Annotated in this window: 51 protein-coding genes (1 of these 51 cut by a window edge); 28 read left to right on the forward strand and 23 right to left on the reverse strand. The window is 72.1% G+C overall.

The annotated features are described in order from the left end of the window. Positions 1-83: 83 nt before the first annotated feature. Together QQX09_RS13575 and QQX09_RS13580 are read right to left on the reverse strand one after the other, a co-directional pair. A complete protein-coding gene (locus QQX09_RS13575; RefSeq protein WP_301135724.1) occupies positions 84-1,442 on the reverse strand; it encodes an 8-oxoguanine deaminase in 1,359 nt (452 codons plus the stop codon). A 33-nt stretch (positions 1,443-1,475) separates the two neighbouring features. Then, the gene (locus QQX09_RS13580) at positions 1,476-2,360 is read right to left on the reverse strand and encodes a M15 family metallopeptidase (protein WP_301135727.1); all 885 of its coding nucleotides are present in this window, start codon (positions 2,358-2,360) and stop codon (positions 1,476-1,478) included. 29 nt (positions 2,361-2,389) lie between these two features. On the opposite strand from QQX09_RS13580, the gene ligA reads away from it, so the two are divergent. From ligA to QQX09_RS13620, 8 genes are all read left to right on the forward strand, one after another. After that, positions 2,390-4,549 carry an NAD-dependent DNA ligase LigA gene (gene ligA / locus QQX09_RS13585; protein WP_436969075.1) on the forward strand — a complete coding sequence of 720 codons (2,160 nt, stop codon included), beginning with the start codon at positions 2,390-2,392 and terminating at the stop codon, positions 4,547-4,549. Positions 4,550-4,680: 131 nt separating this feature from the next. Next, positions 4,681-4,914 carry a DUF6479 family protein gene (locus QQX09_RS13590; RefSeq protein ID WP_301135731.1) on the forward strand — a complete coding sequence of 78 codons (234 nt, stop codon included), beginning with the start codon at positions 4,681-4,683 and terminating at the stop codon, positions 4,912-4,914. Further along, entirely contained in the window at positions 4,911-5,477 is a 567-nt protein-coding gene (locus QQX09_RS13595; RefSeq protein ID WP_301135733.1) for a GNAT family N-acetyltransferase, read from the forward strand. Before QQX09_RS13590 ends, QQX09_RS13595 begins: the two co-directional genes overlap by 4 nt. A gap of 30 nt (positions 5,478-5,507) precedes the next feature. Continuing rightward, positions 5,508-5,807, forward strand: a complete 300-nt coding sequence (gene gatC, locus QQX09_RS13600) for an Asp-tRNA(Asn)/Glu-tRNA(Gln) amidotransferase subunit GatC (protein ID WP_062297965.1) — start codon at positions 5,508-5,510, stop codon at positions 5,805-5,807. A gap of 2 nt (positions 5,808-5,809) precedes the next feature. After that, a complete protein-coding gene (gatA, locus tag QQX09_RS13605) occupies positions 5,810-7,321 on the forward strand; it encodes an Asp-tRNA(Asn)/Glu-tRNA(Gln) amidotransferase subunit GatA (protein WP_301135737.1) in 1,512 nt (503 codons plus the stop codon). 5 nt (positions 7,322-7,326) lie between these two features. Next, the gene (gatB, locus tag QQX09_RS13610; protein ID WP_301135878.1) at positions 7,327-8,835 is read left to right on the forward strand and encodes an Asp-tRNA(Asn)/Glu-tRNA(Gln) amidotransferase subunit GatB; all 1,509 of its coding nucleotides are present in this window, start codon (positions 7,327-7,329) and stop codon (positions 8,833-8,835) included. 120 nt (positions 8,836-8,955) lie between these two features. Next, the gene (locus QQX09_RS13615; protein WP_301135739.1) at positions 8,956-9,615 is read left to right on the forward strand and encodes a polysaccharide deacetylase family protein; all 660 of its coding nucleotides are present in this window, start codon (positions 8,956-8,958) and stop codon (positions 9,613-9,615) included. Positions 9,616-10,088: 473 nt separating this feature from the next. Next, positions 10,089-11,495 (forward strand): recombinase family protein, encoded by a 1,407-nt coding sequence (locus QQX09_RS13620; RefSeq protein ID WP_301135741.1) that lies wholly within the window; start codon positions 10,089-10,091, stop codon positions 11,493-11,495. 165 nt (positions 11,496-11,660) lie between these two features. Here the strand turns inward: QQX09_RS13620 and QQX09_RS13625 are convergent, their stop codons facing one another. From QQX09_RS13625 to QQX09_RS13635, 3 genes are all read right to left on the reverse strand, one after another. Then, on the reverse strand, positions 11,661-12,422 hold the full coding sequence (locus tag QQX09_RS13625) for a rolling circle replication-associated protein (protein WP_301135743.1): 762 nt from the start codon (positions 12,420-12,422) through the stop codon (positions 11,661-11,663). Positions 12,423-12,947: 525 nt separating this feature from the next. Further along, the gene (locus QQX09_RS13630) at positions 12,948-13,574 is read right to left on the reverse strand and encodes a HEAT repeat domain-containing protein (protein ID WP_301135745.1); all 627 of its coding nucleotides are present in this window, start codon (positions 13,572-13,574) and stop codon (positions 12,948-12,950) included. 95 nt (positions 13,575-13,669) lie between these two features. Next, positions 13,670-15,517, reverse strand: a complete 1,848-nt coding sequence (locus QQX09_RS13635) for an HNH endonuclease signature motif containing protein (protein ID WP_301135747.1) — start codon at positions 15,515-15,517, stop codon at positions 13,670-13,672. A gap of 229 nt (positions 15,518-15,746) precedes the next feature. Between QQX09_RS13635 and QQX09_RS13640 the strand changes: the two genes are divergently transcribed. Further along, the gene (locus QQX09_RS13640) at positions 15,747-17,945 is read left to right on the forward strand and encodes a heavy metal translocating P-type ATPase (protein ID WP_301135749.1); all 2,199 of its coding nucleotides are present in this window, start codon (positions 15,747-15,749) and stop codon (positions 17,943-17,945) included. Between the two features lie 11 nt (positions 17,946-17,956). Here the strand turns inward: QQX09_RS13640 and QQX09_RS13645 are convergent, their stop codons facing one another. From QQX09_RS13645 to xylA, 4 genes are all read right to left on the reverse strand, one after another. Continuing rightward, positions 17,957-19,300: a M20/M25/M40 family metallo-hydrolase gene (locus QQX09_RS13645; RefSeq protein ID WP_301135751.1), complete on the reverse strand. Its 1,344-nt coding sequence runs from the start codon at positions 19,298-19,300 to the stop codon at positions 17,957-17,959. A 49-nt stretch (positions 19,301-19,349) separates the two neighbouring features. Next, a complete protein-coding gene (locus QQX09_RS13650; protein ID WP_301135753.1) occupies positions 19,350-20,696 on the reverse strand; it encodes an anaerobic C4-dicarboxylate transporter family protein in 1,347 nt (448 codons plus the stop codon). 110 nt (positions 20,697-20,806) lie between these two features. Then, entirely contained in the window at positions 20,807-22,219 is a 1,413-nt protein-coding gene (locus QQX09_RS13655; protein WP_301135756.1) for a xylulokinase, read from the reverse strand. Between the two features lie 90 nt (positions 22,220-22,309). Beyond that, positions 22,310-23,500: a xylose isomerase gene (gene xylA / locus QQX09_RS13660; RefSeq protein WP_301135758.1), complete on the reverse strand. Its 1,191-nt coding sequence runs from the start codon at positions 23,498-23,500 to the stop codon at positions 22,310-22,312. Positions 23,501-23,718: 218 nt separating this feature from the next. On the opposite strand from xylA, the gene QQX09_RS13665 reads away from it, so the two are divergent. Further along, positions 23,719-24,879 (forward strand): ROK family protein, encoded by a 1,161-nt coding sequence (locus QQX09_RS13665; RefSeq protein ID WP_301135760.1) that lies wholly within the window; start codon positions 23,719-23,721, stop codon positions 24,877-24,879. Positions 24,880-24,918: 39 nt separating this feature from the next. Next, complete coding sequence (locus QQX09_RS13670) at positions 24,919-25,869, forward strand: 2-hydroxyacid dehydrogenase (RefSeq protein WP_301135762.1); 951 nt, start codon at positions 24,919-24,921, stop codon at positions 25,867-25,869. Between the two features lie 150 nt (positions 25,870-26,019). Here QQX09_RS13670 and QQX09_RS13675 read toward each other — a convergent pair whose 3' ends face one another. The 10 genes from QQX09_RS13675 to QQX09_RS13720 form a co-directional block, all read right to left on the reverse strand. Then, positions 26,020-26,379, reverse strand: a complete 360-nt coding sequence (locus tag QQX09_RS13675) for a DUF1801 domain-containing protein (RefSeq protein ID WP_301135764.1) — start codon at positions 26,377-26,379, stop codon at positions 26,020-26,022. 9 nt (positions 26,380-26,388) lie between these two features. Further along, positions 26,389-26,883 (reverse strand): methylated-DNA--[protein]-cysteine S-methyltransferase, encoded by a 495-nt coding sequence (locus tag QQX09_RS13680; protein ID WP_301135766.1) that lies wholly within the window; start codon positions 26,881-26,883, stop codon positions 26,389-26,391. After that, positions 26,880-28,319, reverse strand: a complete 1,440-nt coding sequence (locus QQX09_RS13685; protein ID WP_301135768.1) for a DNA-3-methyladenine glycosylase 2 family protein — start codon at positions 28,317-28,319, stop codon at positions 26,880-26,882. The genes QQX09_RS13680 and QQX09_RS13685 overlap by 4 nt, the downstream gene beginning before the upstream one ends. 109 nt (positions 28,320-28,428) lie before the next feature. Beyond that, a complete protein-coding gene (locus QQX09_RS13690; RefSeq protein ID WP_301135770.1) occupies positions 28,429-28,755 on the reverse strand; it encodes a hypothetical protein in 327 nt (108 codons plus the stop codon). A gap of 208 nt (positions 28,756-28,963) precedes the next feature. Continuing rightward, the gene (locus QQX09_RS13695) at positions 28,964-30,292 is read right to left on the reverse strand and encodes a cryptochrome/photolyase family protein (RefSeq protein ID WP_301135772.1); all 1,329 of its coding nucleotides are present in this window, start codon (positions 30,290-30,292) and stop codon (positions 28,964-28,966) included. Between the two features lie 48 nt (positions 30,293-30,340). Then, a complete protein-coding gene (locus QQX09_RS13700; RefSeq protein WP_301135773.1) occupies positions 30,341-30,658 on the reverse strand; it encodes a hypothetical protein in 318 nt (105 codons plus the stop codon). A gap of 165 nt (positions 30,659-30,823) precedes the next feature. Then, positions 30,824-31,378, reverse strand: coding sequence for an NADPH-dependent FMN reductase (locus QQX09_RS13705; protein ID WP_301135774.1), 555 nt, complete (start codon positions 31,376-31,378; stop codon positions 30,824-30,826). Positions 31,379-31,560: 182 nt separating this feature from the next. Next, complete coding sequence (locus QQX09_RS13710) at positions 31,561-32,307, reverse strand: NADPH-dependent FMN reductase (RefSeq protein ID WP_301135776.1); 747 nt, start codon at positions 32,305-32,307, stop codon at positions 31,561-31,563. A gap of 113 nt (positions 32,308-32,420) precedes the next feature. Beyond that, a complete protein-coding gene (locus QQX09_RS13715; protein ID WP_301135777.1) occupies positions 32,421-33,170 on the reverse strand; it encodes a MerR family transcriptional regulator in 750 nt (249 codons plus the stop codon). A gap of 96 nt (positions 33,171-33,266) precedes the next feature. Next, on the reverse strand, positions 33,267-34,940 hold the full coding sequence (locus tag QQX09_RS13720; RefSeq protein ID WP_301135778.1) for a choice-of-anchor I family protein: 1,674 nt from the start codon (positions 34,938-34,940) through the stop codon (positions 33,267-33,269). A gap of 357 nt (positions 34,941-35,297) precedes the next feature. Between QQX09_RS13720 and ilvD the strand changes: the two genes are divergently transcribed. The 17 genes from ilvD to QQX09_RS13805 all read left to right on the forward strand — a co-directional run bounded on the left by ilvD (position 35,298) and on the right by QQX09_RS13805 (position 55,534). Then, the gene (gene ilvD, locus QQX09_RS13725) at positions 35,298-36,995 is read left to right on the forward strand and encodes a dihydroxy-acid dehydratase (RefSeq protein WP_301135780.1); all 1,698 of its coding nucleotides are present in this window, start codon (positions 35,298-35,300) and stop codon (positions 36,993-36,995) included. Between the two features lie 305 nt (positions 36,996-37,300). Beyond that, the gene (locus QQX09_RS13730; RefSeq protein ID WP_301135781.1) at positions 37,301-38,791 is read left to right on the forward strand and encodes a TolB-like translocation protein; all 1,491 of its coding nucleotides are present in this window, start codon (positions 37,301-37,303) and stop codon (positions 38,789-38,791) included. A gap of 142 nt (positions 38,792-38,933) precedes the next feature. After that, positions 38,934-39,455, forward strand: coding sequence for a sigma-70 family RNA polymerase sigma factor (locus tag QQX09_RS13735; protein WP_301135783.1), 522 nt, complete (start codon positions 38,934-38,936; stop codon positions 39,453-39,455). Further along, positions 39,452-40,927: a hypothetical protein gene (locus tag QQX09_RS13740; RefSeq protein ID WP_301135784.1), complete on the forward strand. Its 1,476-nt coding sequence runs from the start codon at positions 39,452-39,454 to the stop codon at positions 40,925-40,927. The genes QQX09_RS13735 and QQX09_RS13740 overlap by 4 nt, the downstream gene beginning before the upstream one ends. A gap of 129 nt (positions 40,928-41,056) precedes the next feature. Then, positions 41,057-42,622: a WD40 repeat domain-containing protein gene (locus tag QQX09_RS13745; protein ID WP_301135786.1), complete on the forward strand. Its 1,566-nt coding sequence runs from the start codon at positions 41,057-41,059 to the stop codon at positions 42,620-42,622. Positions 42,623-42,996: 374 nt separating this feature from the next. After that, entirely contained in the window at positions 42,997-44,868 is a 1,872-nt protein-coding gene (locus QQX09_RS13750; protein WP_301135788.1) for an acetolactate synthase large subunit, read from the forward strand. A gap of 4 nt (positions 44,869-44,872) precedes the next feature. After that, positions 44,873-45,394, forward strand: coding sequence for an acetolactate synthase small subunit (gene ilvN / locus QQX09_RS13755; RefSeq protein WP_062298032.1), 522 nt, complete (start codon positions 44,873-44,875; stop codon positions 45,392-45,394). A gap of 85 nt (positions 45,395-45,479) precedes the next feature. After that, complete coding sequence (gene ilvC / locus QQX09_RS13760) at positions 45,480-46,511, forward strand: ketol-acid reductoisomerase (protein ID WP_301135791.1); 1,032 nt, start codon at positions 45,480-45,482, stop codon at positions 46,509-46,511. Between the two features lie 240 nt (positions 46,512-46,751). Further along, complete coding sequence (locus QQX09_RS13765; protein ID WP_301135793.1) at positions 46,752-47,801, forward strand: 3-isopropylmalate dehydrogenase; 1,050 nt, start codon at positions 46,752-46,754, stop codon at positions 47,799-47,801. A gap of 147 nt (positions 47,802-47,948) precedes the next feature. After that, positions 47,949-49,058, forward strand: a complete 1,110-nt coding sequence (locus QQX09_RS13770) for a branched-chain amino acid aminotransferase (protein WP_301135795.1) — start codon at positions 47,949-47,951, stop codon at positions 49,056-49,058. A gap of 139 nt (positions 49,059-49,197) precedes the next feature. Next, positions 49,198-49,641 (forward strand): YbhB/YbcL family Raf kinase inhibitor-like protein, encoded by a 444-nt coding sequence (locus tag QQX09_RS13775; protein ID WP_301135797.1) that lies wholly within the window; start codon positions 49,198-49,200, stop codon positions 49,639-49,641. A 123-nt stretch (positions 49,642-49,764) separates the two neighbouring features. Next, on the forward strand, positions 49,765-50,748 hold the full coding sequence (locus QQX09_RS13780) for an alpha/beta fold hydrolase (RefSeq protein ID WP_301135804.1): 984 nt from the start codon (positions 49,765-49,767) through the stop codon (positions 50,746-50,748). Between the two features lie 14 nt (positions 50,749-50,762). Next, entirely contained in the window at positions 50,763-52,574 is a 1,812-nt protein-coding gene (locus tag QQX09_RS13785) for an AMP-dependent synthetase/ligase (protein WP_301135806.1), read from the forward strand. Between the two features lie 156 nt (positions 52,575-52,730). Further along, positions 52,731-53,699 (forward strand): ATP-binding cassette domain-containing protein, encoded by a 969-nt coding sequence (locus QQX09_RS13790; protein ID WP_301135809.1) that lies wholly within the window; start codon positions 52,731-52,733, stop codon positions 53,697-53,699. Next, positions 53,696-54,544, forward strand: coding sequence for an ABC transporter permease (locus QQX09_RS13795; protein ID WP_301135811.1), 849 nt, complete (start codon positions 53,696-53,698; stop codon positions 54,542-54,544). The genes QQX09_RS13790 and QQX09_RS13795 overlap by 4 nt, the downstream gene beginning before the upstream one ends. An 89-nt stretch (positions 54,545-54,633) precedes the next feature. After that, positions 54,634-55,023 (forward strand): hypothetical protein, encoded by a 390-nt coding sequence (locus QQX09_RS13800; protein ID WP_301135813.1) that lies wholly within the window; start codon positions 54,634-54,636, stop codon positions 55,021-55,023. Between the two features lie 289 nt (positions 55,024-55,312). After that, positions 55,313-55,534, forward strand: coding sequence for a hypothetical protein (locus QQX09_RS13805; protein WP_301135815.1), 222 nt, complete (start codon positions 55,313-55,315; stop codon positions 55,532-55,534). Positions 55,535-55,538: 4 nt separating this feature from the next. Here QQX09_RS13805 and QQX09_RS13810 read toward each other — a convergent pair whose 3' ends face one another. The 4 genes from QQX09_RS13810 to QQX09_RS13825 form a co-directional block, all read right to left on the reverse strand. After that, entirely contained in the window at positions 55,539-56,105 is a 567-nt protein-coding gene (locus QQX09_RS13810; RefSeq protein ID WP_301135817.1) for a dihydrofolate reductase family protein, read from the reverse strand. Positions 56,106-56,148: 43 nt separating this feature from the next. Further along, complete coding sequence (locus QQX09_RS13815) at positions 56,149-56,667, reverse strand: hypothetical protein (protein ID WP_301135820.1); 519 nt, start codon at positions 56,665-56,667, stop codon at positions 56,149-56,151. Between the two features lie 33 nt (positions 56,668-56,700). Then, complete coding sequence (locus QQX09_RS13820; RefSeq protein ID WP_301135822.1) at positions 56,701-57,099, reverse strand: very short patch repair endonuclease; 399 nt, start codon at positions 57,097-57,099, stop codon at positions 56,701-56,703. 93 nt (positions 57,100-57,192) lie between these two features. After that, positions 57,193-57,250, reverse strand: the 3' portion of a protein-coding gene (locus QQX09_RS13825) for an HNH endonuclease (RefSeq protein ID WP_301135825.1). The gene runs 836 nt beyond the window's last position; only the last 58 of its 894 coding nucleotides appear in the window; its start codon lies beyond the right edge, outside the window; its stop codon occupies positions 57,193-57,195.

Here is a 57,250-nt window from a genome sequence, read left to right on the forward strand (position 1 = left end):
GGCCGATTCCGGGCACCGAGCACCTCGCGGGACGCTGATGCCGGTCGCGAGGAACGGGTCGCGGGTCGCAGCGCGCCGGTGCCTCAGCCTCGCAGCCGCTCCGCCGCGCTGACGACTCGTCCGGCGATCGCGCGCTCGTCGGCCCGCACGAGGTGACCGTCGACCACGACGTCCTCGCCCTGGACCAGCATGCGCCGCACGCGCGGCAGCGAGCCCAGCCCGAGCGCCGCGACGGGGTCGGCGATCCCGGCGTGCTCGATCTCGCCCAGCTCCCACAGCACGAGGTCCGCGAGCTTGCCGGGCTCGAGCGAGCCGATCTCCTTCTCGCGCCCCAGCACGCGCGCGCCGCCCATGGTCGCGATCCGCAGCGCGTCGCGCCCCGGCATCGCGCCCGCGCCGTCGCGCAGGCGTGCGAGCAGCGCGGCCTGGCGGATCTCGGAGCCCAGCCGGCCGTGCTCGTTCGAGGCCGCGCCATCGACCCCGAGACCCACAGGAGCCCCGGCGTCCACGAGCGACCTGATGGGCGCGATCCCCGCCGCGAGGCGTGCGTTCGAGGACGGGCAGTGCGCGACGCCCGTGCCCGACTCGGCGAAGCGCGCGACGTCCTCGTCGGACAGGTGGACGCAGTGCGCCATCCACACGTCGGGGCCCAGCCAGCCGAGCGACTCGAGGTAGTCCGTGGGGCTCATCCCGAAGCGCTCGCGGCAGAAAGCCTCCTCCTCGACCGTCTCGGCGCCATGCGTGTGGAGGCGCACGTGAAGGTCGCGGGCGAGCGTCGCGGACTCGCGCAGCAGGTCCGACGTCACCGAGAACGGCGAGCACGGCGCGATCGCGACCCGCACCATCGAGTCGAAGGACGCGTCGTGGTACCGGGTGACGGCCTCCGCGGAGGCGGCCAGCGCATCGGCCGTCGTCTCGACCGCGAAGTCGGGCGGCAGCCCGCCGGCGGACTCGCCCAGGTCCATCGAGCCGCGGGTGGCGTGCAGCCGCAGGCCGAGCGAGGCAGCCTCGTGCACGATCGACCCGACGATGTCCCCCGACCCCTGCGGGAAGATGTAGTGGTGGTCGCCCACGGTGGTGCAGCCGGACCGCGCGAGCACCGCCATGGCCCCGGCGGCGGCCGCGCCGGCGCTGTCGGCGTCGATGCGCGACCAGGTGGGGTAGAGCGCGACCAGCCAGTCGAACAGGATCGAGTCCTGCGCCCAGCCGCGCGTGAGCCACTGGTAGAGGTGGTGGTGGGTGTTGACCAGCCCCGGGGTGACGAGCGTCCCGGAGGCGTCGACGACGTCGGGGAACGCGTCCCGCACGTCGGACGGCGCGGCGCCCTCGCCCAGGGAGACGATGCGCCCGCCCCGGACGGTGATCCAGCCGCGGGCGATCTCGGTGCCGGCGGGATCCATCGTCGCGATGTACCCGCCCTCGATCAGCGTGCTGCCTGCCATGGGCCCTCCTCGGGTGAGCCGCGCATCGTGCCCCTACAGGCCGGTGGCGGAGAAGTGCATCCAGTCGTCGAGGTCGGTCCAGGTGCCGCCCCACTCCCAGCCGGCGGCCGCGAAGTCCCTGATGATCTGGCGCTGCGTCTCGATCATGCCCGGTCGCAGCCATTCGCGGTCGCGGTACGCGCCCGCGAGCTCGGGGAAGACGTACCCGTCGCGCACCCACGGGTTGTGGAACGGGTTGATGTCGATCGCGAGGCCGGAGGCGTGCTCGGACCACACGTCGTAGCCTCCCGTGACCTTGCGGCACTCGAAGGAGATGGTGACGTTGAGGTCGCCGGTGTGGTCGCCGCGCACCTCGTCCCACGTGGTGACGCGCATCTCCTCGATGGGGAACTCGCGGACGTACATCTGCTCGAAGACGGCCGCGACCTCCTCGGCGTGCGCGGCGGAGGTGATCATCTCCCCGGTGTGCGGCTGCAGGTCGAAGCCCCAGAACGGCATGACGATGTAGGCGAGGTCCTCGGGCTCGACGGGGCACTCCTCGCGCCAGCTCGAGCGCGCGAGCACGTCGTCGGGGATCGCCGAGATCTCGACGAACCACGCGTCGTCCTCGGGGTCCGGGTAGGCGCCGGGGCGGGGCTCGAGGCGGCGGTCGCGCAGCTCCTTGGGTGTCGCGACGGCCTTGCCGAGGTCGTTGTCCTGCTTCTGCAGCACCGTGGTGCCGAGCCACTCGGGCCGCGCGAACGGGTTGGCGACGACGTCGATCGCGGGGTCGGCCGCGGGCTCGGGGGTGACGGTCGCGGTGATCGCCGGCTGGGGCTCCGGGGTCTCGGTGACGGTGGCGCGCGGGGTGGGGGCCTCCGCCGCCGTGCAGGCGGTGAGGAGCAGGGTCGTCGTGACGACCAGCATGGCGGCGCGCATGCGCACACGCTACTGATCGCGGCGGGACGATGCCAGGGCCGGGCGGGTGGGGCCGTGTCGGCGGGACGTGGTGGGATAGTGCCGTGACCGACCCCCGCGCCCGCCACCAGGAGCTCGTCCAGGACATCGAGGCTCACCGCCACGCCTATTACGAGCTCGCAGCCCCCACCGTCTCCGATGCCGAGTACGACGCCCTCGAGCGCGAGCTGCGCGAGATCGAGGCGCTGCATCCCGAGCTGGCGACGCCGGAGAGCCCCACGCAGACGGTCGGCGGCGCGGTCGCGTCCGGCTTCGCCTCGGTCAAGCACCGCGAGCGGATGATGAGCCTCGACAACGCATTCTCGATCGAGGACATCGAGGCGTGGCTCGGCCGCGTCGAGAAGGAGGCGGGTCCGCAGACGGTCGTGTGCGAGCCCAAGATCGACGGCCTGTCGATCTCTCTCACGTACGAGAACGGCACGCTGATGCGCGGCGTCACGCGCGGCGACGGCACCACGGGCGAGGACGTCACCGCGAACGTGCTCACCATCACGGGCCTCCCGCGCGCGCTCGCGGGCGACCACGTGCCCGCGCTCGTCGAGGTGCGCGGCGAGGTCTTCCTGCCGGTCGCCGCCTTCGAGGAGCTCAACGCGCGCCTGCTCGAGGACGGCAAGGCGCCGTACGCGAACCCGCGCAACACCGCGGCGGGCTCGCTGCGCCAGAAGGACCCGGCCGTCACCGCGACCCGCCCGCTCGCCGTCACCACGTACGCGCTGGGGGCGCTCGAGTGGGGCGACACGACGCCCCACCCCAGCATCGGCACCCAGCACGGCATCTACGAGGTGCTCGCCTCGTGGGGGCTGCCCGTCACCGCGCACGCCCGGGTGGTGACCGGCGTCGACGAGGTCGACGCGTACCTCCGCGACCTCGAGGAGCGCCGCCACGCGCTCGTCCACGAGATCGACGGCGCGGTGCTCAAGGTCGACGACCGCGGCGTCCAGGGCGCGCTCGGCTCGACCAGCCGCGCGCCGCGCTGGGCGATCGCCTACAAGTTCCCGCCCGAGGAGGTGCACACCACCCTCGAGGACATCCGCGTCGACGTGGGCCGCACCGGGCGCGTCACCCCCTACGGCGTCATGACGCCGGTGCTGGTCGCCGGCTCGACCGTCACGTACGCGACGCTGCACAACGCGCACGAGGTGGCGCGCAAGGGCGTCCTCATCGGCGACACCGTGGTGCTGCGCAAGGCCGGCGACGTCATCCCCGAGATCGTCGGGCCCGTGGTCGCGGCGCGCACCGGCGAGGAGCGGGAGTGGACGATGCCGACGGACTGCCCGTCGTGCGGCACGCCCCTGGTCGAGCAGAAGGAGGGCGACAAGGACCTCCGCTGCCCCAACGCGGAGGGCTGCCCCGCGCAGATCGTCGACCGCATCGCGTTCATCGGCTCGCGCGGCGCCCTCGACGTCGAGGTGCTGGGCGAGAAGGCCGCCGCCGCGCTCGTCGAGAGCGGCGTGCTCCCCAACGAGGCCGGCCTGTTCGACCTCACCGAGGAGGACCTGCGCCGTGTCCCGCTGTTCACCTACGAGGTGGACGAGAAGCTGACGAAGAAGCAGCAGGAGGCGGGGGTCGAGGGGCGCAAGGCTGGAGACGTCTCGGCGAACGGGCTCAAGCTGCTCGAGAACCTCGCCGGCGCCCGCACCCAGCCGCTGTGGCGCGTGGTCGTCTCCCTGTCGATCCGCCACGTCGGGCCGACCGCGTCCCGCGCGCTCGCGACCGCGTTCGGGTCGATGGACGCGATCCGCGCGGCCTCCGAGGAGGAGCTCGCGGCGGTCGATGGCGTCGGCCCCGTGATCGCCGAGTCCGTGCTCCAGTGGTTCACGGTGCCGTGGCACGTCGACATCGTCGACCGTTGGGCCGCGGCCGGGGTGCGCATGGAGGACGAGCGCGACGAGTCCGTCGAGCGGACCCTCGAGGGCCTCACCGTGGTCGCCACCGGCTCGCTCGAGGGCTTCACCCGCGACTCCGTGAAGGAGGCGATCATCTCGCGCGGAGGCAAGGCCGCATCGTCCGTCTCCAAGAAGACCCACTACGTCGTGGTGGGCGAGAACGCAGGCTCCAAGGCGGCCAAGGCGGAGGAGCTGGGCGTGCCGACGCTCGACGAGGCGGCCTTCGTGCGGCTGCTCGAGGGCGGTCCCGCGGCGCTCGGCTGACGTCGGCGCCGCCGGGCCGATGCGCGGGAGGTCGCCCCGTGCCGCATGCCATGCGGCGCTCGTCGGATTCCCCCCTCACGCCCCGCGTGCGCCGTGGGTACTCTGGCCGGGAGGGGGAGTGAGGAGCCACGATGAACACCGCACTCATCATCGGCGCTGTCGCCGGACTGGTGGTCCTCGTGGTGCTTGTCATCGCGATCGTGATCGCGGTCGGCAGGCGCCAGACGACCCCGCCGCCACCGCCGGAGGAGGACGCCGGACGCGGGCCCACGGGCCAGCACCCGGACCCCGTCGAGGGCACGCCATCGGACACGTCGACGCCCCAGTGGGACCGTCGCATCGATCCCCGGGAGGGTCCACAGTGAGATTCGCGGTGCGCAAGGTCGGGCCGGACGAGAAGTCCCGCCTCCAGGAGATCGGCGAGCTGACGGCGCTCGCGTACCTCGCCGACGGGCTGATCGACCACGCGCACCCGTACGTGCCGCAGCTGCGGGACGCCGCGGCACGCGCCCAGGACGCCGAGCTGCTCGCCATGATCGACGGCGAGCGCGGCGAGGGCTCGATCGTCGGCACCATCACGCTGGTGCCGCCGGGCAGCCCCTTCATCGAGCTCGCGGAGGACGCCGAGTTCGAGCTGCGCATGCTCGCGGTGTCGCCCATCGAGCGGGGCCGCGGCATCGGTCGCACCCTCACCCAGGCGGCCATGGACCGGGCCGTCGAGCAGGGGGCCAGGCGCATCGTGCTGTCGACGCTCGACACCATGCACGCCGCCCACCGCCTGTACGAGCGGATGGGCTTCCGGCGGCGCGAGGAGCTCGACTGGGTGGTCGTCGACAACGAGGACGGCTCGGTCACGCGCGTGCCGCTCGAGCACGGCGAGCCGCCCGTGGGCGCGGTGCGCCTGCTGGCCTACAGCTGGGAGCCGTGAGCCGGACCTCGCGCCACTAGACTCGACGCCATGTCTTCCCTTGAGCGATCCGATGTGGCGCGCCTCGCGGCGCTCGCCCGCATCGACATGACCGACGCGGACCTCGACCGCCTCTCGGGCCAGCTCGCCGTGATCGTCGACGCCGTCGCCAAGGTGGCCGAGGTCGCCGGCGAGGACGTCCCGGCGACGAGCCACCCGATCCCGATGGCCAACATCCACCGCGAGGACGAGGTCCGCCCGTCGCTGTCGCAGGACGATGCGCTGGCCGCCGCCCCCGAGGCGGAGGACGGGCGCTTCCGCGTCCCGCAGATCCTGGGGGAGGAGGCGTGACCATGACCGACTGGACCCGCGCCACCGCCGCCCGGATGGCCGACGCCCTCGCCGCCGGCGAGGTCACCTCGGTCGAGCTCGTGCAGGCGCACCTCGACCGCATCGCCGCCGTGGACGGCCCCGTCCACGCCTTCCTCCACATCGACGCCGAGGGCGCGCTCGAGACGGCCCGCGCCGTCGACGCCGACCGTGCCGCGGGCGTCGAGCTGCCCCGCCTGGCGGGCGTGCCGATCGGCATCAAGGACGTGCTCGTCACGAAGGGCCTGCCCACCACGGCCGGCTCGCGCATCCTCGAGGGCTGGATCCCGCCGTACGACGCGACGGTGACCCGCCGCGTCCGAGAGGCCCGCATGCCCATCCTGGGCAAGACCAACATGGACGAGTTCGCGATGGGCTCCTCCACGGAGCACTCGGGCTACGGCCCCACCCGCAACCCGTGGGACCTCTCTCGGATTCCTGGAGGTTCGGGCGGCGGCTCGGCCGCGGCGCTCGCGGCCTTCGAGGCGCCCCTCACCATCGGCTCGGACACCGGCGGCTCGATCCGCCAGCCCGCCTCGGTCACCGCGACCGTGGGCGTCAAGCCGACCTATGGCGGCGTCTCCCGCTTCGGCGCGATCGCCCTCGCCTCGTCCCTCGACCAGCTGGGCCCGTGCGGCCGCACCGTGCTCGACACGGCGCTCCTGCACGAGGTGATGGGCGGCCACGACGAGATGGACGCCACCTCGCTCGACGAGCCCGTCCCCGCCGTGGTGTCGGCTGCCATGGAGGGCGCCACGATGGACCTCACGGGTGTGAAGGTCGGTGTGGTGCGCGAGCTCAGCGGCGCGGACGGCGGCTACCAGGCCGGCGTCACGCAGCGATTCGAGGAGTCGCTGGACCGGCTGCGGGAGATGGGCGCCGAGATCGTCGAGGTCTCGTGCCCGTCCTTCGAGTACGCGCTCGCCGCCTACTACGTCATCCTCCCGTCGGAGGCCTCGTCCAACCTGGCCAAGTTCGACTCGGTCCGCTTCGGCAAGCGCGTCGAGAAGGCCACGGTCGAGAAGACGATGCTCGCGACCCGCGCCGAGGGCTTCGGCGACGAGGTCAAGCGCCGCATCATCCTCGGCACGTACGCGCTCTCGGCCGGCTACTACGACGCGTACTACGGCTCGGCGCAGAAGGTGCGCACCCTGGTGCAGCGCGACTTCGACGCGGCCTTCGCGCAGTGCGACGTCCTGGTCTCGCCCACGACGCCGACCACGCCGTTCAAGATCGGCGAGCGCATCGACGACCCGCTGGCGATGTACCTCAACGACATCGCGACCATCCCCGCGAACCTCGCGGGCATCCCCGGCATGTCGCTCCCCTCGGGTGTCGCGCCCGAGGACGGGCTGCCGGTCGGCTTCCAGATCCTGGCGCCGGCGCACGAGGACGCCCGTCTGTACCGCATCGGCGCCGCCCTCGAGGCGTCGCTGACCGCCGAGTGGGGCGGCCCGCTGTCCACGCAGGCGCCCGAGCTGGAGGTGGCCGAGTGACCACGATGACCTACGAGCAGGCGATGGAGGACTTCGACCCGGTCTTCGGCATCGAGGTCCACGTCGAGCTCAACACGAAGACCAAGATGTTCTGCGGCTGCGCCAACGAGTTCGGCGCGGAGCCCAACACGCAGGTCTGCCCGGTCTGCCTGGGCCTCCCGGGCGCGATGCCGGTCACGAACGAGAAGGCCGTCGAGTCGGCGATCCGCCTGGGCCTGGCCCTGGGCTGCTCGATCCGCGAGTCCTCGCGCTTCGCCCGGAAGAACTACTTCTACCCGGACCTCGCGAAGGACTACCAGATCTCGCAGTACGACGAGCCGACCTGCTACGAGGGCTCCCTCGACGTGGTCCTCGACGACGGCACCGTGGTGACGATCGGCATCGAGCGCGCGCACATGGAGGAGGACGCCGGCAAGAACACCCACGTGGGTGGCACCGGCGGCATCCAGGGCGCCGACTACTCGCTGGTCGACTACAACCGCGGCGGCGTGCCGCTGGTCGAGATCGTCACCAAGCCGATCACCGGCATGGGCGCCCGCACCGCGGAGGTGGCCCGCGCCTACGTCGCGACGATCCGCGACATCGTCCGCGCCCTGGGCATCTCGGACGGCCGCATGGAGCAGGGCTCCGTCCGCGCCGACGTCAACCTGTCGCTGCGCCCCAAGGCGGTCGCAGGGGAGTCGCAGGACGACGTCCCCTTCGGCAAGCGCTCCGAGACCAAGAACGTGAACTCGCTGCGCGCGATCGAGCGCGCGGTGCACTTCGAGGCGGCCCGCCAGGCGATGCTGCTGCTCTCGGGCGAGCACGTGGTCCAGGAGACGCGCCACTGGCACGAGGACACCTCGTCGACCACGCCGGGCCGCTCCAAGGAGGAGGCGGAGGACTACCGCTACTTCCCGGAGCCGGACCTGCTGCCGGTCGAGCCCTCGCGCGAGTGGGTCGAGGAGCTCCGGAGCACCATCCCCGAGCACCCCGCCAAGATGCGGGCGCGCCTCCGCGAGGAGTGGGGCTTCTCCGACCTCGAGATGCGCGACGTGGTCGCGGCCGACGCGCTCATCCTCATCGCGGCCACCGTGCAGGCGGGGACGACCGCCCAGGCCGCGCGCAAGTGGTGGATGGGCGAGCTGTCGCGCGTCGCGAACGACCGCGAGGTCGCGCTCACGGGGCTGCCCGTCACCCCCGACGCGATCGCCGAGCTCCAGGGCCTCATCGACGACGGCAAGATCAACGACAAGCTCGCGCGTCAGGCGCTCGAGGGCGTCCTCGCGGGCGAGGGCTCGCCCGCCGAGGTGGTCGCGTCGCGCGGCCTCGAGGTCGTCTCCGACGACTCGGCTCTCGAGAAGGCGGTGGACGATGCGCTGGCCGCCCAGCCCGACGTCCTCGCCAAGATCCAGGACGGCAAGGTCCAGGCCGCGGGCGCGATCGTGGGCGCGGTCATGAAGGCCACGCGCGGCCAGGCGGACGCTGGCCGCGTGCGGGAGATCATCCTCCAGCGCGCCGGCGTGGAGGGCTGACCCTCCCGTCACGCAGCACCGTCTCGTCACGCAGCACCGTCTCGCGACCCCGCCCGGTTCCGGGCGGGGTCGCGTGCGTTGCGGGACGACGCGACCGTCCCGCGGCGTTAACCTCGGATCATGCTGACCGAGACCCCTGTCCGCCGTGTCGCGAGCGGAGGCCTCGCCCGCTCCGGCCCGGCCTGCGCCCTGACCTTCGACGACGGCCCCAACGGCCTCGACACGATCCGCCTGCTCGACTTCCTCAAGTCGCGCGGCATCCGGGCGGTCTTCGCGGTGATCGGCGAGGAGATCCTGCGGCCCTCCGGGATCTCCGCCGACGGCACCGCCATCCCCTCCGGCGCCGACGTGCTGCGGCGCATCGTCGCCGACGGGCATGTGCTCTGCAACCACGCCACCTCGTACGAGGACATGGGGCGGTGGAACGCGCTCGACGTGCGCGACGACATGCTCAAGAACCTCGAGATCATCGAGGGTGCCGTCGGCGACGAGGTGCCGGTGCCGTACTGGCGGGCGCCCAACGGCTCGTGGGGCGTCACGGCCCCGGTGGCGGTGCGGCTCGGGATGCAGCCGCTCGATGTCGCGAACACGGTCGAGGACTGGGTGGAGCAGGATCCCGCCGTCCTCGCGTCCCGGCTCCGCCTGGCCATGGTGCCGGGGGAGCTGGTGCTGCTCCACGACGGTGGTGGCAACCGCGCCGGGACCGTCGACGCCGTCATCGAGGTGGTCTCGGAGAGGCTCGACGAGGGCTGGACCTTCGTGCTCCCCGAGATGCCGTAGGAACCTCGGCACACACCAGCGGCCCCACGGGGGATGTCGCACGCCGGCCGGTAGGCGGCGTGCGCTTGTGGGGAGCGTCCGGGCGTGCGCATTCGAGGTGTCCGGGCATCCGGGCGGTGAGGGCGCTGAGGGCGCTGAGGGCGCTGAGGGAGCTGAGGGCGCTGAGGCATGGCTGTGCGGCGCCGCCCCGGAGGGGTGGCGCCGCGGGGCGGGCCAGCTATGACGGTTCTGGCGGAGCGCCGGGCTCGTCTTCGCCGTCGTGCTCGCCGGTCCGGGTGGTGTTCCAGGGTCGGGGTGTGCCGAACCTGGCTCGTCCTCCCTGGCGGGGTGCTCGCGACGCGTCGACGGATGCGGGCGGGATGAACCAGATCTCGGTGTTCGTCGCCCGGATCTGCCAGCCTTGATCGTGGATGACGTGATGACAGTGGGAGCACAGCAGGACGCCGTTGGCAGTGTCTCGCTAATGTACCCCCATGGCTGAGCGGACTGCGGTTGCACTGTATGCGCGTATCTCACGGGACCCCAATGGCGACATGCTGGGCGTGACGCGGCAGTTGCAGGACTGCCGCGCGGAGGCCGAGCGGCGCGGGTGGACGGTCGCTGAGGAGTACGTGGACGATGACACGTCGGCGTACTCGGGCAAGAGCCGTCCCGCGTATGAGCGGATGCTGCGGGACATCACCGATGGGCTGATCGACGGTGTGATCGTGTATCGGATGGACCGGCTGCACCGTCGCCCGCTCGAGCTCGAACACTTCGCGGACACCTGCAAGGCGGCAGGGCTGACGGATGTGGTGTCGCTCCAGGGCGAGTTCGACATGGGCAAGTCCGATGGACTGTTCGTGGCGCGGCTGATGGCGTCGGTCGCGGCGCATGAGTCGCATGTGAAGTCCGAGCGCATCAAGCGCAAGTTCCTTCAGACCGCCGAGACGGGCGCGCCGTACATGGGCGGCGGGCACAGACCGTTCGGATACCGGGACGACCGCATGACCCCGCATGAGGTGGAGGCGGCAGCGTTCCGTGACGCGGCGGCGCGGGTGCTGGCTGGCGAGACGCTGTACTCCGTCGCGGGGTGTATGGAGGCCCAGGAGGTGACGGGCACGAAGGGATCGAAGATGACCCCGAGCGCCCTGCGGTCGCTGCTGCTGAGCCCCAGGAACTACGGCATGCGTGTCCACCAGGGGCAGATCATCGGCGAGGGCACGTGGACTCCGCTGATCAGTGCCGAGGATGGTGAGCGGCTGCGGCTGCTGCTGACGGACCCGAAGCGGCGCACCAACCGGGCGGCGCGCCGCTACCTGCTGTCGGGCATGCTCATCTGTGGCAAGTGCGGGGCAACGATGAAGTCCCACCCGCGCAATGGCGTGCGCCGCTACGGATGCGGCATCCAGTCCACCAAGCACAACCCGTGCAAGGGCACGTACATCGTCGCTGAGCCCGTCGAGGCGCTGATCGCTGAGGCAGTCCTGGTGCGCCTGGATTCCCCCGAGCTCGTCGGAGCGCTGACCTCGACCGTGGACGAGGACAAGGTGCATGCGGTCGGCGACGAGATCGCGTCAGATCAGCGGCGCATGGATGACCTGGCAGCGATGTTCGCCGACGGGGACATCTCGCGTGAGGAGTGGAAGGTCGCCCGCGACCGGATCGAGGCGCGCATGGAGGCCAACCGCAAAGCCCTGGCACGGATGACCCGGCGCGATGCGATCGAGGACTACATCGGTCAGGGCGCGAGCCTGCGCGATCAGTGGGACTCGCTGAACCTGTCCAAGCAGGTGCCGATCATCAAGGCCGTCATCGAGTCGGTGACGATCATGCCGTCCCGAGCATCGGGGATGCAGCGCTTCGACCCGTCCCGCGTCCAGCCCGTGTGGCGGCTGTAGGCACGTCGCGAACACCCGCACGCGGGCCCCGCCGCGGCGCACCCATCAGCACGCCAACACGCGCCAGCACGCCCGGATCGGTGACGACCACCGGCACACCCTGAGCAGCACAGGAAGCGGCTACCCAGTCACGCAGTTGGTCGAAGGTCATTCCGTGCCGGCCCTTCATCGGCCACCCCACTGAGCCCACAGCGCCGGCGGACCTTCCCAATCGTCCGAGTCCCCCGAGTGCCACACTCGCTGAGGCATCGACCCCAGAGCATCAGAGGCGGCATCGAGCAGCCCTTGCGAGGACGGCGCCCACAGGTGGACCTTCTCCGGCTGGAAGCCCTGACCCACGTCATAGCGGTGAAGCCCGAGCACACGTGCATCGGGGTCGGCGAAGGTCTTGGCGACGTACTTCGAGACGTACCCAGCCGCCTTGCGCGCCTCCTCGACCACCCCCGCACCGGCCCGCAGGTCCCCCATGAGTTTGATGTGCACGAAGCCGTGCCCCCACGCCTGCTCGATGACGGAGCGCTTGATGTACTTGCCGACCGCAAAGTGCACGTGCAGCCCGTGGCCGGACTTGTGCCACTCCGGTACCCACACGTACGGCAGGGGATCGTCGCCGAGCGCGGTGCGGAGGTTGCGGAAGAACTCGCCCACGTCGGCGCGCAGCTGCAACGGATCGTGACAACCTGCACCGGCATAGGTGAGGGTGCCCATGCGGTTGAGGCGGTTCGCGGTGCAGTAGCGCCGCAGTTTGGCGCGAGCCCGGCGACCGGCCTCGCGTGCGGCGCGTTCAGGATCAGCCGCCATGCCGCGAGCCACATAGGAGCGGTCGGGGCGGTCGATGGAGGCGCGGAAGTAGCCGCCGCCTTCGAGGGCAGCGGGATACAGGGACAGGTGCCAACCGGGTGCGGTGGGCGAAGTAGCGTCAAGCAAAGCGACTCACTCACAGACGCGGCCACGAAGGGCCTGCGGAACAGGGATGGCTCGCCTGCCACGGCGGTCCCGGCTTGCACCTGTTGGTCTGTGAGTGTGTGTGGGGAGGTGACTAGTCTCCCGGGCGGTGACTTTGCTTGTTTGCCTGTTGATCCCGACGGAGCCACCCGTCAGGGCCGGTACCGCCGATCTTGGCACACGGTGTCAGGCGGTCGCAAGGGTTGCGTGCGGTCGTCGATCCGACCCCTCCAGCGTCGCGGCTACGCGCGCCCCCTCAACCCGCGCTGGCGCTCGGGTCGAGGAAGGTGCTCCCGCACCTGCGCGGGCCGAGCCCGCGCGTCGGTGCGGGTGGACCGGGCACGCTCCACCGCTTGGGCCTCCGGTATCGAATCGAAGCCCGAGTCTGGCGCGAGTCCCCCAAGAAGGCGGTGCAGTGCCGTACGGGGCTGGGTTGGTCTCCCGAGTTATGTTGCTACTTCAAGTGAAGAGGCGCGGCCGCGCCGCGCTGTCCCCACGCGACGTAGTTCAGTCCACCCGACCACGTACTGCCTTGTCCGCCGCCCCCAGAACGTACACGCGACCATCGGCACGAGCCTCTGCCACATAGGCAGGCAATCTGGCTGAGCCAATTTCGGCGAGGACTGACAGGGCAGCGATGCGCTGATACTCAAGTCCCGACTGCCAAGCACGTTCGGCGAGTTCTTCAGCCTGTGGAGCGCGCAGCGCACTCAGAGCCAACAGCGCGCGCCGCCTTACGTACTCGTCAGGATCCTCGACAAACTGAAGGAGCAGCTTGATCGCGCGATCGCGATGGGACCTCATCTCGCCCAGTCGAGCCGCCAGCTGCCACTTTGCGTCGGACTCGCCCTGGCGAATAGCGGCGACGGACAGGGCCAACAATGCCTCGGGGTCCTCGCTAATGCCCTCGGAGATCAATTCATCCTCGCTATCGCGAGCCAGTGCGAACAAGAGGTCTTCCAGTTGATCGCTACTCCAGGACGCGACTGGGCGACTCAGCGCGAACTGCACAGAAGACTTCCACAAATCGGGCCAATCGGGGTACTCCGATTGCCACTCAGCGGACATCGGCGCATCGCGCCACACTTCGGAAATCCACTTCCTCAGGTCATCAACGTCCTGCCCGAAACTCATGCCTGAAGGGTAGCGCTCGCCGCACGAAGGGCTCCGCCCGGGCGGATGGATTCGCAAGTGGCTCCATTCGGCGAACGAATCGCACCTACGAGGCTTCAGTGCGGACTGATGAGTTCCACCGCCGGAGACTGGCGCGTCGGGTTGAGGGCCGCCGAGCCCAAGCCAGGGGCATTCGAGGTCGCAGTAATGATCTCATCATGCTGGACATGCTCGATGTAGCAGCGGTTCTCCGGAGTCCGCTCAGATCCGTATAAGAACCACTCCCAGCGGACGAAGCTAGCATCGTTGATCCTGAGACTCCCCCCCGAGACGGTGAGTCCACGCGGATCACGAACTTCGAGGGTCTCGCTTCCATCGAACCGCACGATAAGTGCCCGCCGGTCGGCAGAGGCTTCAGCCGCGTCAACCGCGTGCCAGTTGTCGTACGGGCGCCCGAACCAGTCGCCGAATACGCGCAAGGTCCCGCCGATGCCGATCTCTGCGGCAAAGTTGATCGCGTCGGCCATCGAATCCGCATCGCTCACGCCGCCACCATAGCTGGTTGCGTAGGGAGTCCTGCGGCTATTAGCGCCCAGCAAATTCGTTGGTCGATGTCCGCCATGGGCACATTCATGAGTTGCTCCCTTGCTGATGTCGGTGCGGCCCCGTCTGGACCAGAAGACGATGTGGTGGGCCTCGCACCATGCCGGAGGGGCTCCACAGAACGCGCACCCGCCGTCGCGCTCACCCAATGCGATGCGTTGCGCGCGTGAGAAGGGGTACGTGCGCCGCCCGAGGTTGAGCACCTCGCCCTTCTCGCCCAAGAGTGCGGGGATGAGGATCGCGGAGGTGATCATGCGTTGCACAGTGGTCATGCCGATGGGTTGCGTGCAGCCGTCGACCTCGCCCAACCCGGTGCCGGTCTCGAGGTCGGTGGCGGTGGCGCGGAGGACGACGGAGGTGGTGCCGAACAGGGCGGTCGTGGTCTCACAGCCCAGGGCGTGGCGGGCCAGATCGGCCAGCGAGTCGGCGCGCATCTGATCAGTGGTGCGCGGGTCCACGCCGGGCACGTCGCGGCTTGCGCGCATCGCGTCCCCGACGAGTTTGTCCAGCGCGGCCCGGAGGGGTGCGGCGGTCTCGGGATCGAGCTCTCCGTGAAGGACGAGCATCCCTTCACGGTTCTCCCACATCCGCAGCGACCGCCGACGACGCATCCGGGCCTGCGAGCGTTCGTGCTGCTCACCGTCGATGGTCGCTTTGAAGCGGGAGACGATCTTGGCGAACCGGGACGCATCCAACCCCTTGGCGCGCTCCACCAGCTCGGCGGCGGCCTCCTGCTTGCACTCTGCAGGTACGTCCGGCGACAGGGAATCGAGCATGGTGATGATCTGGGCGCCGCAGTCTGCGGAGATCACGCCGGCATCCAGCGCAGAGGCGACCGCGGGGTAGCGCGGCTCGGGCTTGGGCTTGGGTGTCGGCTTGGGAGTCGGAGGCGGGTTGTCCTCAGGATCGTCATCGTCGTCCGGGTTGCCCTCGTCCTCCGGGTTGCCCTCGTCCTCCGGGTCATCGTCGGGCTCGTCGGGATCGGGACCGCCGCCGTCCATCTCCTCCAGAGCCCGCCCGACCTCGAGCAGCCGGCCGGCCTCGGCTCGAGTGGTGCCCATCGTCGCCGCGACGAGCTCAGCGGCGCTGCGGTAGCCGTGATGCTTGGCGATCCCGCCTCCGGGCACGTCCGACAGGCGCTCGACATCCCGCGCCGTGCGCGCCAGCACCATGTCCACCTCGCGGGCCAGCTGCGCCGCGTCCCCGAGGCGTTCCACCACGCCCCCCGCGCCGACGCCGGCGGCCGTCAGCCCCCGCATCGTCCCCACCGCCGCCCGCGCCTCCAGGCACGCACGCCCGAACGCGTCGACCCCGGCGGCAGACCCGCCGGGGAGATCGTCGAACAGGTACGAGGCGTTCATGGATCCATCACACCACGGGGGTCTGACAATGGGATCCGGACATCACCCCAGGTAGATGTGGAAAAAGCGTCGCCGCCAGGGTCTGTGGACATCGCCTCGCCGGCGTGCCGCGCGACAGGGCCCCGGGGCGCGTGGATGCGCGAGGTGCCGGCCGGGCGACGGCCCTTGACCTTCCAGTTGAGTGGAAGGAATAGCGTGTGGAGTTGTTGCCACTCCTGAGGAGGTCCCCATGGCACGCGACCACGGCACGATGGCGCACGAGGCGCCCGCGCCCGACGACCACACCGACCACACCGACCACACCGGCCATGCCGAGCACGGCGACCACACCAGCGACGCGAACAGCAAGACCGGCAAGACCGGCAGGACCGGCAGGACCGGCAAGGGCAGCAGCCACGCCAACCATGACGCCCACACCCACCACGGCACGGACCACAGCGGCCACGCGATGCTCTTCAAGCGGCTGTTCTGGTGGAACCTGCTCCTCGCGATCCCGGTGATCGCGACGAGCGAGATGGTCGAGGGCTGGCTCGGCTACGACCTGCCCGGCTCGGCGTGGATCCCGCCGGTGCTGGGCACCGTGATCTTCCTCTGGGGCGGCTGGCCGTTCCTCAGCATGGCCTGGCGCGACGAGATCACCGTCCGCAAGCCGGGCATGATGACCCTGATCTCGCTCGCCATCAGTACAGCGTTCATAGCGTCCGCGGCGGCCACGTTCGGCGTCGGCGACCTGAGCTTCTGGTGGGAGCTCGCGGCGCTGATCGTCGTCATGCTCTTGGGCCACTGGCAGGAGATGAAGGCGGTGGGTCAGGCGCAGGGCGCCCTCGCCGCCCTCGCCGAGCTGCTGCCGGACGATGCGGAGCGCACCACCCCGGACGGCGGCACCGAGCACGTGAGCATCGGCGACCTCCAGAACGGCGACACCGTCGTCGTCCGCCCCGGCGGCCGCATCCCGGCCGACGGCGCCATCGTCAAGGGCGACGCCAGCATCGACGAGTCGATGATCACCGGCGAGTCCGCCCCGGTGGCCAAGGGCGAGGGCGACCACGTGGTCGCCGGCACCGTCGCGACCGACGGCGCGCTACGCGTCGAGGTCACCGCCACCGGCGACGACACCGCCCTCGCCGGCATCCAGCGCATGGTCCAGGACGCCCAGAACAGCCGTTCGGGCACGCGCAAGCTCGCCGACCGCGCCGCCGCATGGCTCTTCTGGATCGCCCTCGCCGCCGCCGCCCTCACCTTCGCGGTCCACGCCGTGCTCGGCGACCCCGCGCAGGGCCTCACCGCCGCCGTCTCGGTCCTCGTGATCGCCTGCCCGCACGCGCTCGGCCTCGCCATCCCGCTCGTCATCGCGATCGCGACCTCCACCAGCGCCAAGCAGGGCATCCTCGTCAAGGACACGGCGGCGCTCGAGGCCATGCGCACCATCGACGCGGTCCTCTTCGACAAGACCGGCACCCTCACCCGCGGCGAGCACGCGCTCACCGGCACCGCTGCCGCCGGCACCGCCACCACCGACGCGATCGACGACGACACGATGCTCGCCCTCGCCGCCGCCGTCGAGCAGGACTCCGAGCACCCCATCGGTCGTGCCGTCGTCGCGGCCGCCCAGGACCGCGGCCTCGACATCCCGACCGCCGAGGACGCGGACACGCTGCCCGGACGCGGCGTCCGCGCCCGCGTCGACGGGAAGGACGTCGCCGTCGGCGGCCCCAGCCTGCTCGACCACCTCGGCATCGAGGCACCGGCCAGCCTGGACGATGCGGCGGCCGGGTGGCGCGAGAAGGGCGGCGCGGTGCTGCACGTCGTGGTCGACGGCGAGGTCGTCGGCGCCTTCACCACCGCCGACCCGATCCGCGAGGAGTCCCGCCAGGCCGTCGAGGCGCTCCACGCCCGCGGCATCGACGTCGCCCTCATCACCGGCGACTCGCAGGCCGTCGCGGACGCCGTCGCGCGCGAGCTCGGCATCGACGACGTCTTCGCCGAGGTCCTCCCCGACGACAAGGACCAGGCGGTCGCCGACCTTCAGGGCAAGGGCAAGAAGGTCGCCATGGTGGGCGACGGCGTGAACGATGCGCCGGCCCTGGCGCGCGCCGACGTCGGCCTGGCCATCGGCGCCGGCACCGACGTCGCGATGGAGGCCGCGGGCGTGGTGCTCGCGGGCTCGGATCCGCGCGGCGTCGTCGGCGTGATCGAGCTCTCGCATGCGAGCTACCGCAAGATGCGCCAGAACCTCGTGTGGGCCACCGGCTACAACGCCGTGGCGATCCCGGTCGCCGCGGGCGCGTTCCAGTGGGCGGGCCTCACCATGCCGCCCGCGGTCGCGGCGATCGCGATGAGCCTGTCGACCATCGTGGTGGCCGCGAACGCGCAGCTGCTGCGCCGGGTCGCCCTCAAGCCCGAGGAGGTCGCCGCCGACGAGGCCTGATCACGGCGCGCCTACCGCTCCGCGAGCTTCTCCAGCAGCAGCGCCTGCGCGACGATCATCCGCTCGATCTCGTCGGGGTCCACGCTCTCGTCCGACGCGTGGATGCGCGCCTTGTCCATGTCCTCGGGTCCCCACAGCACGAACTCCGCGGCCGGGCACGCCTCGTGGAGCGTCTGGAGCAGCGGGATCGACCCGCCCGACCCGACCTCGGAGGCCTCCGACCCGAAGGCCTCCGACATGGCCTCGCGCGCGGCGGACACGCCCGAGCCGCCGCTCGGCACCAGGAACGCCGGCGCGGCCTTGACCCGCTTCACCTCGACCTGAGCCCCCCACGGCGCGTGGGACTCGAGGTGCGCGACGAGCGCGTCGAGCTCGGCCTCCGGATCCGTGCCGGGGACGATGCGCATCGAGATCTTCGCGCTCGCCTGCGGCAGGATCACGTTCGAGGACCCCGCGATCGACGTCGTGTCGATGCCGATCGCGTTGATCGACGGCTTGGCCCACAGGCGGTCCGAGACCGTCCCGGTGCCGATCAGCGACACCCCGTCGAGCAGCGGCACGCCCTCGAGGAAGCTCTCCTCGCTCTGCTCGGCGCCCTCCCACGTGCCGGTGGTGACGCCCGCGACGGCCACGTCGCCCGCATCGTCCACGAGCGTGGACAGGAGGCGCGCGAGCGCCATCATCGCGTCCGGGGCGGCGCCGCCGAAGACGCCCGAGTGCAGCGGGTGGTCGAGCGTGCGCACGGTGACCGTGCACGAGACGTCGCCGCGCAGCGCGGTGGTGAGCACCGGCTCGCCCGCGACGAGGTTGCCCATGTCGCACACGACGAACAGGTCGCACTGGAACAGGTCGGGGTGCGCCTCGACGAACTCCTCCAGGTTGCTCTCGGTCTCCTCCATGCCCTCGAGGATCAGCCGGATGGTGACCGGCGGCTTCCCGTCGAAGGCGCGCATCATGCCGAGGTGCGTCGCGAGGCCCGACTTGTCGTCGGCGGCGCCGCGCCCGTACAGGCGGCCGTCCTCCTTGCGCGTCGGCGTCCACGGGTCCGTGGTCCAGCCCTGCGACTCGGGTGCCGGCTGCACGTCGTAGTGCGCGTACAGCACCACCACCGGCGAACCGGGAGGCCCGGGCAGCTCGGCGTAGATCGGCGGGTAGCCGTGCGGCACCTCGGCGAGATGCGCATCCGTGAAGCCGGCCTCGCGGAACAGCTCGAGGGTGCGCTCGGCCATGCGGTGCATCGGCTCCTCGGGGTAGCCCGGGAACGCGACGGACGGGATCGAGATGAGCTCCTCGAGGTCCGCGATGACGCCGGGCATGAGCGCCCGGACCTTCTGCTGGATGTCCGCTGCGGGCATGAGGGGTCGCCTTCCGTTCGAGGTGTCGGGGGTGTCGTGGGGTGCCGGGTCAGAAGAACGCGCCGATCACCGCTCCGACCACGACTGTAGTGACCGAGAGGATGAGCATCGGCATGAAGAAGCTGTGGTCGAGGAGCTTGGTGCCGAGCTTGGTGGACCCGGTTTCGTCGAAGTTCGCGGCGGCGATCTGGGGGCCGTTGGCCGGCAGCGTGTAGACGCCGCCGAGGCCGCCGGCCCACATGCCGGCGACGGCTCCCACGGGGAGGCCCGCCGCGAGGCCGATGGGCACGATCGTGTTGGTCGCGGTGGACTGGCTCGTGGTCATCGCCGCGACCAGGAACACGGCGAGGGCGAAGAGGAGCGGGACGCTGGTGACCCACGAGCCGACGGACTCGACGATGAACTCCTCGTGCGCCGCGATGAAGGTCGCGGTGAGCCATGCGATGCCGAACAGGGCGATGGCGGCGACCATGCCCGCCTTGAACACCGACTGATCGGGCACCGCGCCCACCTTCGGCCGGCCCACGAAGATGATGAGCGCGCTGACCACGAGCATCACCAGGATGATCGTGACGCCCATGTCGACCCGCACGCTCTCGCCGTCGACCGTGTACGTCGGGCGCAGGCCCTCGAAGATCCCGAACGCGACGATCGCGAACACGCCGATGAGGAACGTGACCGCCGCGTTCCGCCCCCGCGCGGTGTAGGTGAGGCGTGCGCTCGCGGGCCCTCCCGCATCGTCCTTGAGCGCCGCGACCGCGCCGGCGGCGATGCGCTCCTGGATCTCGGGGTCGTCGTCCATGTCCTTCCACATGCGGTTCACCACGAGGGACGTCACCACGATGCCGATGACGCAGGCGGGGAACGTGATCGCGAGGATCTGCGCGAGGCCGAGGTTGTACGGGGCGACGTCGGTGAACGCCAGCATCGCGGCCATCGCGGCGGACACGGGCGAGGCGGCCAGCGCGATGCCGGACTGCACCACCGTCACGGTCAGCGGCCGCGCGGGACGGATCCCGTTCTTCACCGAGAGGTCGTAGACCACGGGCAGCAGCGGGAAGACGATGTTGCCCGTTCCCGCGCCGGCGCAGAACAGGAACGCGGTCAGCGGCGCGATGAGCGTGATCTGCTTGGGCCGGCTCTCGATCACCCGCGCCGCCATCGCGACCATCCAGTCGATGCCGCCCGCGGCCTGCATGAGCGCCGCCGCGGTGACCACGCCGAGGATGATGCCGATGGCGGTGATGGGCGCCGCGCCCGGCGCCTCGCCGAACAGGAACACCAGCACGAAGGTGCCGACGCCGCCCCAGATGCCGACACCGATGCCGCCCGTCCGGGTGCCGAGCACGATCGACCCGAGCACCACGATGGCCTCGAGCACGAAGCTCACGGTCATGGTTCGGTCCCCATCGCCGGCCCCCTCGGGGCCGCCGTCGACCCCTCAGGCTGACATTACGCGTGAGGTCCGACGGCCGCCTGGGGAGGGACGATGCGCGACCCGCACGGTCAGGGGAGGTAGGCCCCCGCGGCGGCGGCGTACGCCTCCATGATCTCCGGCCGGGTGTCCTGCGCAGGCGCCGCGACCACGGCGAGCGGCCACGCGGGCCGCGAACCCGTCAGCGCCCACGCGGCTTGCGCCGCGGCGCCCGCGGCGACGTACTCGCCGGGCTCGGGCACCTCGACGGGCACGTCGAACACCTGGGCGGCGATGGCCTGCACCGCGGGGTTCTGCGCCGAGCCGCCGACCAGCAGCGCGCGCTTCGCGACCACCCCGGCGGACAGGATCGCCTCCATGCCCACCGCCTGCGCCGCGAGCATGCCCTCGATCGCGGCGCGGGCCATGTTCGCGCGCGTGGTGTTCGCCAGCGTCATCCCGGACAGCGTCGCGGTGGCGTCGGGCAGGTTGGGGGTGCGCTCGCCCTCGAAGTAGGGGACCAGGGTGAGGCCGCCGGCGCCCGGCTCGGCCTCCATCGCCAGCTCGCCCAGCTCGTCGTAGCCCACGCCCAGCACGCGCGCGAACGCGTCGAGCACGCGCGAGGCGTTGAGGGTGCACACGAGCGGCAGGTGCTCGCCGGAGGCGGACGCGAAGCCCGCCACGATGCCGGTCGCGTCGCGGAAGCCCTGCTCGGTCACCGCGAACACGGTCCCCGACGTGCCCAGCGACACGACCACGTCGCCCACCGTCGCGCCGAGCCCCAGCCCCGCGGCGGCGTTGTCGCCGGCGCCGGGCCCGACCACGCAGGCGGACCCGTCGACGGTGCCCGCCCGCTCGCCCGGCCCGAGCACGCGCGGCACCACCGCATCGTGCCCCAGCGCGGCGACCAGCAGGTCGCGGTCGTACTCGCCGGTGGCGGGGTTCCAGTAGCCCGTGCCCGAGACGTCGGAGCGGTCCGTCGTCAGCTCCGTGAGCACCGGTCCCAGCGGGGACGATGCGACGGGCCCGTATCCCCGCAGGCGCCAGGTCAGCCAGTCGTGGGGGAGGGCGACGGCGGCCACGCGGGAGGCGTTCTCGGGCTCGGCGTCGCGCAGCCAGCGCAGCTTGGTCGAGGTGAACGAGGCGACGGGCACCAGTCCCGTGCGCTCGGCGAGCGCCTCCGCCCCGAACTCCGCGATGAGGTCCGCGGCGGCGCCGGCCGAGCGGGTGTCGTTCCACAGCAGCGCGTCGCGGACCACCTCGCCGTCCGCGTCCAGAGCGACCATGCCGTGCTGCTGCCCGCCCACGGAGATCGCGGCGACGTCGTCGAGCCCGCCTGCCTCGGCGAGAGCCGCCTGGAGGGCGTCCCACCAGAACGCGGGGTCCACCGATGTCCCGTCGGGGTGCGACGCGCGGCCCTGGCGCACCACCTCGCCGGACTCGAGGTCGCGGACCACGACCTTGCAGGACTGGGTGGACGAGTCGACTCCGGCGACGAGCGTCATGCGGCGGGCCTTTCAGGGGTCAGGAAGGGGAGTGGCGCCCCGCCCGTCCCAAGGAGGTCGGACAGGCGGGGCGCCGGGAGGGGGGAACGGTCAGCGGGCGCCCATGAGGTGTTCGACGGCGAGCTGCTGCAGGCGGACGTAGCCGAAGCCCTTGCCGTCGAAGTACGCGTCCGGGTCGAAGTCCTCGTATGCGGAGGTGTCGGCGAGCAGGTCCGCGGTGGTCTCGCCGGCGCCGAGCGTGGTCTGCGCGAGCTCGCCCTGGCGGGTCGCCGCGATGGCCTCCTGGACCTCGGGGTCCGCACGGAAGGCCGCGGCGCGCTCCTTGAGGATGAGGTACATCCGCATGTTCGCCTTCGCGGACTCCCACACGCCGTCGAAGTCCTCGGTGCGCGAGGGCTTGTAGTCGAAGTGGCGCGGGCCGGTGTAGGCCGGCGAGCCGTTCGGGCCGCCGTTCTCGAGCAGGTCGACGAGCGAGAACGCGTTGATGAGGTCGCCGTGGCCGAACACGAGGTCCTGGTCGTACTTGATGCCGCGCTGGCCGTTGAGGTCGATGTGGAACAGCTTGCCGTGGTCGAGCGCCTGCGCGATGCCCGCGGTGAAGTTGAGGCCCGCCATCTGCTCGTGGCCCACCTCGGGGTTGAGGCCCACGAGCTCGGGGTGGTCGAGCGTGTTGATGAACGCCATCGCGTGGCCGACCGTCGGCAGCAGGATGTCGCCGCGCGGCTCGTTGGGCTTGGGCTCGATCGCGAACTTGAGGTCGTAGCCCTTCTCGAGGACGTAGTCGCCGAAGATGTTGGCGGCCTCGCGGTAGCGCTCGAGGGCGACGCGGATGTCCTTGGAGAAGTCGTACTCGGCGCCCTCACGGCCGCCCCACATGACGAACGTCTTCGCGCCCAGCTCCGCGGCGAGGTCGATGTTGCGGAGGATCTTGCGGATCGTGAAGCGGCGCACGTCGCGCGCGTTCGAGGTGACGCCGCCGTCCTTGAACACCGGGTGCGAGAACGTGTTGGTGGTGATCATCGGGATCGTCATCCCGGTCTCGTCGCACGCCTTCTTGAGCGCGTCGATCGCGGCGCGGCGGTCCGCGTCCGAGGACCCGAACGGGAAGAGGTCGTCGTCGTGGAACGTCATGCCGTACGCGCCCAGCTCGGCGAGCTTGTGGATCGCCTCGACCGGGTCGAGCGGGCCGCGGGTCGCGGTGCCGAACGGGTCGGCGGCCGGCCATCCGATGGTCCAGAGGCCGAACGTGAAGTGGTCGGCGGGGGTGGGCGTGAAGGACATCGCGTCTCCAGTCGTCGTTGAGAGGGTTAAAATGTTCCCGCAGAAAACATATACCCGGCGGGTGGCCGCGTCAAAACGCGGCGCCGCGTCGCCGGGACGATGCGCGGACCGCCGGGGCAGCCCCCGACGGGACGATGCGGGTCGGCCCCGCGCGCGGAGCCCCGGTGCACCCCGGAGGGGCGCCGGGACGGCATACTGACGGACACGGAGGAGGAGCGATGAGCGAGGATCTGGCGAGCGCCGCGGTGCCCGCGCACACCACGGTGGCGCGCGGCAGCCGCAACGACAACACGCGCCGTCACAACCTGTCCTCCCTGCTCACGGCCGTCCACTACGGCGGGCCCCTCACCCGCGCCCAGCTCACGCGCGACACGGGCCTCAACCGCTCGACCATCGGCGGGCTCGTGACGGAGCTCGCGCAGCTGGGGCTCGTCATCGAGGACTCCGCCGCCGAGACCGGTGCGGTCGGCCGCCCCAGCCTCATCGTCCGCCCCGACCGCAGGGTCGTCGCGCTCGCGCTCCACCCCGACGTCGACGCGATCGAGCTCGGCGCCGTCGCGATCGACGGCACCGTGCTCGCGCGCCGCCGCGCATCCGTCGACGCGCCGCCGACCCCGCAGGACGCCGCCGCCTTCGCGTGGGAGGCCGCGCGCGAGATCGGCCAGGAGATCCCGGGCCTGCGCGTCGTCGGCGCGGGCGCGGCCGTGCCGGGCCTCGTCGCCGCGGACGGCGCCACCGTCGTCGACGCGCCCCACCTCGGTTGGCGCGGCGTCGACTTCCGCGAGGTGCTCGCCGAGGCGCTGACCCTCCCGGTGGTGGTGGGCAACGACGCGAACATGGGCCTGCGCGCCGAGTGGAGCTTCGGCGCCGCGCGCGGCGTCGACACCGTGGTCTTCCTCAACGGCTCGGCATCCGGCATCGGCGGCGCCGCCCTCGTGGGCGGCCGCATGCTGCGCGGGGGCCGCGGCTACGGCGGCGAGTTCGGCCACATGATGATCCGCTCGGACGGCGAGCGCTGCTCGTGCGGGCGCTCGGGCTGCCTCGAGACCGTGCTCAACGCCGAACGCCTCGACGCCGTCGCGCACGACGACGCCGCGCTCGACGCGCTCGCCTCGACCCTCGCGGACGCGATCGCGAACCTCGAGTGCGCCTTCGACCCGGACCTCGTCCTCCTCGGCGGCTACCTCGGCTCCCTCTACGCCGTGCGCCGCCCGCTCGTCGACGCCCGCGTCGAGGAGCTTGCCTTCCGCCCCGACGTCGAGGATGTGGCGATCGCGCGCACCGCGCTCGGCGGCAACCGCCTCCTCATCGGCGCCGCGGAGCGCGCCTTCGCCGCGCTCCTGCAGGACCCGGCGGGCGTCGCCCTCGTCGCGCTGTAGCCCCCTCGCGCGCGGCGCGGGCCCTGGCAGACTGGCGGCATGATCACCGTCTCCGTGCCCTCCCCGGAGGTCGCCGACGCGCTCGGCGACGTCGGCCCCGACGCGCGCGTCATCGTGTGGGACCCGGCCGTGTCCGACCCTCCGGAGGAGGAGCGCGAGCGCATCACCATCGCGTGCCTCGCGCATTTCACCGGGGGCCGCCGCCTCTACGGGCGCCTCGCGACCTGCCCCGACCTCAAGGTGATCCAGATCGCCTCGGCCGGCTACGAGCACGCCCTGCCGTTCGTGCCGCCCGGCGTGTCCCTCGCCAACGCGCGCGGCGTCCACGACACGCGCGTCGCCGAGATGACGCTGCTGCTCGCGCTCGCCTCGCAGCGGCGGCTGCCGCGCTTCCTCGATTCCCAGCGTCGCGGCGTGTGGGAGCAGGACCTCGAGGCGCCGTCGCTCGCGGACTCCCGCGCGCTCGTCGTCGGCTACGGCTCGATCGGCGCCGCGATCGGCGCGCGCCTGCGTGCCTGCGAGGTGGAGGTCGAGGGCGTCGCCCGTACCGCGCGGATCGCCGCTGACGGCACGCTCGTGCATGCCGCCGACGACCTCCTCAGCCTGCTGCCGCACCAGGACCTCGTCGTCGTCGTGACGCCGCACGCCGAGGACACCGACAGGCTGGTCGATGCGGCCTTCCTTGCCGCGATGAGGGACGATGCGCTGCTCATCAACGTGGGACGCGGCAAGGTGGTCGACACCGACGCCCTGCTCGCGGAGCTCGGGTCCGGCCGCCTGCGCGCCGCCCTCGACGTCACGGACCCCGAGCCGCTGCCCGACGGCCACCCGCTGTGGTCGGCGCCGAACTGCATCGTCGTGCCCCACGTGGCCGGCGTCGAGCGCCTCACGAACCGTCGCTACACGGACCTGGTGCGCGCGCAGGTCGAGGCCCGGCGGCATGGCGACGACCCGGTCAACTTCGTGATGATGGGCGCCTTCCCCGCGTAAGCCCCCCTTCCGCGGGGAAGGCACCGCCCCTCAGCGTCGGCGCCGGTGGCGGGTCGTCGACCCCGCGGGCGCCTCACCTCGCCAGGCTAGGCACAGGTCGCCGGGGCGTGCGGCGGTCGTGACCATTTCGTGACCAACCGGACGAACCTCTCAGGCGCCGTCCTGCAGCGCGATCCAGGCGGCCACGATCGAGGCGAGCTCGTCGCGCCGCTCCTCGGCCTCCGCGACCGACGCGAAGGTCATGGTCCGGCCCTCCTTGCCCTCGCCCGTGAGGTGAGGATGCTCGCCCGGGATGAGCGCGCCCTTGTGGAACATCAGCGTCGCGTGCTGGCGCGAGCGCGGGAAGAAGCTCGCGAGGTTGCCGCGGTACGTGAACGTCGGCGCCTGCCATTTGATGCACTCGCCCACGCGGGGGTCGGCCTCGAGCACGATCCTCCGCACCCGCTCGACCACGTCCTTCATCGGGTTGTCGTACGCCGCCATCCAGGCGTCGACCTCGTTGTCCGCCATCCCTCGAGGCTAGCCCCGTTCGTGCGCGAGCAGCCAGCGCTTGCGCTCGATCCCGCCGGCGTAGCCGGTGAGCGCGCCGTCCGCTCCCACGACGCGGTGGCACGGCACGGCCACCGTGAGCGGGTTGCGGCCGATCGCCGCGGCGACGGCGCGCGTGGCCGTCGGCCGCCCGATCCTGGCCGCGACCTGCGTATATGTCCAGGTCCGGCCCGCGGGGATGTCGCGTAGCGCCTCCCACACCTCGCGCTGGAACGGGGTGCCGGGCGCGACCGCGTCGACGGGCACGTCCGCCGCCTCGCCCGCGAAGTACGCGGCGAAGGCGCGCTCGGCGCGATCGAGCGCCGGGTGCGTTGCGGGCGCCTCGAGGGCCTCGAGCTCCGGCCGCCTGCGATGGTCCGCGAAGTAGGCGCCGCGCAGCCCGTCGTCGGCGGCGACCAGGGTGAGCGGGCCGAGCGGGGTGGCGACGTCGCGTCGCACCAGCGTGGACGAGGTGGGAGTGGTCATGAGATCCGTCCTTCCGTCACCGCGGTCCACAGGTGCATGGCCGCGTACGCCCTCCAGGGCCTCCAGTCCTCCGCCGCCGCGGCGAGCGCCCGCGCGTCCAGCCCGGCGGCCTTCTGCAGCACGAGGTCGCCCGCGGGGAACGCGTCCGGGTCGCCGAGCGCCCGCAGCGCCACGTACTCCGCCGTCCACGGGCCGATGCCGGGGATCGCGAGCAGCGCCGTGCGCGCCTCCGCGCGGTCCGCGCCGGGGCCGAGGTCGAGAGAGCCGTCGAGCATCGCGCGTGCCGCCGTGGAGATCGCCCGCCAGCGTGTGCGCGGCACGAGCCCGATCGTCGGGTCCACGTCCGCGAGCGCCTCGGGGGAGGGGAACACGCGCTGCAGGCCGTCGGCCGGCGCGGGTGCCTCCTCCCCGAATCGCGTGACCATCGCGCCGAGCGTCCGTCGCGCCCCGACCACGCTCACCTGCTGGCCGACGATCGCCCGCACCACCATCTCGAACGGATCCACCGCTCCCGGCACCCGCAGCCCCGGGACGGCCGCCACCAGCGGCGCCAGGAGGGACGATGCGGCGAGCGCCTCGTCGACCGCCGCCGGATCCGCATCGAGGTCGAGCAGGCGGCGGCAGCGGGCGACCGCGGCGCCCAGGTCGCGCACGTCGGCCAGGGCGAGCCGCGCCCGCACGTGCCCGGCCTCCGCCGCCAGGGTGACCGTCCCCGACCCGTGCGGGAGGCGCATCGTCCTGCCGTACGCGGCGCCGTCCCAGGTCTCGACGCCCTCGACGGCCCGCGCGCCGACGAAGGCAAGCGTCCTCTCCACGGCGGCCGGCTCGCGGTGGCGCAGCCGCAGCTCCAGCGCCGCGGGTCCCGCGCTCGCGCGTGCTCCCGCGCGGCGCCGCACCTCGCTCGGCGCGAGCGCCCAGGCGGTCCGCGCGGCGTCGTTGAACTGCCGCACCGAGCCGAAGCCCGCGGCGAAGGCGACGTCCGCGACGGGCATCGCGGTGGTCTCCAGCAGCGTGCGCGCGTGGTGGAGCCGATGCGCGATGGCGAGCGCCTGCGGGCTCGCGCCGAGCTCGTCGACGAGCACGCGGGAGACGTGACGCTCGGTGTAGCCCAGCCGGCGCGCGAGGCCCGCGACGCCCTCGCGCTCGACCACGCCGTCGTCGATGAGACGGACCGCGCGGCTCGCGACGTCCTGGCCCACCTTCCAGCGGGGTGAGCCCGGCGCATCGTCCGGGAAGCATCTCCGGCATGACCGGAAGCCGGCGTGCTGCGCGGCCGCGGCGCTCGGGTAGAACGTGACGTTCGCCCGCGCCGGGGTGCGGGCGGGGCACGACGGGCGGCAGTAGATGCCCGTGGTGAGGACGGCGGTCACGAAGTGCCCGTCGTAGCGCGCGTCCTTGCCGCGGATCACCGCGTAGCGCGTCTCGTCGTCCCACATGCCCTCGAGTGTGGCCCATCCGGACGGGGTGCCGCTCGCGGTCATCGGACATGGCTGCGCGGGTGGGATCGCCCCTCGGCGACGATCCCGTCCCGGCGTCGCCGGCGGGTCAGGTGGAGGGCGTGCCTCCCGCCATGGCGTGCCGTGCGGCGAGCACCAGGTACGCCAGGTTGGCGGCCGCGGCGACGCCGTAGCCGAGCGCGAGGCCCAGGCGCGCGCGCCTCGCGGACCGCGAGTCGCCGGAGCGGACGGCGCGCAGCGCCAGGTGGCCCAGCACGATCGCGGCCGGGAACAACAGCGCCACGCCCGCGGCGACGGAGGCGTCGGCGAGCCAGTCCTTGCGGGTGCCGGGCAGCGGGCCCAGGTACGGGTAGTAGCCGTGCGGGAGCTCGGGGTGTCCCACGTAGCCGAGGTACTCGGGGGGTGCGGGTGTCATGGTGCCTCCTTCCCGGCGCCCGCCGGTGAGGGCGGCGGCCGGGGCCGTGCGCCCGGGGGCGCCCTCGCTGGCGGGCTCCACGGTACGGGCGGCGTGTGTCGGGCGCGTGACGGCCGGGAAATAACTCTGTTACGGCCGGACGATGCGCGGGCCGGGTGGGGCGGGACGGGCGGCTGGGCGCCGGAGGAGGCGCCGCGCGCACGCGGCCTCAGCGGGCCGCGCGTGCCTCCTTGCCGCGCTTGAGGTCGGCGAGCGCGACGGCCCGCTCGGCGGCGTGGTCGACCATCGGCGCGGGGTAGGCCGGGGTGTCCACCTCGGCGACCCAGCGCTCGACGTAGCGCCTCTCGGGGTCGTACCGCTCGGCCTGCGAGGTCGGGTTGAAGATCCGGAAGAACGGCGCGGCGTCGCGGCCGGTGCCCGCCACCCACTGCCAGTTGAGCTGGTTCTGCGCGTGGTCGTAGTCGAGCAGCGCGCGACGGAAGTACGACGCGCCGCGCTGCCACGGCAGGTGCAGGTCCTTCACCAGGAAGCTGGCGACCACCATCCGCACCCGGTTGTGCATCGTGCCGGTGGCGGCGAGCTGGCGCATGCCCGCATCCACGAGCGGGAAGCCGGTGCGGCCGTCGCGCCACGCCATGAACGCCTCGTCCGCCTCGGCGCCCGTGGCCCAGGCGTCGTCGGGCAGCGCGGGGGTGAGGGACTCGTGCTGCGCGCTGGGGTGGCGGAACAGCACATCCGCATGGAACTCGCGCCACGCGAGCTCGGACTCGAGCCTGCGTGCCGCCTCGCCGCGCACGGCGGCCGTCGCGGCGAGCACCGTGCGCGGGTGGATCTGGCCGTACGCGAGCGGCACGGACAGGTGCGAGGTCGAGTCGAGGTCGGGACGGTCGCGCTCGGTCGCGTAGCGCGCGAGGTCGCCTGCGACGTAGTCGTCCCACGCCGCCAGCACGCGCTCCTCGCGGAACTCGTGCCGCTCGGCGAGGAGGTCGTCCGCGTCGCCATGCGCCGCCGCCTGGTCGAGGTCGACGTCGGACTCCACGCGGGCGAAGCCGCCGGGGTCGGCGTGCTCGGCGGGCGCATGCCAGCCGTGCTCGCGCCACGCGTGCGAGAACGGGGTGAACACCTTGTACTCGGTGCCGTCGCCCTTGACCACGCGTCCCGGCGCCACCGCGTACGGCGTCCCGACCAGCCGCAGCTCGCGCCCGTCCACCTCGAGCGCCGCGGCGACGGCGTCCTGCGCGCGGATGCCCGCGGGGGAGGCCTCGCGGGCCGCGAACACCGTCCGCGCATCGTGCTCCCGCGCGACGGCGAGGATCGCATCGGCAGGGTCGCCGCGCCGGACGCCGACCACGCCGCCGGTGTCCTCGCGCAGGCTCCACAGCGCGCGCGCGAGGTGGGCGCGTCGTCGCCCGGACCACAGGTGCACGCCGCGGCTCCACGCGAAGACCGCCGCCGCGGGGCCGTCCTCCTGCGCCGCGAGCAGCGCCGGGTTGTCCGCGAGGCGCGCGTCGCGCCGGATCCACCACACCGAGGTCATGCCACCCCAACGCGCCGAGCCCGCCGCGGGATTCCGGCGGGCTCCGGCTCAGTCGTCCGAGTCTGGCGTGACGAGCTCGGCACCGCTGTTGCGCACGACGATGCGGTCGGGCGGGCAGACGGGGCCCCGGACGGTGAGGACCGTGCCGTCCTCGAGCGTGACCGTGACGTCGCCGTCCGTGCAGCCGAGGTCGAGGTAGATGATCCCGCCGTTGGCCTCGACGTACGTGACGTCGTCGTCGACGTTCACCTCGATCCGCGCGTCGGTCTCGTTGGTGATCTCGAGGCCGCCGGCATCGGTGCAGCCGGCGAGCGCGACGCCGGCGAGGACCGTGGCGACGATGCTCGCCCTGCGGTGACGCGACATCTCCAGCCTTTCCGCGCCGACGAGTGTCGCGCGCCGCTGCGAGCATCGTGCCTCGAAGGATGGCTGAACAGGAGGTGCGACGCGCGGGCCTGGGAGGGTCCGTCCCAGACATGACGACGGCCCCGCCCGGCGTGGAGCCGGACAGGGCCGTCGGGGCCGGGCGAGCTACGCGACGGCGACCGGCGCGTGCTTCTCGACGTGCGCGATCGCGGCCGCGAGGAAGCCCTCGAGCACCGGGCGCGCGGTCTCGAGCAGCGAGCCGTCGGCGGAGAAGACCGCGGTGTGCTGCAGGAAGACCTCGGGCTGGCCCAGCGTCGGCGCGTTGAAGTGGCCGAGGATCGCACGCAGGTGCTGCTGTGCGACAGCGGTGCCGATCGCGCCCACGGAGGAGCCCGCGATCGCGACGGGCTTGCCGTTGAACGAGTTCGTGCCCCACGGGCGCGCGGCCCAGTCCAGCGCGTTCTTGAGGACGCCGGGCAGCGAGCGGCTGTACTCGGGGGTGAGGATGATGACGCCGTCGACGCCCTCGATCGCGGCCTTCCACTCGAGCGCGGCGGCCGGGTAGTTCGCGTCGTGGTCCGGCGTGTAGAGCGGCAGCGCGGAGAAGTCGAGCTCGATCAGCTCGACGCCCTCGGGTGCGAGCTCCGCGAGCGCGCGACCGAGCTGGCGGTTGATGGACGTGCTCGAGAGCGAGCCTGCGATGTATCCGATGCGGGTCATGGTGGTCTCCTGTGCTGAGGTGGGGTGGAAACGCCGACGCCGTAGTCGGACGGCCATCGCAACGACGATGACACGTCAACTATTCCAGAAGATGACGAGTCAACAAAGCCCTTGGGGGGATTTTCGGCGGGACGATGCGCGGGCGCGGGGCGACGGCGTGGTCGCGTCGCGGGACGCGTCCGTCAGGCGGCCGGTGCGCCCGTGGTGGAGTCCGTGCGCAGGGTCGCGTACAAGGGGTCGCCGGTCTGCACGAGCGGGTCGGTCGTGGCGACCGTGTCGACGAAGGCGGGGATGCCGCCGGCGGGGCTCACCGGCGCGGCGGCGCGCTCGGCACGGACCGCGCGGACGGGATCGCTCGGCACGGTGGGCAGGGGGCCGGACCCACCCGCCCGCATCACGTGCGCGACGTAGCCCGCCGCCGCGCCGAGGAGCGCGTGAGCCTGGGCGTCCAGCTCGGCGCTGTGGCAGCGGCCGTGCGCGCTGAAGTCCGAGGATTGGACCGTGAGCGTCCGCTCGGGCTGTCCCATGACGAGCGCCCCGGCGTCGGCCAGCACGCTCCGCAGGTGGACGATCGCCATGAAGCTGCCGACCCGCGGAGCCGCGGCCCCGGCGATCACGACGGGCTTGTCCTCGAGCGACGAGGGCGAGCACGACGCCCAGTCGAGCGCGTGCTTGAGGACCCCGGGGATCGACCGTTCGTGGGTGGGCGTGATGACCAGCAGGCCGTCCACGGCGTCGATCTGGCGCTTCCACTCGAGCCCGGCGTGCGGCAGCGGCGCGTCGGAGTACGGCGCGTGAAGCGGCAGGTCGTTCGGGGTGAGCTCGACCAGCCGGGTGCCGGCGGGCGCCGCCGCGTGGAGCAGCGACGACAGGAGGCGGGTGGTGCGCGCCTGGGGCAGGTGGCCCAGGAGGAGACCGATGACCGGCATGGGGGTCCTTCCTCGACTGCGGAGCGGGGCGGTGGCACAGCGGCCGCCTCCCATGGCGGTTGGGCGGTGCAACGCTCCTGGTGCAGAAGGCATTCCCGGCGCGGCGCGCGGTGTCAGTCCGGCAGGCCCTTCGCGAAGACCGCGATCGCGTCCCGGAGCAGCGCCGCGGTGCCGTCGCCGTGCTTGTCGTACGTCGCGCGGAAGCGTGCATCGTCGACGTACATGCGGCCCAGCCCCGTGTACGCCTCGCGGCCGGGGGTCCAGAACAGCGACACCCATGCGTGGTGCCGCGCGACGAGGGCCTGTGCCTCGGCGCCCGCGGGATCCGCGTCGTCCGCGGCGAGCCGGGCGAGCTTCGCCGCGACCGCCTCGTGCTCGGCGAGGTGCGCACGTTGCGCCTCGGACGACAGTCCCTTCCATGCCGCGTTCGACCGGGCCACCGCATCGTCCCCCCAGCGCTCCCGCGCCTCGGGCTCGTAGCGCTCGTGGTCGAAGCCGTCGAACATGTCGTCCGTTGTCATGGGCAGTCCCTTCTCGAGTCGGATGAGGGTGCGCTCGACCGTCGCGGCGAGCGCGGCGACGCGGTCGCGTCGGGCGAGGAGCGCCGTGTGGTGGTCCCGCATCAGCGCGGCGGTGAGCGCGGGGTCGTCGGTGTCGACGATGCTGGCGATGGTCTCGAGCGGCACGTCCAGCTCGCGCAGCACCAGGATGTGCTGGAGCCGCAGCAGCTCCGCCTCGCCGTAGTGGCGCCGGCCGTCGTGGCCGGTCCAGGCGGGGGTGAGCAGCCCGATCGCGTCGTAGTGGCGCAGCGTCCGGCTCGTCACGCCCGTGAGCCGTGCGACGGCGGCGATGTCGAGGTCCATGCCGACCACGGTAGAAGTTGACGTCGCGTCAACGTCAAGTCGGGCCGGACGCGAGGGAGCCCGGCGGCCGCGCGGCCGCCGGGCTCCCCAGGGCGGCTAGCGGATGCTGATCTCGAACAGCGTCGTCGTGCCGGACACCTCGTTGGCCACCGCGAGCAGCGGCGCGCCCGACGGCGAGTCCGCCGCGGGGATGAACGCGAGGCCCTCGGGGCCGAGGTCGCCGGCGGACGCGAGCTCGTCCTCGGGGTCGAACCCGAAGTCGCGGTTGCTCACGTAGGTGACGAACGTCGATGCGGCGGGATCGGTGACGTCGTAGACCATGACGCCGCCGACGCGCTCGAGGCCGACGAACGCGTACGTGCGTCCCTCGACCTCGCCGATCGTCACGCCCTCGGGCTCGGGCCCCTTGTTGTCGGAACGGTTGTCGAGCTCGTTGTTGGTGTTGCTCGCGTTGAAGGACTCCGGGGCGGCCGCGGCCGTGATCTGCTCGAAGTCGTCGCCCGAGTCGAAGACCTGCGCGCCGTCGGTGGTCCAGATCGAGAACGACCGCGCACCGAACGCGTACAGCTCCTCGTAGCAGCTGCCGTCCGCGCTCAGGCCGGACTCGGGAGTGAAGTCGAGCCTGCCGAGCAGCTCGTTGTCGCCGAGCCCCGCGGCGGGGTTGTCGTCGCACAGGACGAGATCGTCGTATCCGACCGGCTCCTCGTAGTCGCCCCACTCGCGGGCGTCGCCCTCGTTGGCGGTCACCAGGTAGGTCTCGCCGTCGACGGTGTAGGAGGCGATCGCGTCGGGCATGTAAAGCCCGTGGATCGGCCACGTCTGGATGCTGACGCCGCCGTCCCTGTTGGATGCGTCGATGCCGTTGCCCGCGACCGCGTGGTCCTTGGCGCCGAGCGGGAGGATGTCGGTCACGCGCGCGGTGTGCAGGTCCACGACCGCGATCGCGTTGTTCTCCTGCAGCGTCACGTACGCGGTGGTCGACGCGGCGTCGACCGTGACGTACTCAGGCTCGAGGTTGCGCGACACGGGGTGGTTCGCGCCATCGATGCCTGCGAAGATGCGCACGCCCTCGGGCAGGCGGCTGCCCTCGTACGAGTGGAAGGTCGCGGTGCGGACCTTGGCCTGCTTCGGGACCGCGACCGTGCCCGGCAGCGACACCACGCTGATCGTGCCCTCAGGGTCGACGTCGTAGTCGTCGTTCGGCTCGCCCTCGTCGGCGGTGACGGCCCTGCTGCCGTCGGGGGTGATCGTGACCATGTCCGGCTGCGCGCCCACGCGCACCGCGCCGAGCGCCGTGCCGTCGCCCGCGGCGTCGAAGAACACCAGCCAGCCCCTGTCCGTCTTCGGGTCGCTCTCGACCGCGACCAGGACCAGCCCGTCCTCGCGCACGGCGACCGAGTTCGCGACGGCGCCGGCCGGGATCACCGACTTGTCGGCGGCGGTGACGCCCGCGGTGACGAGGTCGAGGAGCTCGGTCGGGTCGGTCGGGTCGCTCGCATCGAGGACGCGCACCTGGCCGGCGAGGGCGTCGACCGTGAAGAGGCGCTGCGTGGCGGCGTGGAACTGCACGATCTCGGCAGCCGACTCGTCGAACACGCCCGTCTCGTGGGTGCCGATGGGCGTGAGAGACAGCGCGGCGTCGCTCGCCGAGTACGCGATCGGGGCGCCGACGATCGCGGCGTAGGCGGGTGCGGCGGCCGCGGCGCCGAGGGCGACGACTGCGCCCACGGCGAGGCCGCGGCGGGCGAGCGGACGGGTGACAGGTGACACGGAGACCTCCATGGCTCGGGCGCGGCCGAGCCCCGGCCGCAGGGGTCGTGCGTGGAACGGTGCGACCGTCGCTTCGGGAGGTTCCTCCCGCCGGCGCCCGGCCGCAATCAACGTATCGACGCGAAGGTGACGAATCGGGCGCCAAGCGGTGAATCCTGGGTGAACGTTCCGCCCCCGCGGTGCCCCCCGCGCGTCGGGACACCTCTTGCTCCCGGGCGCGACGGGCATGGAGGCGCGGCCCGCCGCCGCCGCGTCGTCCCTTCTCACGCCGCAAAGGGACGATGCGCGCCGCCGCCTCCGTCGGGGTGTCCACGATGCGGGCGTCGCGTCCCACCGCATCGTCCTAGACTCGGCCTCATGACGCAGACCCCCGACATCAAGCCCCGGTCGCGCCAGGTCACTGACGGCCTGGAGGCGACCGCGTCCCGCGGCATGCTCCGCGCGGTCGGTCTCGGCGACGAGGACTTCGCGAAGCCGCAGATCGGCATCGCGTCCTCGTGGAACGAGATCACCCCCTGCAACCTGTCGCTCCAGCGCCTCGCCGCATCGTCCAAGAACGGCGTGCACGCCGGCGGCGGCTACCCGCTCGAGTTCGGCACCATCTCCGTGTCGGACGGCATCTCGATGGGCCACGAGGGCATGCACTTCTCGCTCGTGTCGCGCGACCTCATCGCGGACTCGGTCGAGACGGTGATGATGGCGGAGCGCCTCGACGGCTCGGTGCTGCTCGCCGGCTGCGACAAGTCGCTGCCCGGCATGCTCATGGCCGCGGCCCGCCTCGACCTCGCGAGCGTGTTCCTCTACGCGGGCTCGATCATGCCGGGCCACGTCACCCTCTCGGACGGCACGTCCAAGGACGTCACCATCATCGACGCGTTCGAGGCGGTCGGCGCGTGCGCCCGCGGCCTCATGTCCGAGGAGGACCGTCTCGCGATCGAGAAGGCGATCTGCCCGGGCGAGGGCGCGTGCGGCGGCATGTACACCGCCAACACGATGGCGTCCGTGGGCGAGGCCCTCGGTATGTCGATCCCCGGCTCCGCCGCCCCGCCGAGCGCGGACCGTCGCCGCGACTACTACGCCCACAAGTCGGGCGAGGCGGTCGTCAACATGCTGCGTCTCGGCATCACGGCGCGCGACATCATGACCAAGGAGGCGTTCGAGAACGCCATCGCCGTCGTCATGGCGTTCGGCGGCTCGACCAACGCCGTCCTCCACCTCCTCGCGATCGCGAACGAGGCCGAGGTCGACCTCACGCTCGACGACTTCGCGCGCGTGGCCTCCAAGGTCCCGCACCTGGGCGACCTCAAGCCGTTCGGCCAGTTCGTCATGAACGACGTCGACCGCGTGGGCGGCGTGCCCGCCGTCATGAAGACGCTGCTCGACGCGGGCCTCATGCACGGCGACGTCATGACGGTCACCGGCAAGACGCTCGCCGAGAACATGGACGAGCTCAAGCCCGCCGCCATCGACGGTCGCGTGGTCCGTGCGCTCAACAACCCGATCCACAAGACCGGCGGCATCACCATCCTCAAGGGCTCGCTCGCCCCCGAGGGTGCGGTGGTGAAGTCGGCCGGCTTCGACGACGACGTCTTCGAGGCCACCGCCCGCGTCTTCGACCGCGAGCGGGCCGCGCTCGACGCCCTCGAGGACGGCACCATCCAGGCCGGCGACTGCGTCGTCATCCGCTACGAGGGCCCCAAGGGCGGCCCCGGCATGCGCGAGATGCTCGCCATCACCGCCGCGATCAAGGGCGCGGGCCTGGGCAAGGACGTCCTCCTCATCACGGACGGCCGCTTCTCCGGCGGCACCACGGGCCTGTGCGTCGGTCACATCGCGCCGGAGGCCGTCGACGGCGGCCCCATCGCGTTCGTGCGCGACGGCGACAGGATCACGCTCGACGTCGCCAACGGCACGCTCGAGCTGCACGTCTCCGACGAGGAGCTCGCCGCCCGCCAGGAGGGCTGGGAGCCCATCCCCGCGCGGTTCACCAAGGGCGTGCTGGGCAAGTACCAGAAGCTCGTCGGCTCGGCCTCGCGCGGCGCCGTCCTCAGCTGAGCCCCGCGGCTCGACCGCCTTCGAGCGCCCCGTCCGGTCCCGCCGGGCGGGGCGCTCGTGCGTCGAGACGATGCGTGGTCCTGGTGGGGCGGGCGAGGCTCGCCCGTCCGCGGCGCGGGCGGCGACCGGCGAGGGCGGCGACCGGCGAGGGCCCGCGAGGGTGCCTCGAGGCCCGTTCCGGGCCCCCAAAAGGTGCAGTCCGGACATCCCCCCGGTGGCATCGCGTGACATCGCCAGGGAAGGTTCCGGAGGGGCGGTGCGTACCGCTAACCTACGGGGACAGTTGACCGAGCCTTGGGGGAGCGATGACCGACGGGGCGCCCGGGCCCGCCGCACGCCGCAGGCGTGCCTCGCGTCGGCTCTGGATCCCCGCGGCGCTCGGCGCGATCGCCCTCGCGGTCGCCCTCGGCGTCGACGTCGCGCAGTCGAAGGTCGAGGCCGCCGACGCCGTCGCTGCCGCGCAGCCCGACGCCGGCGGCCACGTCGCGGCGTCGTCGGCGCCGGTCGAGACCTCCGCGGCGCCCGACGTCGACGACCCGGCGCTCGCGACGTCGTCGATCCTCGGCAGCGCAGACGCGGTCGCGGCCGACGCATGCCTGCCCACCGAGGTCCCCACCACCACGGTGGAGGCGGGCCGCTCGGTGCTTCCGACCGACGCGGACGCGACCACCGAGGCCTCCGACCCGAGCCAGACCGGTCTGGACGTCACCTACGCGGGGCCGCAGTTCTCGGCGGACGGCAAGCGACTCTTCTCGCTGCTCCGGCACGACGGCTCGTCGACCGCGGAGCTCTTCAGCACGCCGACGGTGACCTCGATGGTCGCGCTCGGGAGCGACTGGGTCTCGGCGCCCGTGGAGTGGGACCCGGCCGGCGCCACCGCGGCGGTCGCGCGCCGCATGAACGACGGCACGCTCGAGCTCGTCACGGTCGACGGACAGAGCGGGGCGGTGTCCTTCCTCGCGAAGTTCCCCGCAGCCGTCGCGGGCGGGCTGAGCTGGTCCGACGACGGTGCCTGCATCGCGCTCGCGGTCACGGACGACCTCTCGGCCGCGACCGACGAGCCTCGCTACCAGGACTACGAGATCGCGGTCGTGCGCGTCGCGGACGGCGCGACCACGTGGATCGGCACGGGTGCCTACCCGCGGTTCCTGCCGGACGGCGACGTGATGTACCTCGGTCCGCGCGCGAGCGGCCGCCTCGCGTACTGGCGTGCCTCGTCCGACGGCACCGAGCGCACGCTCCTCACCGCCCTGTCCACCGACCCCGGCTCGACCCGGTTGAGCTCCGACCGCGAGGCCGTCGCCTACGTGGTCGAGGGCGAGTCGCTCGAGGTGCGCGTCGCGGACACCGGCGCGCGTGGCAGCCGCCTGGTGGCACGCATCGACGGCGCCTCGTGGGGCTACGTCAAGTGGATGGCGGACGACTCGTCGCTCCTCGTCACCGGCGCCCAGCCCTCCGGCCGGCCGCGCTTGTGGACCATCGACATCGAGTCCGGCGACGTAACGCGGGTCAAGACGCCGGGTCTCACCCGCCAGGAGCGGCTCTCGTACGCCGCACCCGTCCCCGACGGCTCCGGCGTCGTCGTGATGGTGAACTCGACCCGCGGCGACGCGCCCGTCTCGCGCCCGGTGCTGCTGAGCGGCGGAGACGCCGTCGACCTCACGCGGCCCGTCGCTGGCTGGGCGTCGTGCGCCCCCACGTGGGCCCCCGACGGCGACACCCTCGCGACCTGTCACGCGCGCTCGACCGTCGACGGCGAGACGGTGCCCGGCAGCCTCGTCCTGACTCGCCGTTGAGCCGCGCGGCCTGCGGTCCGACATGCCCGGCCGGACCTGCGCGACGACCCGATGACCGGACCCGACCCAACCTCCGACGAGGTTCTCGCGTTCCTCAGGCGAGAGGGGTGATCGGATCGTGGTGACCAAGGCGTCGCAACCCATGTTCGATGCGCTGTGCGGCGAGCGGTACGGGCGCCTCATGGCGTTGGCGACGATGCTGGCGGGGCCCGATGAAGCGCCCGACCTCGTGCACGACGCGATGATCGCGGTGTTCGCCAAGCACCGGCGGTTCGCGTCGTTGAACGCGGCGGACGCGTATGTGAGGCGCGCGATCGCGACGCGCTTCATCGACCGGGGGCGTCGTCGCACGCGCCACGACGCGACGGTGAAGCGGCTTGCCGCGCAGACGCCTTCGGCGCACGAGGACCACCTGCCCGAGCCGCGACCGGATCTGGACCTCGCGCTCATGGAGCTCCCGCCGCGTGTCCGAGCGTGCGTCGTCCTCCGGTACCTCGACGACCTCAGCGTGCGCGACACCGCCGGCGCGCTCGGCCTGTCGGAGGGGGCTGTCAAGCGCTACGTCTCCGACGGGCTCGCGGCGCTCAACGCACGGCTGGGCACGGACGCGCGCCCGGACGACTCGGATCGGGTGCCCGTCGGCACCGTGAGGGGGCAGCGATGACCAGCCTCGAGGACATGATGAGGGACCGCGAGCGTGCCATCGCGTCCAGCACCACCGTGCCGACCGCGACCACGATCGGTGCGCTCGGCTCCGTGGCACGCCGCCGCCGTCGCACGAGGTCCGCGATCGCCGCGGGCGCCGCGGTGGCCGCGGTCGGCGTGATCGGCGGCGTCGGGGCGCTCGCGCTCGGCGCCCGAGCCGACGTCCCCGCTCCCGCCGCGCCGACGAGCTCCGCCTCGCCGAGCGCCAGTGCCAGCGCCGTACCCGGGCCGACGGCCTCAGCCTCGCCGAGCGCCGAGCCCTCGCCGGATCCCGACCTGCCTCTAGCGCAGATCGTGCCCGGCTACGCTCCCGTGCCACAGCTGTCCGCGGAGGCGATCCCGTGGGGCGAGGTGGGTCCCGGTTGGTTCGTCGTCACACTTCACGACGACGTCGACCAGCAGACGCTGTTCGCAGACCAGACGGACCCCTGGGATCCCGCCGTGCTCCCGGCGTACGAGGGAAGCCTCTCGCTCGTGTCCCCGGACGGCGACTGGTATGCCGCGCGGACGCTCGACGAGCTCGGGAGCGGTCTCCCGCTCGCCTGGGACGGTGCGAACCTGTGGACTGGGACCACGCTGTACCCGGGCTCCGAGCACGGCTTCTACGACATCGACCTCGTGAGCGTCGAGACCGGGGCTCCGGCGGGATCCATCGACAGGGTGCCGTGGGAGCTCGCCGCGCCTTTCGCGCCCGGCGAGGCGCTCGTGTACGCCTGGGGCGGCGAGGGCCTCGCCAACGTCGTCGCGACCGCCGCACCAGGCGGGGCGGGCGCCTGCAGCGACCTGCCGCGAGGCTTCTTCGCGGCCGGATGGGAGCCGCGGGACATGTCGTACCTGTACTCGCCCGTCGACGGCGGCCGCATCGTCTGCTTCGGCTTCGCCGACGACTCGTCCCGCACGAGGGTGTGGCTGGTCGACGTCGACGACGTCGCGCGGAGCGAGCTGCTCGCCGAGTTCGCCCACCCGGCGACCCGCTACAGCTTCGTCGGCTGGATCGACGACGACACGTTCCTCTTCGCCCGCAGGCCCGAGTCGGGGCCCGGCGCGGAGGCGCTCTTCCGCTACGACCTTCGTGACGGGTCGATCACCGAGGTGGACGCCTCGATCTACGCCGACGTCCACTACCGGTCCACGGAGGGGTACTTCCATCGCGTCAGCCAGCGGCACATCGTCGCCTCTCTGGTCGACGGGGGGTGGGAGGTGGCGCTGTACGGGCTCGACGGCTCGCCCGTGGCGACCATCGAGGGCGTCTGCCCGAGCGACGACCGGGGGCTGTCGAGCGAGACGCGGACGTCCGGCGACCGTCTCATCGTGACCTGCCCGACGGACGGTGACGTCGCGATGTACGACCTGGGGAGCGGCGCCCCCGTGGGCAGCTGGGACGTGGGTGCCGGTCGCATCCTGCAGGCCTTCGACCATCCGGACCGATGACCGCCCCCGCGGACCCAACCGATCCGCGACCGGCATCGTTATCGACACGAGACCGGGAGGATGCATAACCGTCACCCCGTGTCGCTAAGTTGCCAGGCAGGACGACGCCGATCTACCGGGGGGGTAGCGATGACCGACGACCGAGCGGGGTGGCTCGAGGTGCTCAAGGCGCCCAAGGTGTGGATCCCCGCTGCTGCGGCGGTGACGGTGATCGCGGTCTCGGTCGGCCTCATCGTGACGACCACCGCGCGACGGGACGATGCGGTGGCCGCCGTCGGTGCATCGTCCGGCCCGACGCCGAGCGCGTCGGTGACATCCCAGGCGGGCGACCCCGACGTGGTCGTGGCGGCGGCGGAGTCGCCGACACCTTCCCCGTCGCCCTCGGTCAGCGCAAGCGCCGACCCGACCGAGGACGAGGATGCGTTCGTCCCGATGGGGGACGATGACCTGACGATGCCCGTCGCCGAGCCCTGCGTGCCGGTGCCGGCGGCGGTGACCCCGGTCGCGCACCAGGAGGGAGTGCTCCCGACCGCTACCGGTGCCACCACCACGGTTGTGGAGCCCAGGCCGACGCAGGAGCTCTCCGCCTTCCTGGATCCCGCGTTCTCCGCGGACGGCACCACGCTTGCCATGGAGGAGTCCGGCGAGGGCAGGTCCACCGTGCGGCTGTTCGACACGGCCACCATGGACACGGTCGCCGCCCTCGTGTCCGACGACGACGCCGCGTTCGCCTGGGACCCGTCGGGCACCAGGCTCGCTGCCGCACGGGTCGTCGACGACGCGCTCCGCGTCGAGATCGTCGACCCCGCGTCCGGCGACGCCTCGGTCCTGGCGGAGCTCGCCTTCCACGAGCCCCAGGCTCTCGCCTGGTCGACCGACGGATCCTGCCTGGCCGTGTCGTCCCGAAGCATGACCATCAGCAACGACGACGAGCGTCGCGTCTGGGTGCACCACATCTCGCTGATCCGGGTCTCGGACGGCGAGGTGGTGCGGCTCGGGCGAGGTTCGGACCCCGTCTTCGCGCCGGATGGCGGCCTGCTCTTCCGCGCGCCGGACGAGGCCGAGACCGTCCGCCTCATGCGGGCTGTACCCGGCACCTACGAGGTGGAGCTGGTCGGCAAGGGCGATGGCCTGGGAGCCACCGCGCTGCTGACCCTCTCCGGCGTCGACCCGTCACCGGACGCGCGCCACGTCGCCTACCTCGACCGTGGCACCGAGGGGCGCAGCCTCCGGGTGGCCGCGACTGACGGGTCGAGCGACATCGAGGTCGCGTCGCTGGATGCCTCGCGCGCCATGCTCGTCGGCTGGTCGCCCGACGGCTCGACCGTGCTGGTGAAGAGCTTCGTCGGACCGATGGACGTCGAGCTGCTCGCGATCGAGGTGACGAGCGGTGCCGTCACCGTGGTCGACGTGCCCCTGAACACGGGGGAGTGGATCGCGGGCGGGTCGTTCACCGCGGACGGCTCGGGCGTGCTCGTCGCGGTGAACAAGTGGCGCAAGCCGGGCGAGAACAACTCCTCGCGGATGGTGCTCGTCACCGACGCGGGCGCGCGTCAGGTCGGGGGCACGCAGCGGGGCTGGGCCCACTCGGCGCCCACGTGGTCGCCCTCGGGCGATGTCCTCGTGATGTCCGCCGGTCAGATCCTCACCCGGGACCTCGAGCTGGACGGCAGCCTCGTCGTGACCCGCCGCTGAGCGGCGCCCACCCCGACAGCCGGCACGGATCTCACGGCGACACGCCGCGAGCAGGGCGCCAGCTCGCCGGCGGGCCCGGCGCGTCGCGCCCGGATCCGTGCGTACTGTCGGGCGAGGAGAAGGCGACGCTCGTCTCAGTATTCAAGACGGTGAACCACAATGCGAGATTAGTTGTCCATATGGTGACACCCGCCCGGGCCCGGGCGTAGAGTCGCATCCATGCAGACGATCCTTGTACGAGTTACCAGGCGCGCGGACCGCGACCGGTAGCACCGAACTCGTCCGCGCGCTGACCCCGAAGCCGCCAGGCTGAGGGGTTTTCTCATGCGAGGCGGACGCAAGGATCCGTCTCCACCCGACGACCAGGAGAGAAGATGGCTCAGGTTCAGGCCAAGCCGGGCATGCCCGCGGCCCGCATCGCCCGCCAGGCACCGAGCACGACGTCGCTCGCGCGCCCCACGCCGCAGTCGAACCCGGATCCCGCGCTCAACGGCGTCGAGATGACCGGCGCGGAGTCGATCATCCGCTCGCTCGAGTGCGCCGGCGCGACCGACGTCTTCGGCATCCCCGGCGGCGCGATCCTCCCGACCTACGACCCGCTCATGGACTCGTCCAAGCTGCGCCACATCCTGGTGCGCCACGAGCAGGGCGCCGGCCACGCCGCACAGGGCTACGCCCACGCGACCGGCAAGGTGGGCGTCTGCATCGCGACCTCCGGTCCCGGCGCGACCAACCTCGTCACCCCGATCGCCGACGCGAACATGGACTCGATCCCCATGGTCGCGATCACCGGCCAGGTGGGCGCGGCGATGATCGGCACGGACGCCTTCCAGGAGGCGGACATCGTCGGCATCACGGCGCCCATCACCAAGCACAACGTGCTGGTGACGGACCCCGCCGAGATCCCGGCCGCGATCGCGGAGGCCTTCTACATCGCGAGCCACGGCCGTCCCGGCCCCGTCCTCGTCGACATCGCCAAGTCCGCGCAGCAGGCCACGACCACCTTCCAGTGGCCCGGCCGTATCGAGCTGCCCGGCTTCAACGCCGGCGTGCGCCCGCACCAGAAGACGGTGCAGGAGGCGGCCCGCCTGCTCGCGACCGCCCGCCGCCCCGTGCTCTACGTCGGCGGCGGCGTCATCCGCGCCGGCGCGGGGGCCGGCCTGCGCAAGCTCACCGACCTCTCCGGCGCGGCCGTGGTCACCACGCTCATGGCCCGCGGCGCGCTGCCCGACAGCCACCCGCAGCACCTCGGCATGCCCGGCATGCACGGCACCGTCCCGGCGGTGGCGGCGCTCCAGAAGGCGGACCTCATCGTCGCGCTCGGCGCCCGCTTCGACGACCGCGTCACCGGCAACCTCAACAGCTTCGCCCCGCACGCGACCATCGTGCACGCGGACATCGACCCGGCGGAGATCGGCAAGAACCGTGCGGTCGACGTGCCGATCGTGGGTGACCTCAAGGAGGTCTTCGAGGCGCTCGTCCCGGCTCTCGCGCACGAGCACGAGCGCCACGGCAAGCCCGACCTCGAGGCCTGGTGGGCGCAGCTCGACGACTGGCGCACCACGTACGCGCTGGGCTACACGCCCACCAAGGACGGGCTGTCGAGCCCCCAGCACGTGATCCAGCGCCTGGGCCAGCTCAACGACCCCGAGTCGACCATCTACACCTCCGGCGTGGGCCAGCACCAGATGTGGGCGAGCCAGTTCATCCGGTACGAGCGCCCCAACACGTGGATCAACTCGGGCGGCCTCGGCACCATGGGCTTCTCGGTGCCCGCCGCGATGGGCGCGCAGGTGGGCCAGCCCGACCAGACCGTGTGGGCGATCGACGGCGACGGCTGCTTCCAGATGACCAACCAGGAGCTGGTCACGTGCGCGATCAACGAGATCCCCATCAAGGTCGCGCTCATCAACAACTCGAGCCTGGGCATGGTCCGTCAGTGGCAGACCCTCTTCTACGAGGGCCGCTACTCCAACACGGACCTGCACACCGGTCACGGCACGCGCCGCGTCCCCGACTTCGTCAAGCTCGCGGAGGCGATGGGCTGCGTGGGCCTGCGCTGCGAGTCCGACGCGGACGTCGACGCGACCATCAAGCGCGCCAACGAGATCGACGACCAGCCCGTGGTCGTGGACTTCACGGTGTCGCGCGACGCGATGGTGTGGCCCATGGTCGCCGCCGGCACCAGCAACGACGAGATCCAGTACGCCCAGGGCATCGCCCCCAAGTGGGACCGGGAGGACTGAACCCATGACCAAGCACACCCTGTCCGTGCTCGTCGAGAACAAGCCCGGCGTGCTCGCGCGCGTCGCCGGCCTGTTCTCGCGCCGCGCGTTCAACATCCACTCGCTCGCCGTGGGTCAGACCGAGCACCCGGAGATCTCCCGCATCACCGTGGTCGTCGACGTCGACGAGCTCCCGCTCGAGCAGGTGACGAAGCAGCTCAACAAGCTGGTCCACGTGCTCAAGATCGTCGAGCTCGAGCGCGACCGCTCGGTCCAGCGCGACCTGCTGCTGGTCAAGGTGCGCGCGGACGCCCGCCAGCGCACCGACGTCCTCCAGATCGTCGACCTGTTCCGCGCGCACATCGTCGACGTCTCCACGGACTCGGTCGTCATCGAGGCCGTCGGCACGCCCGACAAGCTCGAGGCGCTGCTCGCGGCCCTCGCGCCGCACGACGTCCGCGAGATCGTCCAGTCCGGCACCGTCGCCATCGGCCGCGGCGCCCGCTCCATCACGGAGCGCGCGCTCGACCGCGTCGCCACCGCCTAGCCGCCGGACGATGCGCGGGTGACCGCCGCATCGTCCCTCCGCAGTTCTCACCTACGTACGAAAAGAAATGAAGGAGATCCCCAGCATGGCTGAGCTGTTCTACGAGAAGGACGCCGACCTCTCGATCATCCAGGGCAAGAAGGTGGCCATCGTCGGCTACGGCTCGCAGGGCCACGCCCACGCGCAGAACCTGCGCGACTCGGGTGTCGAGGTCCACGTCGCGCTGCGCGACGGCTCCAAGTCCATCGCGAAGGCGGAGGAGGACGGCTTCACCGTCCAGAACGTCGCCGACGCCACCGCGTGGGCCGACGTCATCATGATCCTCGCGCCCGACCAGCACCAGCGCGGCATCTACGCGGACGAGATCGCGCCGAACCTCGCGCCGGGCAAGGCCCTCGCGTTCGCGCACGGCTTCAACATCCGCTTCGGCTACATCGACGCCCCCGAGGGCGTCGACGTCATCCTCATCGCCCCGAAGGCCCCGGGCCACACCGTGCGCCGCGAGTACGTCGCGGGCCGCGGCATCCCGGACATCATCGGCGTCGAGCGCGACGAGTCGGGCCAGGCCTGGGCGCTCGCGCTGTCCTACGCGGCGGCCATCGGCGGCACCCGCGCCGGCGTCATCAAGACCACCTTCACCGAGGAGACCGAGACCGACCTGTTCGGCGAGCAGGCCGTCCTCTGCGGTGGCATGTCGCACCTGGTCCAGGCGGGCTTCGAGGTCCTCACCGAGGCTGGCTACCAGCCCGAGATCGCCTACTTCGAGGTGCTCCACGAGCTCAAGCTCATCGTCGACCTCATGTGGGAGGGCGGCATCGCCAAGCAGCGCTGGTCGATCTCCGACACCGCCGAGTACGGCGACTACGTCTCCGGCCCGCGCGTCGTGACCCCCGAGGTCAAGGAGTCGATGAAGGCGATCCTCGCGGACATCCAGTCGGGCGCGTTCGCCACCCGCTTCATCGCGGACCAGGACGCCGGCGCGCCGGAGTTCAAGGAGCTCCGCGCCAAGGAGGAGTCGCACCCGATCGAGACGACCGGCAAGGAGCTGCGCTCGCTGTTCTCGTGGTCGGCCGCGACCCAGGACAAGGACTACGTGGACGGCTCCGCCGCGCGCTGATCCTGCTCACCTGAGCCGATGCGAAGGGGAGGTCCCGTCCGGGGCCTCCCCTTCGTCGTGCCGCCGTCCGCGCAGCCGCGATCGAGGCGCGCGCGATGTCTCATGATGCGAGACCGCGTTGCCGAATGGTGGACAACGGCCCTAGGATGAGCGGACGACAGGCCGGCGTCGCCGCCCCCGCCCACGAGGCGGACGGGTGGCCCCGCGCCGGCCACGATCACGACTTCGAAGGGGAACCTCATGACGTCCTACCGCCTCGCGGTGGTCGCCGGCGACGGCATCGGTCCGGAGGTCGTGGCGGAGGGGCTCAAGTGCCTCGCCGCCGCGACGGAGGGCACCGGCATCACGTTCGAGACCACCGAGTTCGACCTCGGCGCGAAGCGCTGGCACGCGACGGGGGAGACCCTCACGGATGCGGACCTCGAGGCGATCAAGGGCCACGACGTCATCCTGCTCGGCGCGATCGGCGACCCGACGGTGCCGTCCGGCGTCCTCGAGCGCGGCCTGCTGCTCAAGCTCCGCTTCGAGCTGGACCAGTACGTCAACCTCCGTCCCTCGCGCCTGTACCCGGGCGAGGTCTCGCCGCTGAGCGACCCGGGCGACATCGACTTCGTCGTGGTCCGCGAGGGCACCGAGGGTCCGTACGTGGGCAACGGCGGCGCGCTGCGCGTCGACACCCCGCACGAGATCGCGACCGAGGTGTCGGTCAACACCCGTCACGGTGTCGAGCGCGTGGTCCGCTACGCCTTCGACGTCGCCTCCAAGCGCGAGCGCAAGCACGTCACCCTGGTGCACAAGCACAACGTGCTCGTCCACGCGGGCCACCTGTGGCGCCGCACGGTCGAGGCCGTCGCGCCCGAGTTCCCCGGCGTCACGTGGGACTACCTGCACGTCGACGCGGCGACCATCAAGCTCGTCACGGCCCCCGCATCGTTCGACGTCATCGTCACCGACAACCTCTTCGGCGACATCCTGACCGACGAGGCCGCGGCCATCTCGGGCGGCATCGGCCTCGCGGCGTCCGGCAACGTGAACCCCGACAAGACCGGCCCCTCGATGTTCGAGCCGGTCCACGGCTCCGCGCCCGACATCGCCGGCCAGCAGAAGGCGGACCCGTCCGCCACGGTGCTGTCGGTCGCGATGATGCTCGACTTCCTCGGCCACGCCGAGCTCGCCGCCAAGGTCGAGGCCGCCGTCGCGGACGATGCGGCGGCCAAGGTCGCGGAGGGCTGGGGCCCCCGCACCACGGTCGAGGTGGGCGACGCGCTCGCCGCCCGCATCCGCGGCTAGGCGCGAGGCCCAACGCCACCCGTCGCAGTGGTACCAATCGCTACGAGGTCGCACCAAGTCGTAGCGATTGGTACCACTCGGCGGGGTGGCGGCAACCCCGCCGAGCACTACTCTCGTACCCACCCCCCATCACAGGAAGGCTTCGACGTGACCGACACCGCTGCATCGTCCACCGCGGAGGCCTTCCGCGTCGTCAAGAACCCGAACCCGGCCACCGATGCCGAGCGCGCGGAGAAGCTCAAGGACCTCGCGTTCGGGCTCCAGTTCACGGACCACATGGCCCACATGACCTGGACGGCCGACGGGGGTTGGGGCGACCGCCGCGTGGAGCCCTACGGCCCGATCCCGATGGATCCCGCCGCGTCGGTGCTGCACTACGCGCAGGAGGTCTTCGAGGGTCTCAAGGCGTACCGGTGGGCCGACGGCTCGATCCACCTCTTCCGCCCGGTCGCGAACGCCGAGCGCCTCCAGCGCTCCTCGTGGCGCATGGCGCTGCCGGAGCTGCCGGTCGAGGACTTCATGGCCTCGATCGACGCGCTCCTCGAGCTCGACCACGCCTGGGTGCCGGACGCTCCCGAGACCTCCCTCTACCTGCGGCCGTTCCTCATCGGCACGGACGTCTTCCTGGGCCTGCGCGCGCCCAAGCGGGTCGACTACCTGCTCATCGCGTCGCCGTCGGGCCCGTACTTCCCGGGCGGCATCAAGCCGGTGAGCATCTGGGTCGAGCGCGACTACCACCGCGCGGGCCCCGGCGGCACCGGCGCCGCGAAGTGCGGAGGCAACTACGCCGCGTCGCTGCGCCCGCAGATGGCCGCCTACGAGCGCGGCTTCGACCAGGTCCTGTACCTCGACGCCGCCACCAACGCGGTGCTCGAGGAGCTCGGCGGGATGAACGTGTTCGCGGTCCGCAAGGACGGCACCGTCCTCACGCCGATCATCAACGGCAACATCCTCGAGGGGGTCACGCGCAAGAGCGTGATCCAGCTGGTCGAGGAGCGCGACCTCAAGGTGGTCGAGCGCGACATCACCCTCGCGGAGCTGCGCGAGGGCATCGAGGACGGCGAGATCACCGAGGTGTTCGCGTGCGGCACCGCGGCGATCATCACGCCCGTGGGACGCATCGCCTCGGCCGACTTCGACGTCACCGTCGGCGATGGCGAGCCCGGCGACGTCACCAGCGCGATCCGTCAACGCCTCACCGACATCCAGTACGGCCGCGCCGAGGACACCTACGGCTGGATGACCCGGGTCCGCTGACGGGACGATGCGCGGCGCGCCACCGCGCCGCGCCGTCGCGCGTGCGTCGGGAGGCCTGCCGGCTCTCGCGCCCTCGCGTTCGCGCCGCCGACCCCGCATGATGGGACGCGAGCGCATCAGCGACCGCAAGGAGGAGCCCGTGCCCGTCAAGGACCTCGTGCTGACCAGCCCCGACATCGCCGGCATGGAGCGGATCGACGACCGGTTCGCCGGCCAGTTCGGCGCGGAGACGCCTCGCATGGTCGTCGACGGGATCCCAGCGGAGGCCGTCGAGCTCGCGCTCGTGTGCCACGATCCCGACGCTCCCAAGCCGCTCGGATTCACCCACTGGACGCTGTACGGGCTCGCGCCGCTCGACGGCGAGATCGACGTCGCGGCGGGTCGCCAAGGCCCGAACGACGACGGCGGGCACGGCTACGTGGGCCCGTTCCCGCCCTACGGCCACGGCGACCACCGCTACTACTTCTGGGTGTACGCGCTCAGCCGCCCCGTCATCGGCGAGCCCGCACGCGACGCCTTCCTCCACGCCTACGGCGACGCGATCATCGAGCAGGCGCGCCTGGTCGGCACCTACTCGCGCTGACGCGCGCACCCGTGGCCCCGGGCGGGATGCGTGGGCGACGATGCGCGCGCCGCTCCGGTCGCGGCTCGGCCGGGTCGGGCGCATCCTGAGGGATAGCCCCCACGCACTCCCAGGAGCAGCCGCATGACCACCGTGGCCCCGCGCGTCTCCCGACGCGACGACGAGCGCTACCGCGCGGCCGAGCGGGACGTGTGGGCGCTCCACGGGATGGCGCCCGTCGAACGCTGGATCGAGGTGCCGGACTACGGCATCCGCGTGCGGGTCCTCGAGCACGGCGAGGGACGGCCGGTGGTGTTCGTCCACGGCAACCCGACCGCCGGCAACGTGTTCGTGCCGCTCGTGGCCGCGCTGCCCGGTGTGCGCGCGATCGTGGTCGACCGTCCGGGCTGCGGATTGAGCGAGGCGCTCGACTACTCCCAGATGACGCCCGAGGATCTCAGGCGCGCGATCACCACCTACGTCGCGGCGGTGATCGAGGGGCTCGTCGGCGGTCCGGCGCACCTGCTGGGCAACTCGGCGGGCGGGGGCACGGTGCTGGTGGCGGCCGCGCGGCTGCCGGACCTCGTCGAGAGCGTCGTGATCGAGGGCGTGCCCGCGGTGCGCGGCATGCGGCTGCCGCGCGAGCTGCGCCTGACGGCGCTCACCCCCGTCGCCCGCGTGGTCGCGGCGCACAAGGTCAACGAGGCGGACCTGCGCCGGTCCTTCCGCGCGATGGGCCACGGGGATCTGCTCGAGGCGGGCGGTCCGCCAGCCGCCGAGCTCGCGTGGCGCATGGCGCTGTCGCGCTACACCGACACCTACTGGCACGAGCTCTCGCTCATCCGTCGCACCGCCACCTGGCGCGGCCTGCGCCCCGACTGGGTCGCCGGCAAGGAGACGCTCGAGGCGCTGCGCATGCCCAGCCTGTGGATCGTCGGCGACCGCGATCCGTTCGCACGCCCCGAGCGGGTGCGCGCGTGGGCGCGCCACGCGCGCGACTCGACCGTGCACGTCATGGAGGGCTCGGGCCATCAGCCGTGGCTCGACGACCCGGCGCGGCACGCGCACCTCATCACGCGCTGGTGGGACCCCGGGCCTTCCGGCCCGCAACAACCTACGGTTGCGTAGGTTAGGCTTCTTCCATGCAGAGCAGCATGACGTCCCCCGCCCTTGCCACCGTCGACGACCGCCTCGACCTCACCGCGCTCCTGCGCGCGCGCACCGCGGCCGACCCGGCCGCGCCCTTCGCCGAGGTCAAGGACGAGTCCGGCGTCTGGCACACCGTCACCCGCGCCGACTTCGAGCGGCGCGTGCGCGCCGTCGCGAAGGGTCTGATCGCCGCGGGCGTGTCCGCGGGCGACCGCGTCGGCGTCATGGGCGACACGAGCCTCGAGTGGTCCGTCATGGACTTCGCGGTCCTCGCGGTGGGCGGCGTCACCGTCCCGATCTACCCCTCCTCCTCCGCAGCGCAGTGCGCGTGGATCGTCGAGGACGCGGGCCTCGGCTTCGTGGCCGCGGAGACAGCCGAGCAGCGCGCGATGCTGACCGGGCTCGAGCACGCCCCCACCGCCCTCGCGCTCACCGCCGAGGGCCTCGAGGCCGTCGCTGCCAAGGGCGAGGAGGTCACCGACGACGCCCTCGACGCGCGCACCGCGGACGTGGTGCTCGACGACCTCGCCTCGATCATCTACACCTCCGGTACCACCGGCCGCCCCAAGGGGGCGATGCTCACCCATGGCAACCTGGTGGCCCACTGCGCGAACATCGAGCTCGATCCGCACTTCGGCGCCTTCGTGCAGGGCCAGACCCGCGTGCTGCTGTTCCTGCCGCTCGCGCACGTCTTCGCCCGCCTCGCGATGGTGCTCGCGCTGTCGTCCGGGGCCGTCATCGGCTACACGCCGAACCACCGCACGCTCGCCGCGGACCTCGCATCCTTCCGGCCAACCTGGATGCCGCTCGTCCCGCGCGTGCTCGAGACCATCTACAACCGTGCCGACGGCGCGCAGACCGGCGTCAAGAAGAGGATCTTCCGCTGGTCCGCGTGGGTCGCGCGCGAGGTGTCGAAGGCTCAGGAGTCCCGCGGGCCCGGCATCGTCCTCAAGTCGCAGTACGCCGTCGCCAACGCGCTGGTGCTGAAGAAGATCCGCCACCTTCTCGGCGGGCAGCTCGGCTACGTGCTCGCGGGCGGCGCGAAGCTGACGCCGAGCATCGGCCACTTCTTCCGCGGCCTCGGCGTCACCGTGATGCAGGGCTACGGCCTCACCGAGACCACCGCCGCCCACATGGGCACCCCGAGCACCGGTCAGGTCATGGGCACCGTGGGCCACCCGATCGCCGGCTGCGAGATCACGCTCGCCGAGGACGGCGAGATCCTCGCGCGCGGCGTCAACCTCTTCGCCGGCTACTGGAACGCGCCCGAGGCCACCGCCGCCGTCATGCGCGACGGCTGGTTCGCGACCGGGGACCTCGGCGAGATCCACGACGGCAACCTCACGATCACGGGCCGCAAGAAAGAGATCCTCGTGCTCTCCTCGGGCAAGAACGTCCAGCCCGCCACGCTCGAGGACTCGCTGCGCTCCCACCCGGCGATCCAGGACTCCGTGGTGATCGGCGACGGCCGCCACTTCGTGTCGGCGGTGGTCACGCTCGACCCGGTCCTGCTGCCCACCTGGCTCGCGGCGCACGACCTGCCCGACATGCCCGTCGAGGAGGCCGCTCGCCATGAGCGGGTGCGCGAGCTCATCGGCCGTGCCATCACCACGGCGAACGAGCACGTCTCCCGGGCCGAGGCGATCCGCGAGTTCCGCATCCTGCCGCGCGAGTTCACCGAGGCCCGCGAGGAGATGACAGCCTCGCTCAAGGTGCGCCGCGAGACGGTCATGGAGCACTTCGCCGAGGTGATCGAGGCGATCTACGCACCCGCCGGCGGCGCGCCCAAGGCGGCCCGCTCCTAGCGACTCCCAATGACACATGTGACGCATGGGGAAGCGGGCCGCGTGCCGCGACCGCCGCATCGTCCCGGCGCCCCCGACAGGTGGGGGCCTTCCCGCCGTCGCCGCCCCGACGTAGCCTGACGGGGTCGCGCCGCGGCGCGGCAGGGGAGGGCCGTCATGGCTGGTCTGGCGATCGAGACCGAGGGGCTCGTCAAGGTCTACGGGGACACGCGCGCCGTCGACGGGATCGACCTGGCGATCCCTCGTGGGGGAGTGCATGGCTTCCTCGGCCCCAACGGCGCCGGCAAGACCACCGCGATCCGCATGCTCGCGACGCTGATCCTGCCGGACGCGGGCCGTGCGCGCGTCCTCGATCACGACGTGGTGCGCGAGGCGGACGCCGTCCGCAGCCTGATGAGCCTCACGGGTCAGTTCGCGTCGGTCGACGAGGACCTGACGGGACGCGAGAACCTGCGCCTCATCGCGAGGCTCTACGGCTACCGGGGTGCCGCCGCGACGCGCCGCGCGGATCAGCTGCTCGAGGCCTTCGGGCTGGCCGATGCGGCGGACCGGCAGGTGAAGAAGTACAGCGGGGGCATGCGCCGGCGGATCGACATCGCCGCCTCCCTGGTGGTGAGCCCCGAGCTCTTGTTCCTGGACGAACCGACCACGGGACTCGACCCGCGGGCGCGCAACGAGGTGTGGGACATCATCCGCGCGCTCGTGAACCACGGCACCACGGTCATGCTCACGACGCAGTACCTCGACGAGGCCGACCAGCTCGCGGACCGGATCTCCGTGATCGACCGCGGCCGGATCATCGCGGAGGGCACGTCGAGCGAGCTGAAGGCGTCCGTGGGCTCCGGCACGCTGCACGTCCGGGTGATGCGCCGCGACGACCGCGACGCGGCACGGGCGATCCTCACCCGCGAGCTCGGCGTCGGCTTCGACACCACGCACGACCCGCAGGCGCTGGTCGCGGGCCTCGACGACCGTTCGGGCGTCACGCGCGCCCTCACGGCGCTCGAGGACGCGCGCATCGACCTGGCGCAGTTCGCGCTCGGCCAGCCCACCCTCGACGAGGTGTTCCTCTCCCTCACCGGCCATGCCGCCGAACCCGGCGACGAGGGGGAGGCAGCCGCATGACCGCCCAGGCCTCGCGGCAGCAGGAGGAGAGCGCGCCTCGGGTCGAGGCGATCGCCGCGGCCCTGGTCGGCGGCAGCCGTCCGTCACGGCCGTCACCGCTCAGCAGCTCGATCTCGTTCGGCTGGCGCGCCCTGCTGAAGATCAAGCACGTGCCCGAGCAGCTCGCGGACGTCACGCTCTTCCCGGTGATCATGACGCTGCTGTTCACCTTCCTGTTCGGCGGCGCCATCGCGGGGTCCGTCGACTCCTACATCGCGTACATCGCGCCGGGTGTGCTGGTCCAGTCGGTGCTGTTCATCACGATGTACAGCGCCTCGACGCTGCGCACCGACATCGACCGCGGGGTCTTCGACCGTTTCCGGTCGTTGCCGATCTGGCGTCCGTCCCCGCTCATCGGCATGCTGCTCGGCGACGCCGTGCGCTACTCGCTCGGCGCGGCGGTGACGGCGGCGGTCTGCCTGCTCATCGGCTGGAGGCCCGAGGGCGGGTTCCTCGGTGTCCTTGCGGGCGTCGGCGTGGTCCTCACGTTCGCGTTCGGGCTCGGCTGGCTGTGGCTGTTCTTCGGCCTGATCCTGCGCACGCCCGGCTCGGTGACGGCGGTCTCGACCATCGTGCTCATGCCGGTCCTGTTCGGCTCCAACATCTTCGTCGACCCGTCCACCATGCCCGGGTGGCTCCAGGGCTGGGTCGAGATCAACCCGGTCTCGGACCTGGTGACCACCACGCGCGCGTTCATGAACGGCACACCGGTCGGGCCCGAGCTGGGCGTGACGCTGGCGTGGTCCGCGGGTCTCGTCGCGGTGTTCGGCTCGCTGACGATGTGGCGGTACCGCAACCCGCGCTGACGCGCGTCCGCCCTGGTCGACAAGCCATTTTCGGCATCGGGGGACCAAAGTTGTCACGGAGTGCCTCCCGAGTAGGGAATGATTCTCCGGTGACTTTGACGCAGGACATCGAGCCCCGGACGTACTTCCGCACCTTCGAGGCCGCGCTGGCGGACTTCAAGCCCCCGGCCGAGAACATCGACCAGATCATCGACGTGGTCCGTACCCTCAGCTACGAGCACGTCTACATCCCCGAGTCGCGCGCCTTCATCGCGCTCGAGCCCGCGGGCAGCACCAGCCCCGTGGCGTTCATCGCCCACGGCTACATCGCCGTGCACCCGCAGGAGGGCGACAACTACTGGATCGAGCTGCCGGCGCACCAGGCCGCCGCCAAGGGCTTCGCCGCCGTCGCGAAGCAGGTGGAGGAGGCCGTGATCCCCACGTGCGCGACGTGCTTCACCAACCTCCCGTCGACCGGGATGTGCGACTACTGCGACTAGACCTCGGCTGAGCGCCGGGCGAATCCGCTCCGATCTGGACGCGCCGCCCCCATTCATCGCCGATAATTGACTCGACCCCGAGGTCGGGTGCCCTCTTCATTCCAGTTCCGGGTTCCCGATCTCGGGGTCGCCTCATGTCCGGGCGGCGCTCCCACGCCCGAAACCCGGAAAAACGGGACCAACGGTGCTTGTGTGCATCGTTGGAGGGTTCCTACCCTTGGCCGCATCGTCACGAGGACCGCCATCGGGGGCGGGCCGCGGACGACGCGCAGCTCAGAGAGGAGCCGCCATGCCGGAGGTGCTCGCTCAAGTAGAGGTCGGTCAGATCGCGCAGTCCGCCTCGTTCGTCTGCGAGGCGCGCGGTCATCAGTTCATCGACGAGGTCCGCCTCGATGCGAAGCTGGCGAAGGAGGATCGCCGATATCGCGAGGGCGTGCGCTGGATCCGGCAGTGGAGCGGCTACTGCGCATGCTGCGGCCGGCGCGTACGGGTCACGCCCCTCGCCGCCTGATCCCTCAGAGGACGTCGTACACGAGCGTGACGTGGCCGCTCGGAAGGGCGTCGATCTCCACGGGGCGCAGCGTGCGCGCATGCCGCAGCCCCGGGGTGGTGGTGCGGCCCTCGCCGATGAGCACCGGGACGATGCGCAGCCGCACCACCTCGACCAGTTCGGCCTGGAGCAGGGCGCCGGCGAGCATGAGGCTGCCCCACAGCACGATGTCGCCGTCGTAGCGGTGCTTGAGCCGGCGCACGGTGTCGCGCGGCTCGCCCACCTCGACGGTCGCCGACGCATAGTCGCCCCACGGCGCGCGCCTCAGCGTGTTCGTGACGACGTGCTTGGGGGTCTCGTTGATGAAGTCGGCGAGGGGCTCCTCGTCCGTGGTCCTGCCGGGCCAGTAGTCGGAGAACAGCTCGTAGGTGGTGCGGCCCAGCAGGATCGCGTCGACGTTCTCGAGCATCGCGATCTGCCCGGGGTCCGTCGCGTCGAACGGTCCGGGGATGCGCATGAAGTCGAGCCGGCCGTCCGGGCCTGCGGCGAAGCCGTCGACCGTGACGATCTGCTCGACGATGAGGCGACCCATACGGCCAGAGTAGGTCGCGTCACCCCAGGTGCGCGCGCCGTCGCTAGGGACGATGCGCGGGCTCGGCGGCGCGGTCGTCCGGGGTCTTCATACGGGTGACCGCGCGCAGGTCGCGGCCCGCGATCACCAACGTCACGATGGCCGGCAGGGCGATCACCGTGTCCCACAGCTGGCCGGGCGCGCCCATGCCGATCACGGCGTCGCTCGGCTGCACGGCGATCCACTGCGACACGGCGAGCACGGCGATCCACGCGGCCATCCCGGCCACGGTCACCCACGCGACGACGCGCCAGGCCTTGACCACGCCTGCGTTCTCGGCGGCGCGGGTGCGACGGACGATCCATCCGGCGACGAGTGCGAACGCGGTCACGAGCATCACCGCGCCGAGGAGCCAGTTGGCCTCCTTGGGCATCGCCCGCTCGGCCGGGATGACGCTCGCGCTCGGGTCGTCCCACGTGCGCAGCTGCTCGGGCACGCTGACCACGACGAGCAGCGCGCCGAGCGCAAGCACGATGCGCACCGTCAGGGAGCCTGCTGCCACGAGCCGCGACCACTGTGTCATGCGGCCATCGTGCCTGGTCAGCGGGGGAGGGCGCTAGGGTTCTCGGGTTTCGGCGCGGGCGCGGCGCTCCCGCACGGTCGTGATGATCGTCGCCGCGACCTCGGCGGGGTCCTCGTGCTCCCAGAACCGCAGGACGAGCCATCCCGCGTCCTCCAGCGTGCCCGTCGTCTCGATGTCGCGCTCCCGGTTGCGTTCGAGCTTGGGCAGCCAGTACTCGCTGTTCGCCTGGGGGCTCGTGCCGTGGACGGGGCAGGAGTGCCAGAAGCACCCGTCGACGAACACGGCGACCTTCGTCGGGCGGAACAGCAGGTCGGCGGTGCGGCGCACGCCCTTGATCGGCGTGGCGGCGACGCGGTACCTGAGGCCGGACGCGTGGACGAGCCGGCGGACGGCGAGCTCGGGCTTGGTGTCGCGCTTCTTGTTGCCCTTCATGGAACGCGCGACACCTGGGCTCGATGCCCACGAACCTGCTGTGTCCACGCTCGGAGCATAGGCATGAGCGTTAGAGCTCGGCCTCGCACGAGGCTACGTGGTGGCCAAGAACTCCTTGAAGGTGAGCCCGAGACGATACGGATCGGGGCGG

Source organism: Demequina litoralis (assembly GCF_030418455.1).
Lineage (GTDB): Bacteria > Actinomycetota > Actinomycetes > Actinomycetales > Demequinaceae > Demequina > Demequina litoralis.

Coding starts and splice junctions, on each gene's coding strand:
- QQX09_RS13575 (WP_301135724.1), bottom strand. CDS start 1,442: ATGGCAGGCAGCACGCTGATCGAGGGCGGGTACATCGCGACGATGGAT.
- QQX09_RS13580 (WP_301135727.1), bottom strand. CDS start 2,360: ATGCGCGCCGCCATGCTGGTCGTCACGACGACCCTGCTCCTCACCGCC.
- ligA (WP_436969075.1), top strand. CDS start 2,390: ATGCCAGGGCCGGGCGGGTGGGGCCGTGTCGGCGGGACGTGGTGGGAT.
- QQX09_RS13590 (WP_301135731.1), top strand. CDS start 4,681: ATGAACACCGCACTCATCATCGGCGCTGTCGCCGGACTGGTGGTCCTC.
- gatC (WP_062297965.1), top strand. CDS start 5,508: ATGTCTTCCCTTGAGCGATCCGATGTGGCGCGCCTCGCGGCGCTCGCC.
- gatA (WP_301135737.1), top strand. CDS start 5,810: ATGACCGACTGGACCCGCGCCACCGCCGCCCGGATGGCCGACGCCCTC.
- gatB (WP_301135878.1), top strand. CDS start 7,327: ATGACCTACGAGCAGGCGATGGAGGACTTCGACCCGGTCTTCGGCATC.
- QQX09_RS13615 (WP_301135739.1), top strand. CDS start 8,956: ATGCTGACCGAGACCCCTGTCCGCCGTGTCGCGAGCGGAGGCCTCGCC.
- QQX09_RS13620 (WP_301135741.1), top strand. CDS start 10,089: ATGGCTGAGCGGACTGCGGTTGCACTGTATGCGCGTATCTCACGGGAC.
- QQX09_RS13630 (WP_301135745.1), bottom strand. CDS start 13,574: ATGAGTTTCGGGCAGGACGTTGATGACCTGAGGAAGTGGATTTCCGAA.
- QQX09_RS13635 (WP_301135747.1), bottom strand. CDS start 15,517: ATGAACGCCTCGTACCTGTTCGACGATCTCCCCGGCGGGTCTGCCGCC.
- QQX09_RS13640 (WP_301135749.1), top strand. CDS start 15,747: ATGGCACGCGACCACGGCACGATGGCGCACGAGGCGCCCGCGCCCGAC.
- QQX09_RS13645 (WP_301135751.1), bottom strand. CDS start 19,300: ATGCCCGCAGCGGACATCCAGCAGAAGGTCCGGGCGCTCATGCCCGGC.
- QQX09_RS13650 (WP_301135753.1), bottom strand. CDS start 20,696: ATGACCGTGAGCTTCGTGCTCGAGGCCATCGTGGTGCTCGGGTCGATC.
- QQX09_RS13655 (WP_301135756.1), bottom strand. CDS start 22,219: ATGACGCTCGTCGCCGGAGTCGACTCGTCCACCCAGTCCTGCAAGGTC.
- xylA (WP_301135758.1), bottom strand. CDS start 23,500: ATGTCCTTCACGCCCACCCCCGCCGACCACTTCACGTTCGGCCTCTGG.
- QQX09_RS13665 (WP_301135760.1), top strand. CDS start 23,719: ATGAGCGAGGATCTGGCGAGCGCCGCGGTGCCCGCGCACACCACGGTG.
- QQX09_RS13670 (WP_301135762.1), top strand. CDS start 24,919: ATGATCACCGTCTCCGTGCCCTCCCCGGAGGTCGCCGACGCGCTCGGC.
- QQX09_RS13675 (WP_301135764.1), bottom strand. CDS start 26,379: ATGGCGGACAACGAGGTCGACGCCTGGATGGCGGCGTACGACAACCCG.
- QQX09_RS13680 (WP_301135766.1), bottom strand. CDS start 26,883: ATGACCACTCCCACCTCGTCCACGCTGGTGCGACGCGACGTCGCCACC.
- QQX09_RS13685 (WP_301135768.1), bottom strand. CDS start 28,319: ATGTGGGACGACGAGACGCGCTACGCGGTGATCCGCGGCAAGGACGCG.
- QQX09_RS13690 (WP_301135770.1), bottom strand. CDS start 28,755: ATGACACCCGCACCCCCCGAGTACCTCGGCTACGTGGGACACCCCGAG.
- QQX09_RS13695 (WP_301135772.1), bottom strand. CDS start 30,292: ATGACCTCGGTGTGGTGGATCCGGCGCGACGCGCGCCTCGCGGACAAC.
- QQX09_RS13700 (WP_301135773.1), bottom strand. CDS start 30,658: ATGTCGCGTCACCGCAGGGCGAGCATCGTCGCCACGGTCCTCGCCGGC.
- QQX09_RS13705 (WP_301135774.1), bottom strand. CDS start 31,378: ATGACCCGCATCGGATACATCGCAGGCTCGCTCTCGAGCACGTCCATC.
- QQX09_RS13710 (WP_301135776.1), bottom strand. CDS start 32,307: ATGCCGGTCATCGGTCTCCTCCTGGGCCACCTGCCCCAGGCGCGCACC.
- QQX09_RS13715 (WP_301135777.1), bottom strand. CDS start 33,170: ATGGACCTCGACATCGCCGCCGTCGCACGGCTCACGGGCGTGACGAGC.
- ilvD (WP_301135780.1), top strand. CDS start 35,298: ATGACGCAGACCCCCGACATCAAGCCCCGGTCGCGCCAGGTCACTGAC.
- QQX09_RS13730 (WP_301135781.1), top strand. CDS start 37,301: ATGACCGACGGGGCGCCCGGGCCCGCCGCACGCCGCAGGCGTGCCTCG.
- QQX09_RS13735 (WP_301135783.1), top strand. CDS start 38,934: ATGTTCGATGCGCTGTGCGGCGAGCGGTACGGGCGCCTCATGGCGTTG.
- QQX09_RS13740 (WP_301135784.1), top strand. CDS start 39,452: ATGACCAGCCTCGAGGACATGATGAGGGACCGCGAGCGTGCCATCGCG.
- QQX09_RS13745 (WP_301135786.1), top strand. CDS start 41,057: ATGACCGACGACCGAGCGGGGTGGCTCGAGGTGCTCAAGGCGCCCAAG.
- QQX09_RS13750 (WP_301135788.1), top strand. CDS start 42,997: ATGGCTCAGGTTCAGGCCAAGCCGGGCATGCCCGCGGCCCGCATCGCC.
- ilvN (WP_062298032.1), top strand. CDS start 44,873: ATGACCAAGCACACCCTGTCCGTGCTCGTCGAGAACAAGCCCGGCGTG.
- ilvC (WP_301135791.1), top strand. CDS start 45,480: ATGGCTGAGCTGTTCTACGAGAAGGACGCCGACCTCTCGATCATCCAG.
- QQX09_RS13765 (WP_301135793.1), top strand. CDS start 46,752: ATGACGTCCTACCGCCTCGCGGTGGTCGCCGGCGACGGCATCGGTCCG.
- QQX09_RS13780 (WP_301135804.1), top strand. CDS start 49,765: ATGACCACCGTGGCCCCGCGCGTCTCCCGACGCGACGACGAGCGCTAC.
- QQX09_RS13785 (WP_301135806.1), top strand. CDS start 50,763: ATGCAGAGCAGCATGACGTCCCCCGCCCTTGCCACCGTCGACGACCGC.
- QQX09_RS13790 (WP_301135809.1), top strand. CDS start 52,731: ATGGCTGGTCTGGCGATCGAGACCGAGGGGCTCGTCAAGGTCTACGGG.
- QQX09_RS13795 (WP_301135811.1), top strand. CDS start 53,696: ATGACCGCCCAGGCCTCGCGGCAGCAGGAGGAGAGCGCGCCTCGGGTC.
- QQX09_RS13805 (WP_301135815.1), top strand. CDS start 55,313: ATGCCGGAGGTGCTCGCTCAAGTAGAGGTCGGTCAGATCGCGCAGTCC.
- QQX09_RS13810 (WP_301135817.1), bottom strand. CDS start 56,105: ATGGGTCGCCTCATCGTCGAGCAGATCGTCACGGTCGACGGCTTCGCC.
- QQX09_RS13815 (WP_301135820.1), bottom strand. CDS start 56,667: ATGACACAGTGGTCGCGGCTCGTGGCAGCAGGCTCCCTGACGGTGCGC.
- QQX09_RS13820 (WP_301135822.1), bottom strand. CDS start 57,099: ATGAAGGGCAACAAGAAGCGCGACACCAAGCCCGAGCTCGCCGTCCGC.